A 57,671-nucleotide genomic window follows, 5' to 3' on the forward strand; every position below is an offset into this window, starting at 1 on the left:
CCTGGGCCTCGAACTCGGTGTGCGGGGTGACCGAACCGGGCTTGATGATGACCTGGCCGCGCTCGACGTCCTCGCGCTTGATGCCACGGAGGAGCAGACCGACGTTCTCGCCCGCCTGGCCCTCGTCGAGGAGCTTGCGGAACATCTCGATACCGGTGACCGTGGTGGTGGTCTTGGTCTCCTTGATACCGATGATGTCGACGGTCTCGTTGACCTTCAGGACACCACGCTCGATACGGCCGGTGACGACGGTACCGCGACCGGTGATCGTGAAGACGTCCTCGACGGGCATGAGGAACGGCTTCTCGGTGTCACGCGGCGGGGTCGGGATGGCCTCGTCGACGGCGGACATGAGGCCGAGGAGCTTCTCGCCCCACTCCTTGTCGCCCTCGAGCGCCTTCAGCGCGGAGACGCGGACGACCGGCAGGTCGTCGCCCGGGAACTCGTACTCGGAGAGGAGCTCGCGGACCTCGAGCTCGACGAGCTCCAGGATCTCCTCGTCGTCCACCATGTCGGCCTTGTTCAGGGCGACGACGATGTAGGGGACGCCGACCTGGCGGGCCAGGAGCACGTGCTCCTTGGTCTGCGGCATCGGGCCGTCGGTGGCGGCGACCACGAGGATCGCGCCGTCCATCTGCGCGGCACCGGTGATCATGTTCTTGATGTAGTCGGCGTGACCCGGGCAGTCGACGTGGGCGTAGTGACGCGCCTCGGTCTGGTACTCGACGTGCGCGATCGAGATGGTGATACCGCGCTGGCGCTCCTCAGGAGCCTTGTCGATCTGGTCGAAGGCCGAGGCCTCGTTCAGGTCCGGGTACGCGTCGTGCAGCACCTTGGTAATGGCGGCCGTGAGGGTCGTCTTACCGTGGTCAATGTGACCGATGGTGCCGATGTTGACGTGCGGCTTAGTCCGCTCGAACTTCGCCTTCGCCACGGGGTCCTCCTGGAGAGTGGTTCTGTACGCCTTACAGATCGGCGCCAGGTGATCTTTGCTGGAAAGCCGGCCCCCCGGGGCAACGGATGATTACTCCTGTTGCCCCAGAGGCTCCGGTGACAAGCCTAAAGCGTGTACTCGGAAGAGTTACTCGCCCTTGGCCTTCGCGATGATCTCCTCGGCGACGTTCCGCGGAACCTCGGCGTAGGAGTCGAACTGCATCGAGTAGCTGGCGCGACCCGAGGTCTTGCTGCGGAGGTCTCCGACGTAGCCGAACATCTCCGAAAGGGGCACGAGGCCCTTCACGACGCGAGCACCGTGACGCTCCTCCATGGCCTGGATCTGGCCACGGCGGGAGTTGATGTCACCGATGACGTCACCCATGTAGTCCTCGGGCGTGGTGACCTCTACGGCCATCATCGGCTCAAGGAGCACGGGAGAAGCCTTGCGCGCGGCCTCCTTGAAGGCCTGCGAACCGGCGATCTTGAAGGCGAGCTCCGAGGAGTCGACCTCGTGGTAGCCACCGTCGAGAAGCGTGACGCGAACGCCCGTCATCTCGTACCCGGCCAGGATGCCGAACTGCATGGCTTCCTGCGCACCGGCGTCGACCGAAGGGATGTACTCCTTCGGGACGCGTCCACCGGTGACCTTGTTCACGAACTCGTACGCCGGACCGTCGGTCTCGGTGATGGGCTCGATCGCGATCTGCACCTTGGCGAACTGACCGGTACCACCGGTCTGCTTCTTGTGCGTGTAGTCGTGACGCTCGACGGCCTTGCGGATCGTCTCGCGGTACGCGACCTGCGGCTTGCCGACGTTGGCCTCGACCTTGAACTCGCGCTTCATACGGTCGACCAGCACCTCGAGGTGCAGCTCGCCCATACCGCCGAGGATGGTCTGGCCCGTCTCCTCGTCCGAGTGAACGTGGAAGGAGGGGTCCTCCTCCGCGAGACGCTGGATGGCGACACCCAGCTTCTCCTGGTCACCCTTGGACTTGGGCTCGATGGCGACCTGGATGACCGGCGCCGGGAAGTCCATGGACTCCAGGATCACCTGGTTCTTGTCGTCACACAGCGTCTCACCGGTGGTGGTCTGCTTCAGGCCCATCACGGCGACGATGTCGCCGGCGCCCACCGAGTCGATCTCCTCACGCTTGTTCGCGTGCATGCGGTAGATCTTGCCGATGCGCTCCTTCTTGCCCTTGACGGAGTTCAGCACCGCAGTGCCGGCCTCCAGGCGGCCCGAGTAAACCCGGACGAAGGTGAGCTTGCCGAGGTGCGGGTCGCTCATGATCTTGAACGCGAGCGCGGCGAGGGGCTCCTCGTCGGACGGCTTGCGCTTCACGACGACCTCGGGGTCGCGGACGTCGTGGCCCTCGATGGCCTCGATGTCCAGCGGCGACGGCAGGTAGCGGACGACGGCGTCGAGCAGGGGCTGAACACCCTTGTTCTTGAACGCCGTGCCACAGAACACCGCGGTGATCGTGGGCTCGCCCTTGCCCTTGCCGGAGTTCAGGATGATCCGACGGACGGCGGCGTGCAGCTGCTCGACGGTGGGCTCGTTGCCCTCCAGGAACAGCTCCATGATCTCGTCGTCGTTCTCGGCGACGGTCTCGACCAGCTTGCCGCGCCACTCTTCAGCAGCCTCGGTGTGCGTGGCCGGGATGTCGACGATGTCGTACATCTCGCCCTTGGTCGCCTCGGCGGACCAGACGAACGCCTTCATCGTGACGAGGTCGACGACACCCTGGAAGTCGGCCTCGGCACCGATGGGGAGCTGCATGACGATCGGAACCGCACCGAGGCGGTCCTTGATCATGTCGACGCAGCGGTGGAACTCGGCGCCGGTACGGTCGAGCTTGTTGACGAAGCAGATACGCGGCACGCCGTAGCGGTCCGCCTGACGCCAAACGGTCTCGGACTGCGGCTCGACGCCGGCCACACCGTCGAAGACGGTGACGGCGCCGTCGAGGACGCGGAGCGAACGCTCCACCTCGACGGTGAAGTCGACGTGACCCGGGGTGTCGATGATGTTGATGGTGTGGTCAACATCTTCGAGCGGCCAGTGGCAGGTGGTCGCGGCAGACGTGATGGTGATACCACGCTCCTGCTCCTGCTCCATCCAGTCCATCGTGGCGGCGCCGTCGTGGACCTCACCGATCTTGTACGACACACCGGTGTAGAACAGGATGCGCTCGGTGGTGGTCGTCTTGCCCGCGTCGATGTGGGCCATGATCCCGATGTTGCGGACCTTGGCCAGGTCAAGCGAAGTGGTAGCCATAAGGCTTCGGTCTTCTCTCGGTCTCGATGTGGGGTGGGACTACCAGCGGTAGTGCGCGAAGGCCTTGTTGGACTCGGCCATCTTGTGCGTGTCCTCGCGCTTCTTGACGGCAGCGCCAAGACCGTTGGAGGCGTCGAGCAGCTCGTTCATGAGGCGCTCGGTCATGGTCTTCTCACGACGGGCGCGGGAGTAACCCACGAGCCAGCGGAGGGCCAGGGTCGACTGGCGACCCGGCTTGACCTCGACGGGGACCTGGTAGGTCGCGCCACCGACACGGCGGGACTTGACCTCGAGGGACGGCTTGACGTTCTCCAGCGCGCGCTTCAGCGTGATGACCGGGTCGTTGCCGGTCTTCTCGCGGAGGCCTTCCATGGCGCCGTAGACGATGCGCTCGGCGGTGGAGCGCTTGCCGTTCAGGAGGATCTTGTTGATGAGCGACGTCACCAGAGGAGATGCGTAGACCGGGTCGATGATGACCGGGCGCTTCGGGGCGGGGCCCTTACGAGGCATTCTTACTTCTCCTTCTTGGCGCCGTAGCGGCTGCGGGCCTGCTTGCGGTTCTTGACAGCCTGGGTGTCAAGCGCACCGCGGATGATCTTGTAACGAACACCCGGCAGGTCCTTCACACGGCCACCACGCACGAGCACGATCGAGTGCTCCTGCAGGTTGTGTCCCTCACCCGGAATGTAAGCGGTGACCTCGATGCCGGAGGTCAGACGCACACGCGCGACCTTACGGAGCGCCGAGTTCGGCTTCTTCGGGGTGGTCGTGAACACACGCGTGCAGACGCCGCGACGCTGGGGCGAAGCCTCAAGCGCGGGGGTCTTTGTCTTCTCGACCTTGTCCTGCCGGCCCTTACGGACCAGCTGCTGGATCGTAGGCACTACTTCTCCGGTTTCTGTGTGCCGTGTAGTGAAACTAACCTGGAACTTCCCCGACCCACGCGGTCGGGTGTGTCGAACACTGCACGCTTTCACCGAAGTGAGTCGGGCGCAGATTGCGGTGTGGTCTTCTCGGCTCTCCGCGGGGTCTTACGCACACGCGGGAGCCCAGGGCACACCCCAGGCACAAGGTCAGAGCGTACCTACCTCACAGAGGTAGGTCAAAACAAATGCCCAGCACGAAAACCCGCCGCGCGCAAGTGGGGAGCGGCCCGATCGGCCCTCTGCCACACCCCGGCGCCCTAAACTGACAGCTTGACCGGGCGCGGGGCGCCTACGCGTCGATCAGCAGGGAGCAGCACATTGGGGACCGTGGCACCCGAACCGACCACAGTCGACGCCCGCCTCCCGGCCCCCCGCAGACCCGCCCCGCACAGAACCGCCATCCGCCGGATCACCCGCGCCCGCGGCCCCCTGCTGGCCTCACTGATCGCCTCGGCCGCCTTCTGCGCGGCCTGGGTGGCCCGCGGCGCCTTCCCCTTCGGGAACACCGGTCGGGCCCTGAACGACCAGGCCAACCAGTACGTGCCCTTCCACCGGGCGCTGTGGGACCTGGTCCACGGGCAGGCCGCCGGAGACCTGCTCTTCACCTGGCGCGGCGGCTTCGGACAGCAGTTCCTGGCCGACTACCACACCTATCTCGGCAACCCCTTCTCCTGGCTCGCCGTCCTCGTCCCCCGCGCCCACGTCGACCTCGCCGTCTTCGCGATCACCCCCCTCACGCTGGGCGCCGCCGCGGCCGTGATGACGGTCTACCTCGGCAAGCTGCACCCCGGCCCGTGGTGGCAGCGCGGCGTGCTCGGAGCGACGTACGGCCTGTGCGGCTGGGCGCTCAGCGACGCCTCGTACATCCCCATGTGGCTCTGGGGCCTGGTCGCGTTCCCGATGCTCGGCATCGCCGTCGAGTGGTGCCTGGAGGAGCGCCGCTGGCCGGGCGTGGCCCTGCTGGTCGCGCTCGCCTGGTTCGGGAACTTCTACACCGCGATGATGGCGACGATGGCCGCCTGCCTCCTGCTGGCCATCCGCATGATCACGCGCGACATGACGGGCCGGCAGCGGCTGCGCGCGCTGTGGCGGGCCGCGACGGCCACCGGCACCGGGATCCTGCTGACCCTGCCGCTGCTCCTGCCGTCGTTCCTGGCCAGCGGGGCCGCGCAGCCCACCAGGGCCGCCGCCTTCGACCCCGTACGGATCGAGCTCTTCCTCGCCGGCATGCTCCCGGCCACGCACCTGTGGGGCGGCCGCCCCCGGCTCTACGTCGCCTCGCTCGGGCTGATCCTGGCCGGCTCCTTCCTCCTCAACACCGCCGTCGCGCGGCGGACCCGCCTGGTGTGGGCGCTCGCCACGGCGCTGGTCCTGGCCTCCTTCCAGTTCCCGCCCACGCAGTACGTGTGGCACGGGCTGGCGGTGCCGAACGGCAACCCGTACCGCGAGACCTTCGTCTTCAGCGGGATGGTGGTGGTCCTGGCCTGGCTGGCGCTGGCCAACCGGCCGCGCCCGCTGCACGTGGCCCTGGTCGCGGGCCTGCTGGTGGCGGCCACCTTCGTCCTGCGGCGCGCCGACGACTTCGGCGGGTGGACCTGGCCGGCCGTGCTCGGCGGCGGTGCGGTCTCCCTACTGGCCCTGGTCCTGCTGCGGCTCGGCGAGAAGCGCCGGTTCCTGATCCCGGTGGCCGCCGCCCTGATGATCGGCGTGGTGTTCGCGGAGTCCACGGTGGCCGCCGCCAACGCGGACGCCCGCCGGTCCCGCGAACGCTGGGCCAAGCCCGTCGCCACGTCGAACCGCTCGATCGGCAGCCACTTCGAGGCCGTACGGGACGTGGCCGGCTGGCCCGCCCACCGGACCGACTCGGGTGCCCCGCAGAGCGCGTACAACGACGCCCTGGCGCTGCGCGCGGAGGGGCCGCAGTACTACAGCAGCTACCTCCCCGAGGCCACCTACCAGGCCCTGGAGCCCCTGGGCTACGGCTTCAAGAACGACGGCCGGACCTTCTTCGGCGCCGACGACCCGGTGCTCGACGCGATCTTCTCGGTCGGCGCGCGGGTCCGCCCGGGAACCGCCCCGGGCACCTGGACGGCCTCGAAGTTCCCCGCGCCCCCGCTGGTCACCGTCCGCACCACCCCGTACACCTCCCCCAACCCGGCCGAGAGCGTCTACGCCCGCCAGGAGAACGTCCTGGGCGCCACCGTCCACCAGGTCCCGCCCGTCACCCGCGGCGGCACCGCCACGGCGCACACGTACACCGCCCGCTGCACCCCCGGCTCCGAGGCCTACTGGTACTCCCCCACCCTCTACGGCACCGTCCGCGCCGGGAACGGCCCCCAGCGGCTCCTGGAGGACCGGATGACCGGCGTGACCCCGCTGGGCACCGTCCCCGCCTCGGGCCAGGTCGACGTCACCGTGCAGACCCGTACGAAGGACGCGGACGCGGGCGCGTACCCGCTCGGCTGTCTGGACCGCGGGGCGCTCGACAGGACCGTCCGCCACCTCACCACCACCGGCGCCACCGCGATCGAGGTCGGCGGTCACTCGATCACGGCCACCGTCCCCGCGCACACCGGGGGCACGGCCGTCCTCGCCACGACCGCCGTCCCGGGCTGGCACTGCTCGGCCCCCCTGAAGCCCTTCCACGGCCTCCTGGCCATGGACCTCCCCGCGGGCACGGACAAGGTCACCTGCACCTTCACCCCGAAGGGCCTCACCCCGGGCCTGGCAGGCGCCGCCTTCGGCCTGCTCCTCCTCGCCTCCGTCGCGACGAGCGGCCTGCGGCGCCGGCGCGGCTGACACCGCAGCGGCGGAACGGGCTCTCACCGGGCCGCGGCGGCCCGGTGAGGGCCCGCCGCTCTCTCCGCGTCCGCCGTGGGAACGAAAAGGCCCCCCGCCGCTCCTCTCGGAGCGACGGGGGGCTTCTTCATACGAGCTCTCAGCCGTTGTACGGGCCGTAGTCGTAGTCCTCCAGCGGGACAGCCTGGCCGGAGCCGGAGCCGAAGGGCGAGTAGTCGATGTCGTCGTAACCGACGGCCGAGTACATCGCTGCCTTGGCCTCTTCGGTGGGCTCGACCCGGATGTTGCGGTAGCGGGCGAGGCCCGTACCGGCCGGGATGAGCTTACCGATGATGACGTTCTCCTTGAGGCCGATGAGGCTGTCGGACTTGGCGTTGATCGCCGCATCCGTCAGGACTCGGGTCGTCTCCTGGAAGGAGGCGGCCGACAGCCAGGATTCCGTCGCCAGCGAGGCCTTGGTGATACCCATCAGCTGCGGACGGCCGGAGGCGGGGTGACCGCCCTCGGTGACCACACGACGGTTCTCGGTCTCGAACTTCGACCGCTCGACCAGCTCGCCCGGCAGGAGCTCCGCGTCGCCGGACTCGATGATCGTCACGCGGCGCAGCATCTGCCGGATGATGATCTCGATGTGCTTGTCGTGGATCGACACGCCCTGCGAGTTGTAGACCTTCTGGACTTCGCCGACCAGGTGGACCTGGACGGCACGCTGACCGAGGATGCGCAGCACGTCGTGCGGGTTGGTGGCACCCATGGTGAGCTTCTGGCCCACCTCGACGTGGTCGCCCTCGTGCACGATGACCTTGGCGCGCTTCGAGATCGGGAACGCCGTCTCGTCGCTGCCGTCGTCGGGCGTGATGACGATCTTCTTCGTCTTCTCGGTCTCCTCGATCCGCACGCGACCGGCGGCCTCGGAGATCGGGGCGACACCCTTCGGGGTACGGGCCTCGAAGAGCTCGACGACACGCGGCAGACCCTGCGTGATGTCGTCACCGGCCACACCACCGGTGTGGAAGGTACGCATCGTCAGCTGGGTACCGGGCTCACCGATGGACTGGGCGGCGATGATGCCGACCGCCTCACCGATGTCGACCAGCTTGCCGGTGGCGAGCGAGCGTCCGTAGCAGAAGGCACAGGTGCCGACCGCGGACTCACAGGTCAGGACCGAGCGGGTCTTGACCTCCTCGACGCCGTTGGCGACCAGGGCGTCGATGAGCACGTCACCGAGGTCGACGTTGGCCGGCGCGATGACCTTGCCGTCGATGACGACGTCCTCGGCCAGCATGCGGGCGTAGATCGAGGTCTCGACGTCGTCGGCCTTGCGCAGCACGCCGTCCTCGCCGCGAACGGCGATCTTCAGCTTCAGGCCGCGCTCGGTGCCGCAGTCCTCCTCGCGGATGATGACGTCCTGCGAGACGTCCACCAGACGACGGGTCAGGTAACCCGAGTCGGCGGTACGCAGGGCGGTGTCCGCCAGACCCTTACGGGCACCGTGCGTGGAGATGAAGTACTCCAGAACGGTGAGGCCCTCACGGAAGGACGCCTTGATCGGACGCGGGATGGTCTCGTTCTTCGCGTTCGACACCAGACCACGCATACCGGCGATCTGTCGCATCTGCATCATGTTTCCTCGGGCACCCGAGTCAACCATCATGAAGATGGGGTTCGTCTTGGGGAAGTTCGCGTTCATCGCCTCGGCAACCTCGTTGGTCGCCTTGGTCCAGATCGCGATGAGCTCCTGCGTGCGCTCGTCCTTGGTGATCAGACCGCGCTCGTACTGCTTCTGGACCTTCTCGTCCATCGCCTCGTAGCCCGCGACGATGGCCTTCTTGGCCTCGGGCACGACGACGTCGGAGATGGCCACGGTGACGCCCGAACGGGTCGCCCAGTGGAAGCCGGCCGCCTTCAGGTTGTCGAGCGTCGCCGCCACGATGACCTTGGGGTAGCGCTCCGCCAGGTCGTTGACGATCTCGGAGAGCTGCTTCTTGCCCACCGAGTAGTCGACGAACGGGTAGTCCTCGGGCAGCAGCTCGTTGAAGAGCGCGCGACCCAGGGTCGTCTTCAGACGGAAGCTGTCGCCCGGCTGGAACTCCTGCTCGCCCTCCTCGGCGACCGGCGCCACCCAGCCGCGCGGCGGGATGGTGCCCACCGGGAAGCGGATGTCGACGGACGACTGCAGCGCGAGCTCGCCGTTGTCGAACGCCATGGTCGCCTCGGCCGTGGAGCCGAACGCGCGGCCCTCGCCCTTGGTGTCACGGAGCTCACCGTCGGTGGTCAGGAAGAACAGACCGAGGACCATGTCCTGGGTCGGCATCGTGACCGGACGGCCGTCGGCCGGCTTGAGGATGTTGTTCGAGGACAGCATCAGGATGCGGGCCTCGGCCTGCGCCTCCGCGGAGAGCGGCAGGTGCACGGCCATCTGGTCACCGTCGAAGTCCGCGTTGAACGCGGTGCAGACGAGCGGGTGGATCTGGATGGCCTTGCCTTCGACCAGCTGGGGCTCGAAGGCCTGGATGCCGAGGCGGTGCAGCGTGGGCGCACGGTTCAGCAGAACCGGGTGCTCGGCGATGACCTCTTCGAGGACGTCGTAGACGACCGTGCGGCCGCGCTCGACCATCCGCTTGGCGCTCTTGATGTTCTGCGCGTGGTTCAGGTCGACCAGGCGCTTCATCACGAACGGCTTGAAGAGCTCCAGCGCCATGGCCTTGGGCAGACCGCACTGGTGCAGCTTCAGCTGCGGACCGACGACGATCACGGAACGCGCGGAGTAGTCCACACGCTTACCGAGAAGGTTCTGACGGAATCGACCCTGCTTACCCTTCAGCATGTCGCTGAGGGACTTCAGGGGACGGTTACCGGGACCGGTCACCGGACGACCACGACGACCGTTGTCGAAGAGGGCGTCCACGGCCTCCTGAAGCATGCGCTTCTCGTTGTTCACGATGATCTCGGGGGCACCGAGGTCGAGGAGACGCTTCAGACGGTTGTTGCGGTTGATCACGCGGCGGTACAGGTCGTTCAGGTCGGAGGTCGCGAAGCGGCCACCGTCCAGCTGCACCATCGGACGCAGGTCCGGCGGGATCACCGGCACGCAGTCCAGAACCATGCCCTTGGGCTTGTTGCTGGTCTGCAGGAACGCGGAGACGACCTTGAGGCGCTTGAGCGCACGGGTCTTCTTCTGGCCCTTGCCGGTACGGATGATCTCGCGGAGGCGCTCGGCCTCCTCCTCGAGGTCGAAGGACTCCAGGCGCTTCTGCAGCGCGGCGGCGCCCATGCAACCGTCGAAGTACGTGCCGAAGCGGTCACGCAGCTCGCGGTAGAGGAGCTCGTCGCCCTCCAGGTCCTGGACCTTGAGGTTCTTGAAGCGGGCCCACACCTCGTCGAGGCGGTCGATCTCGCGCTGGGCGCGGTCACGGAGCTGCTTCATCTCACGCTCGGCACCTTCGCGCACCTTGCGGCGTACGTCGGCCTTCGCGCCCTCGGCCTCCAGCTCGCCCAGGTCGGTCTCGAGCTTCTTGGCCCGGCCTTCGAGGTCCGCGTCGCGGCGGTTCTCGATCTGCTGGCGCTCGACGGAGACGTGCGCCTCCAGCGACGGGAGGTCGCGGGTGCGACGCTCGTCGTCGACGAACGTGATCATGTACGCGGCGAAGTAGATGACCTTCTCGAGGTCCTTCGGCGCGAGGTCCAGCAGGTATCCGAGGCGCGACGGGACGCCCTTGAAGTACCAGATGTGGGTGACGGGAGCGGCAAGCTCGATGTGACCCATCCGCTCACGACGCACCTTGGCGCGCGTGACCTCGACGCCACAACGCTCACAGATGATGCCCTTGAAGCGGACACGCTTGTACTTGCCGCAGTAGCACTCCCAGTCCCGGGTAGGACCGAAGATCTTCTCGCAGAAGAGTCCGTCCTTCTCGGGCTTGAGGGTGCGGTAGTTGATGGTCTCCGGCTTCTTGACCTCGCCGTGCGACCAGGTTCGGATGTCGTCCGCGGTGGCAAGGCCGATCCGCAGCTCGTCGAAGAAGTTGACGTCGAGCACTGTGCGTCAATCCCTCTTTCGGGGTCGAGTCTCAATCATGGTCTGAACGGTCCCGGGGATGACGGGGGGCTCTTGAGCGAGCCCCCCGTCAGGCCCGTCAGACCTCTTCGACGCTGCTCGGCTCGCGCCGGGACAGGTCGATACCGAGCTCCTCCGCCGCGCGGAAGACGTCCTCGTCGGTGTCGCGCATCTCGATGGACATGCCGTCCGAGGACAGCACCTCCACGTTGAGGCAGAGCGACTGCATTTCCTTGATGAGCACCTTGAAGGACTCGGGAATGCCCGGCTCGGGGATGTTCTCGCCCTTGACGATGGCCTCGTAGACCTTCACGCGGCCGGTCACGTCGTCGGACTTGATGGTCAGGAGCTCCTGGAGGGCGTAAGCGGCGCCATAAGCCTCGAGCGCCCACACCTCCATCTCACCGAAGCGCTGGCCACCGAACTGCGCCTTACCACCCAGCGGCTGCTGCGTGATCATCGAGTACGGACCGGTCGACCGAGCGTGGAGCTTGTCGTCGACCAGGTGGTGGAGCTTGAGGATGTACATGTACCCGATCGAGATCGGGTCCGGGAACGGCTCGCCGGAGCGGCCGTCGAACAGGCGCGCCTTACCGGACGGGAGGACCAGACGGTCACCGTCGCGGTTCGGGATGGTGTGCTCGAAGAGGCCGGCGAGCTCATCCTCGCGGGCACCGTCGAACACGGGGGTGGCGACGTTGGTACCGGGCTCGACACGGTCGGCCCCGATGACCTTCAGACGCTCGGCCCAGTCCTCGGCCAGGCCGGAGACGTCCCAGCCGCGGCTGGCGAGCCAGCCGAGGTGGATCTCCAGGACCTGTCCCGGGTTCATTCGGGACGGGACACCCAGCGGGTTCAGGATGATGTCGACCGGCGTGCCGTCCTCAAGGAAGGGCATGTCCTCGATCGGAAGGATCTTGGAGATGACACCCTTGTTGCCGTGGCGGCCGGCGAGCTTGTCACCGTCGGTGATCTTGCGCTTCTGGGCGACGTAGACGCGGACCAGCTGGTTCACGCCCGGAGGAAGCTCGTCGCCCTCCTCGCGGTCGAAGACGCGGACACCGATGACCTTGCCGATCTCACCGTGAGGGACCTTGAGCGAGGTGTCACGCACCTCGCGGGCCTTCTCACCGAAGATCGCGCGGAGCAGGCGCTCCTCCGGGGTCAGCTCGGTCTCACCCTTGGGCGTGACCTTGCCGACCAGGATGTCGCCGGCGACGACGTCCGCACCGATGCGGATGATGCCGCGCTCGTCGAGGTCGGCGAGGACCTCCTCGGAGACGTTCGGGATGTCCCGGGTGATCTCCTCGGGGCCCAGCTTGGTGTCACGGGCGTCGACCTCGTGCTCCTCGATGTGGATCGAGGAGAGGACGTCGTCCTGCACGAGGCGCTGCGACAGGATGATCGCGTCCTCGTAGTTGTGACCTTCCCAGGGCATGAACGCGACGAGCAGGTTCTTGCCGAGGGCCATTTCGCCCTCTTCGGTCGCGGGACCGTCGGCGAGGACCTGGGACTCGATGATCCGGTCACCCTCGTTGACGATGACCTTCTGGTTGACCGAGGTGCCCTGGTTCGAGCGGGAGAACTTGGCGACGCGGTACGTGGTGTACGTGCCGTCGTCGTTGGCGACGGTGATGTAGTCGGCCGAGACCTCCTGGACGACACCGTCCTTCTCCGCACGGATCGAGTCACCGGCGTCGACCGCACAGCGGTACTCCATGCCGGTGCCGACGAGCGGGGCCTCCGCCTTGATGAGCGGAACGGCCTGGCGCATCATGTTCGCGCCCATGAGGGCACGGTTGGCGTCGTCGTGCTCCAGGAAGGGGATCATCGCGGTCGCGACGGACACCATCTGGCGCGGGGAGACGTCCATGTAGTCGACGTCGTCGCCGGCGATGTAGTCGATCTCGCCGCCACGACGACGCACCAGCACGCGGTTCTCGGTGAAGCGCATGTCCTCGGACAGGCCGGCGTTGGCCTGGGCGATGACGAAGCGGTCTTCCTCGTCGGCCGTGAGGTAGTCGACCTCGTCGGTGACGACACCGTCGATGACCTTGCGGTACGGGGTCTCGACGAAACCGAACGCGTTGACGCGACCGTAGGAGGCGAGCGAGCCGATCAGACCGATGTTCGGGCCTTCAGGGGTCTCGATCGGGCACATGCGGCCGTAGTGCGACGGGTGAACGTCACGGACCTCGAAGCCGGCCCGCTCACGGGACAGACCGCCGGGGCCCAGCGCCGACAGGCGGCGCTTGTGGGTCAGGCCCGAGAGCGGGTTGTTCTGGTCCATGAACTGCGACAGCTGGCTGGTGCCGAAGAACTCCTTGATGGAGGCGACGACCGGCCGGATGTTGATCAGGGTCTGCGGCGTGATGGCCTCGACGTCCTGGGTCGTCATGCGCTCGCGGACGACGCGCTCCATACGAGCCAGACCCGTGCGGACCTGGTTCTGGATGAGCTCGCCGACGTTGCGCAGACGACGGTTGCCGAAGTGGTCGATGTCGTCGGTCTCGACGACGATCGAACGGCCGGACTCACCGGTGGTCTCGGTCTCGCCGGCGTGCAGCTTGACCAGGTACTTGATGGTCGCGATGACGTCGTCGGTGGTGAGCACACCGGCGTCGAGCGGCTCGTCGGCGCCGAGCTTCTTGTTCACCTTGTAGCGGCCGACCTTGGCGAGGTCGTAGCGCTTCGGGTTGAAGTAGAGGTTCTCGAGCAGCGTCTGAGCGGCCTCGCGGGTCGGCGGCTCGCCCGGGCGCAGCTTGCGGTAGATGTCGAGCAGCGCGTCGTCCTGGCCCTGGGTGTGGTCCTTCTCCAGGGTGGCGCGCATGGACTCGTACTCGCCGAACTCCTCGAGGATCTGCTCGGTGGTCCAGCCGAGAGCCTTCAGGAGGACGGTGACGGACTGCTTGCGCTTGCGGTCGATGCGGACACCGACCATGTCGCGCTTGTCGATCTCCATCTCCAGCCAGGCACCCCGGGACGGGATGATCTTCGCGGAGAAGATGTCCTTGTCGGACGTCTTGTCGATGGAGGAGTCGAAGTAGACACCGGGGGAGCGGACAAGCTGCGACACGACGACACGCTCGGTGCCGTTGATGACGAAGGTGCCCTTGTTGGTCATGAGCGGGAAGTCGCCCATGAAGACCGTCTGAGACTTGATCTCTCCGGTCTCGTTGTTCGTGAACTCGGCCGTGACGAACAGCGGAGCCGCGTACGTGAAGTCGCGCTCCTTGCACTCGTCGACAGAGTTCTTCGCCGGCTCGAAACGGTGGTCGCGGAAGGTCAGCGACATCGACCCGGAGAAGTCCTCGATCGGCGAGATCTCCTCGAAGATCTCTTCCAGACCGGACTTGGTGGGGACGTCCTGTCCACTCTCAAGCGCCGACTCGACGCGAGACTTCCAGGCGGCGTTGCCGAGAAGCCAGTCAAAGCTCTCGGTCTGCAGCGCCAGGAGGTTCGGAACCTCGAGGGGCTCCTTGATCTTTGCAAAGGAGATGCGCAGCGGGGCGGTGCTGGCACCGTTGTTCGTATTGGTCGAGGCGTTGCGCGAGGCGGCCAAGAGGGGGTCCTTCCGAGGGCTCGGACTCACTACGCGCGTACCGGTCCCAGCAGACACAGAAGACAAGCCCCCCGAATCCAACCGAAAAGGCCAGGTCAGGGTGGATCAATCAAGTGTGCTCAAGCGTGGGCATGTCCCTGGCGACGGGCAGGGGACAGCTAACAGGCAGCGCAAAGGGTCAGTGTAGCCACTCGGCTCACTGATGTCCAGACCAGGTTTCCGGAAACCGGCAACAGGCCTTCCCCATGTCGTTCAACCAACACTGTGTCCAACGCTGCGGCGCCCGTACTCGTGCACAGAGCGCGTATCAGTACTGCCCTCTTCGTAGTCGATCCATGCCTCGGATCTCGGATCCAGGCGGTCGACCTCTCGACGGGACTGAGAATTGCGCGCCGCGTCCCGTTCGTCAAGGCCCCCTGCTCCGAGCGGATCATCTTCGGACCCTGCGTCGGAGCAACGATGATCACCCTACTCCCCAACGAGACCAGGGCAAGTCAGGCACTACGGGTACGCCAAAGGGCGACCACCCTTACGGGTGATCGCCCTTTGCTGAGGCCCTGGAGGGCCTCAGAGGTGTTACTTGACCTCGACAGCCGCGCCGGCAGCCTTGAGGGACTCGGCGGCCTTGTCAGCGGCCTCCTTGGCGACCTTCTCGAGGACCGGCTTCGGAGCGCCGTCGACGAGGTCCTTGGCCTCCTTCAGACCCAGGGAGGTCAGCTCACGCACGACCTTGATGACCTGGATCTTCTTGTCGCCGGCACCGGTGAGGATGACGTCGAACTCGTCCTGCTCCTCGGCGGCCGCACCGGCGTCGCCACCGGCGACACCCGCGGGGGCAACGGCGACGGCCGCGGCGGCGGTGACGTCGAACTTCTCCTCGAAGGCCTTGACGAACTCGGAGAGCTCGATGAGGGTCATCTCCTCGAACTGGGCGAGGAGGTCGTCCTGAGAGAGCTTCGCCATGATGGGCGATCCTTCCACTAAATCGGCAGGTGCCGGATGTATATAGAGGCGGGCGTAACGGCCCGCTACGACCCGCGCACTAGGCGGCGCGGATCAATGCGCGAGCCGAATTACTCGGCACCGCCCTGCTCGGCGAGCTTGACGCGAAGCGCTTCCGCGGTGCGGACGAACTTCGACGGCAGCGCCTGGAAGAGCGAGGCAGCCTGAGACTGCTTGCCCTTGAACGCGCCGGCCAGCTTGCTGAGCAGAACCTCGCGGGACTCAAGGTCCGCAAGCTTCTTGATGTCGTCGGCGGAGAGAGCCTTACCGTCAAGGACACCGGCCTTGATGATGAGGTTCTGGTTCTCCTTGGCGAAGTCACGCAGAGCCTTCGCCGACTCCACCGGGTCACCGGTGATGAAGGCGACCGCGGTCGGACCAGCGAAGTGCTCGTCCAGCGCGGTGATCCCGGCCTGGTTGGCCGCAATCTTGGTCAGCGTGTTCTTCACCACGGCGTACTGGGCGTTCTCACCGAGGGAGCGACGCAGCGTCTTGAGCTGCGCGACGGTGAGACCCCGGTACTCGGTCAGCACGGCGGCGTTGGAGCTCTGGAACGCGTCCTTGAGCTCGGCCACCGATGCAGCCTTGTTGGGCGTCGGCATGGTGCGTTCGCCTCCTTCCGGGTGATGAGGACCGCTCAGAAGGGGCTGAACAAAAAACGCCCCGGCGCAGGCGCCAGGGCGTGGCTCGACCGGAACGAATTCCGGGAACCTTCCACAGTCACCTACGCGGGTCGTCCGTATTCAACGGATCCTTCGGCCACCGAACCCTTGCGGGCACGGCAACGACCAGCGGTCTTTGGCTTCTGGGGAAGACTACGTGAAGGGGTGCAGCCGAGGCAAATCGCCTCAGGAGCCGAGGTCCGGGCCGCCCGGCCCGGCGTCCCGCCTCGAAGGTGGCGACGCACTCCGCAGGCCGTCAGGCCGCCCACGAGCCGCGAGAAGCGCCCACGGTCGCGGCACGCGGGCCGGCGGCCCGAACACGGAAGCGGGCCCCCCGCCACCCTGTGAAGGGGGCGAGGGGCCCGCTGAGCCACTCGGTGAGCCGTCAGGCTCAGACAGCAGCCGGGTCTTCCTCGACGAGGAGGTTCCGGGTGCGGTTCGAGTCCAGGTGGATACCGGGGCCCATCGTGGTGCTGAGGGCGGCCTTCTTGATGTAGCGGCCCTTCGCGGCGGACGGCTTCAGACGAAGGATCTCGTCCAGGGCCGCGCCGTAGTTCTCGACGAGCTGCTCATCGGTGAAGGAGACCTTGCCGATGATGAAGTGCAGGTTCGAGTGCTTGTCGACGCGGAACTCGATCTTGCCACCCTTGATCTCGGTGACAGCCTTCGCGACGTCCATCGTGACGGTGCCGGTCTTCGGGTTCGGCATCAGGCCACGGGGACCGAGCACGCGGCCGAGGCGGCCGACCTTGCCCATGAGGTCCGGGGTGGCCACAACGGCGTCGAACTCGTTCAGGCGGTTGCCCTTGGCGATCTCGTTGATCAGCTCGTCGTCGCCGACAATGTCGGCGCCGGCGGCTTCCGCGGCCGCAGCACGGTCACCGGTCGCGAAGACCAGGACCCGGGCGGTCTTGCCGGTGCCGTGCGGGAGGTTCACGGTGCCGCGGACCATCTGGTCGGCCTTGCGCGGGTCGACACCCAGGCGGAAGGCGACCTCGACGGTGCCGTCGAACTTGGTCGTGGAGGTCTCCTTGGCGAGACGGACGGCCTCGAGCGGGGCGTACAGCTTCTCCCGGTCGACCTTGGCGTCCGCAGCGCGGAGAGTCTTGCTGCGCTTCACTTCTGCTCCTGTGTTTTGGCTTCAGGCATGGAGTCGTGGTGCGGACCAGCGCTTGGTCCTACCACTGATGGTGCTGGGGGTGGCTGGATCAGCCTTCGACGGTGACGCCCATCGAACGCGCGGTGCCGGCAATGATCTTGACGGCGGCGTCGATGTCGTTGGCGTTCAGGTCGGGCATCTTCAGCTCGGCGATCTCCTTGACCTGGGCAGCCGTGAGCTTGGCGACCTTGGTCTTGTGGGGCTCGCCGGAGCCCTTCTCGATGCCCGCGTGCTTCAGGATGAGGCGCGCGGCCGGCGGAGTCTTGGTGATGAAGGTGAAGGAGCGGTCGTCGTAGACCGTGATCTCCACCGGCACGACCATGCCACGCTGCGACTCGGTCGCGGCGTTGTAGGCCTTGCAGAACTCCATGATGTTGACGCCGTGCTGACCGAGCGCGGGGCCGACCGGCGGAGCCGGGTTGGCCGCACCGGCCTTGATCTGGAGCTTGATAAGCCCCGTGACCTTCTTCTTCTTGGGAGGCATTGCTCTCTCCGGGTCCTAGTGAGAGTTTTCAGCCGCCCATCCGGTCATCCGGATGGAGGCATACCGCACCACGATAACGGGTATCGGTGCGGGGCTAAAAACCGAGCAGGTCAGACCGCCCTTCACGGGGCGATCTGACCTGTCCGGAAGCTGTCGCTCAGAAGATCAGTTCTTCTGGATCTGGTCGAAGCTGAGCTCGACCGGGGTCTCACGGCCGAAGATCTCGACGAGGCCCTTGACCTTCTTCGAGTCGGGGTTGATCTCGTTGATGGTCGCCTGCAGCGTCGCGAACGGGCCGTCGGTGACGGTGACCGAGTCGCCGACCTCGAAGTCCAGGACCTCGATGGTGCGCTTGACGGCGGGCGCGGGCAGACCGGCCTCTTCCGCGGCGGCCTTGGCGGCCTTCTCCTGCGCCTCCGGGGCGAGCATCTTGACGATCTCGTCCAGGGTCAGCGGGTACGGGTCGTACGCGTTGCCGACGAAGCCGGTGACACCAGGCGTGTTGCGGACGACGCCCCAGGACTCGTTCGTCAGATCCATGCGGACGAGAACGTAGCCGGGCAGCTTGTTCTGCCGGACGTTCTTGCGCTCGCCGTTCTTGATCTGGACGATCTCTTCCTCGGGCACCTCGGCCTGGTAGATGAACTCCTCGACGTTCAGCGAGACGGCGCGCTGCTCCAGGTTGGCCTTCACGCGCTTCTCGTAGCCGGCGTAGGTGTGGATCACGTACCACTCGCCGGGGAGCAGACGCAGCTCCTCGCGCAGGGCCTGGATGGGGTCGACGGGCTCGGCGGGCTCGACCGGAGCGGCCTCTTCGGCCTCTTCCTCGGCGACCTCGGCGTCGTCAGCAGCCTCTTCGACCGCAGCGTCGACCTCGACGTCAGCCTCGTCCTCGTCGGACTCGACGTGCAGCGCGGCTTCCTCGGCGGCGGCACCCGCCTCGGCGTCGGCGAGCTCGGCCTCGTCGGGGTCCACAGCGTCTGCCGCCTCGACGATGTCGAGCTCGTCCTCGACGGACTCGACGGAGTCGTGGCTCGCGTTCAGGTTCGGGTCAGACACGGTGGCTGCTTCTTCCTGGATACAAAAGGTGGTGGAACATGCGAAAACGGGCGACACCATCAAGGCGCCGCCCTCCGCGGGGATCAGCCGAAGACGAACTTGATGGCTTTTTCGAACCCAAAGTCAATCACGGTAACCAGACCGATCATGATGACCACGAAGACAATCACCACGGTGGTGTACGTCGTGAGCTGGTTACGAGTAGGCCAGACAACCTTGCGGAGTTCCGCGACGATCTGGCGGTAGAAAAGCGCGAGACGGCCCAGAGGGCCCTTCTTGCCGCGCTTGCCGCCCTTGCGGGCCTTCTTCTCGCGCGTCTCGTCCTCGGCGTCAGGCATGTCGATGGAGCCCAGGGCGTCCGTCACGTCTCTCACCTGAATCCGGGTCGTGGCCGTACCGCGCCCGGTTGCGCCGCACGGCGTTGCATCTAAGTACGTACCTGCGCACACACGTCCGAGATGGAGTGTGGAGCAGGGCCGGAGGGACTCGAACCCCCAACCGCTGGTTTTGGAGACCAGTGCTCTACCAATTGAGCTACGACCCTTTGCGTCCCCCAACCTACCGCATCCGAGCGAGTGCACGGAGTGCTCGCGCTCTGCAGCGGCTGGTGAGGTCCAACGACAGGTGAGTGTACGTGAACCGGGCCGTGACGTCGAACAGCACCCGAGCTGACATGCGTCGGTCCGTTGGCTGAAACGGTGTGCGGCGCTTCTTTGCCGTCTGGGACGATTGCTCGCATGACCTCTGCAACGCCTTCCTCCGAGCGCCGGGTGTCCGCCCGTATCGGCGCCATTTCCGAGTCCGCCACCCTCGCCGTGGACGCCAAGGCCAAGGCCCTCAAGGCCGCCGGGCGCCCGGTGATCGGCTTCGGTGCCGGCGAGCCCGACTTCCCGACCCCGGACTACATCGTCGAGGCCGCGGTCGAGGCCTGCCGCAACCCCAAGTACCACCGCTACACGCCGGCCGGCGGTCTGCCCGAGCTCAAGGCCGCGATCGCCGCCAAGACGCTGCGCGACTCCGGCTACGAGGTCGAGGCCTCGCAGGTGCTGGTGACCAACGGTGGCAAGCAGGCGATCTACGAGGCCTTCGCGGCCATCCTGGACCCGGGTGACGAGGTCATCGTCCCGGCTCCGTACTGGACGACCTACCCGGAGTCCATCCGTCTCGCCGGCGGTGTCCCGGTCGATGTCGTCGCCGACGAGACCACCGGCTACCGCGTCTCCGTCGAGCAGCTGGAGGCCGCCCGCACCGAGCGCACCAAGGTCGTCCTGTTCGTCTCCCCGTCCAACCCGACCGGCTCGGTCTACAGCGAGGCCGACGCGAAGGCGATCGGCGAGTGGGCCGCCGAGCACGGCCTGTGGGTGCTGACGGACGAGATCTACGAGCACCTGGTCTACGGCGAGGCGAAGTTCACCTCGCTGCCGGTCCTGGTCCCCGCCCTGCGCGACAAGTGCATCATCGTCAACGGCGTCGCGAAGACGTACGCCATGACCGGCTGGCGCGTGGGCTGGGTCATCGCCCCGCAGGACGTCATCAAGGCGGCGACCAACCTGCAGTCCCACGCCACCTCGAACGTCTCCAACGTGGCCCAGGTCGCCGCGCTGGCCGCCGTCTCGGGCAACCTCGACGCGGTCGCGGAGATGCGCAAGGCCTTCGACCGCCGTCGCCAGACGATGGTGAAGATGCTCAACGAGATCGACGGCGTCTTCTGCCCGACCCCCGAGGGCGCGTTCTACGCGTACCCGTCGGTCAAGGAGCTCCTCGGCAAGGAGATCCGCGGCAAGCGCCCGCAGTCCTCCGTCGAGCTCGCCGCCCTGATCCTGGACGAGGTCGAGGTCGCGGTCGTCCCGGGCGAGGCCTTCGGCACCCCCGGCTACCTGCGCCTGTCCTACGCCTTGGGCGACGAGGACCTGGTGGAGGGCGTGTCCCGCATCCAGAAGCTCCTGGCGGAGGCCAAGGCCTGACAGCCACCTGAGGCGGCGGCTCCCCGGTGCGGGGGGCCGCCGCTTTTTCAGCCCCGCCGGCGTTTGAGGCGCGGGGTCCGGGCGGCGCCCGGAAGGCCCCCGCGCAGCGGATCCGCACCCGTTCACGCGTTCGCGCAAGCCCCCGATCGGTAAAACCCCCTCCCGCCGAGCGCAGCGGTACGGCAGGATCACCAGATGGAGCACGCACGCGATCTCACGCTTCTGCCCAAGGCCCACCTTCACCTGCACTTCACCGGGTCGATGCGGCCATCGACCCTGCTGGAGCTCGCCGACAAGTACGGCGTGCGCCTTCCCGACGCCCTGACGGCCGGGGAGCCGCCCAAGCTCCGCGCCACCGACGAGCGCGGCTGGTTCCGCTTCCAGCGGCTCTACGACGCCGCCCGCTCCTGTCTGCGCGAGCCCGACGACATCCGGCGGCTGGTCCGCGAGGCCGCGGAGGAGGACGTACGGGACGGCAGCGGCTGGCTGGAGATCCAGGTGGATCCCACCTCCTACGCCCCCCTGCTCGGCGGAATGATCCCGGCCGTGGAGATCATCCTGGACGCCGTGGACGCGGCTTCCCGCGAGACCGGCCTCGGCATGCGGGTCCTCATCGCCGCGAACCGCATGAAGCACCCTCTCGACGCCCGCACCCTCGCCCGCCTCGCCGTCCGCTACGCCGACCGCGGCATCGTCGGCTTCGGCCTCTCCAACGACGAGCGCCGCGGCATGGCCCGTGACTTCGACCGGGCCTTCGCCATCGCCCGCGAGGGCGGCCTCCTCGCCGCCCCGCACGGCGGCGAGCTCACCGGCCCGTCCTCCGTCCGCGACTGCCTCGACGACCTGCACGCCTCCCGCATCGGGCACGGGGTGCGGGCCGCCGAGGATCCCCGGCTGCTCAAGCGGCTCGCCGACCGGCAGATCACGTGCGAGGTGTGCCCGGCCTCCAACGTCGCCCTCGGGGTCTACGAGCGGCCCGAGGACGTCCCGCTGCGCACCCTCTTCGAGGCCGGGGTCCCCCTGGCGTTGGGCGCCGACGACCCGCTGCTCTTCGGGTCCCGGCTCGCGGCCCAGTACGAGATCGCCCGCCGCCACCACGCCTTCACGGACGCGGAGCTCGCCGAGCTGGCCCGCCAGTCGGTGCGCGGCAGCGCGGCGCCCGACGACGTACAGGCCAAACTGCTGGCGGGGATCGACCACTGGCTCACCGGGTGAGCCGCAGGTCTCCCTCGTAGCAGTCGGCGCGTACCCGCCCGCCGTCCAGGAAGCCGATCTCCAGGTGGGTGCGGCCCTGCTCGGGCAGGGCGAACTCGGCGACCGAGGCGACGGTCTCGCCGAGGTGCCGTAGGAAGGGGTGGTCGCCGAGGTCCTCACCGACCTCGATGCGGCCCCACTCCCCCATGTCGTACGCCGCGTGCGGGGTGGCGGACTCGACGATGAGGCAGTGGTCGGATCCGGTGGTGATGCGGATGGTGTCGCCGATGCTGTCGATCAGCCAGACGTCGAGGGGCGCCTCGGAACGTTCGCCGTCGCTGATGTGCCAGGACGCCACGACTCGGCTGAGTGTGCGCCCCACGAGACGGGTGGGGTCCGTACCGGCCCCGTGGAGGGGACAGAGCATGGGCGGCCGGGGCTCCTCAGATGCTGACGCCGACCGTCACCGGTTCGTTGACCAGGGTGACGCCGAAGGCCGCGTGGACGCCCGCGACGACCTCGCGGGCCAAGGTGAGGAGGTCCTCGGTGGTGGCCTCGCCTCGGTTGGTGAGGGCCAGGGTGTGCTTGGTGGAGATGCGCGCCGGTCCGGTGCCGTAGCCCTTGGTGAAGCCGGCCTTGTCGATCAGCCAGGCCGCGCTGGTCTTCGTACGGCCGTCGCCGGCGGGGTACGCGGGCGGGGTGGCGTCGGGGCCGAGGCGGTCCTGGGCGCGGGCGAGGAAGGCGGCGTAGGCCTCGTCGGTCAGGATCGGGTTGTGGAAGAAGGAGCCGGCCGACCAGGTGTCGTGGTCGGCGGGGTCGAGGACCATGCCCTTGCCGGCGCGCAGCCGCAGCACCGTCTCGCGGGCGGTGGCGGCGGGGACGCGGTCGCCGGCCTCGACGCCGAGGGCGCGGGCGGTCTCGGGGTACTTGATCGGCGCGGACAGGCCGCCGGCGTCCTCCAGGGCGAAGCGCACGCGCAGCACGACGTAGCGGTCCGGCTGGTCCTTGAAGGTGCTGTTGCGGTACCGGAAGGCGCACTCGGCGGCGTCGAGAGTGACCGTTTCGCCGCTGGTGCGGTCGTAGGCGACGACCTCGGTGATGGTGTCGCAGACCTCCTGGCCGTACGCGCCGACGTTCTGGATCGGGGTGGCGCCGGCCGAGCCGGGGATTCCGGCGAGGCACTCGATACCGGCGAGGCCTGCCTCGACGGTGCGGGCGACGGCATCGCTCCAGTTCTCGCCCGCGGCGAGCTCCAGGGTGGTGCCGTCGAGGGCGAAGCCGGTGGTCGCGATGCGCAGGGCGGTGCCGTCGAAGCCGCGGTCGCCGATGACCAGGTTGCTGCCGCCGCCGATGATCAGGAGCGGCGTGCCGCTCTCGTCCGCGGCGCGCACGGTGGCGACGACCTCGGCGTCGGTGGTCGCGGTGACCAGGCGGGCGGCGGGACCACCGAGACGGAAGGTGGTCAGCGGGGCGAGGGGGGCATCGTGGAGTTCCTGCACGTGGACAAGAGTACGGTCCGTGCCTCTCGCATCCCTGCGGGGCCACGGACCGCTCTCACTCGTCCCCCCTGCCGGGCGGGTCAGTGGCTCGCGCTCTGCTCGGCGAGGCGGCGTTCGGCCTCGTCCCAGGTGAGGGGGAGCTCGCGGGCCGGCACGGTCCAGTAGGTGAAGACGGATTCCTTCATGTACGCACCGGCGGCGCGGGAGCTGGAGCGGTGGGGCTCACTGCGGGCGAAGCGGTAGAGGGCGTCCCGGTCCTCCCAGGCGGAGAGGGTGAGGAAGGTCCGGCTGAAGACCCGGGCGCGCAGGGCGACGCCGTGGGCACCGGGGGCCTTGCGCATCTGGAGGATGATGCCGGGCGCCTTGAGGAAGAACCGGAAGGCGCCGACGAGGGTGGCGGTTTCGAAGCGGGAGGCCATGACGTAGACCTCGGTGTCGGGAGCGGCCTGGGTGGGCGTGGACCAGGGGATGTCGGGCACGGCGTGCACTCCTTGGCTACGGGGCGGGGCGTACGGGTGGTGGTGCCGGCGGGTCAGCCCGCGGCGGGGACCTTCTCGGGGACCGCGACGGTCCGGTCGGCGCGGGCCCGGTCGGCCTTGGCCTTACGGGGCACCAGCAGGGCGAGTCCGGCGGCGAGGGCGACCGCGGCGGCGCCGATCCACAGGGCGGGGATGGTGCCGTCGGTGAAGGCCTGCGGGGACTCGTAGCCGCCCTGGGCGGAGAAGACCGAGGCCAGGACCGCGACGCCGAGGGCTCCGCCGACCTCGCGCAGGGCGTTGTTGGTGCCGGAGGCCTTGCCCTGGTCGGCCGGGGTGACGGTGGACATCAGGACGTTGGCGGCGGGGGCGAAGTAGAGGGCCATACCGATGCCGCTGAGGATCAGTGGCGGGAGCTGGGCCGCGTACGAGACGTCCGCGCTCAGGATCGCCGCGAACCAGCCGAGACCGAGGGCCTGGAAGGCGAGACCGGCGGCGACGACGGGGCGGCCGCCGATGCGGTCGGAGAGGATCCCGGCCAGCGGGGCGATGAGCATGGGCATTCCGGTCCAGGGGAGCATGCGCAGGCCGGCCTCGGTGGGCGAGTAGCCGGCGACGCCCTGGAGGAACTGGCTGAGCAGGAAGATCGAGCCGAACATGCCGAGGAACATCAGCAGGCTGGCCAGGTTGATCCCGAGGAAGCCGCGGTCACGGAAGAGCCGCATGGGGAGCATGGGGTTGGCGTTGTTGAAGCCGTGGTGGATGAAACCGCCGACGAGCGCGGCGCCGACGATCAGGCCGGTCAGGACGGTGGCGCTGGTCCAGCCGTCGGAGTTGGCGTTGACCAGGGCGTAGACGATGCCGAAGAGGCCGCCGCTGATGAGCAGGGTGCCGGGGACGTCGAGGCGCGCGTCGGGGGCGGTGGATTCGGCGAGGCGCAGGCGGGCGAGCGGGATCAGGGCGAGGCCTATCGGCACGTTGAGCCAGAAGATCCACTGCCAGGAGATGTGCTCGGTGAGGCTGCCGCCGATGAGGGGGCCGCTGGCGACGGCGAGGCCGGTGACGGCGCCGTAGATCCCGAGGGCCATGCCGCGGCGGGCGGCCGGAACGGCGGCGGTCAGCAGGGTGAGGGTGAGCGGCATCATGATCGCCGCACCGACGCCCTGCACGGCGCGGGCGGCGATGAGCGCGTCGATGCCGGGCGAGAGGGCGGCCGCGGCGGAGGCTCCGGTGAAGATCGCGAGGCCCACGATGAACAGCCGGCGGCGACCGAAGCGGTCCCCGAGGGCGGCACCGAACATGAGGAGGACGGCGAAGGTGAGCGTGTACGCGTTCACCGTCCATTCCAGGTCCTCCAGCTTGCCGCCGAGGTCCTCCCGGATGGCGGGGAGGGCGGTGGTGACGACCAGGTTGTCGAGTGCGGCCATGAAGCTGGCCACGCCGGTGAGGATCAGGGCCCAGACGGCGGGCCCGCGGAGCTTGGTGTCGGTGTCGGGTGTGTTCACGATTCCCCCTACGTCGTTAGTTATTGATGACTAACTTCATCGATCATGCGAAACCGCACCGGCCCGCCGGTACGGACTTCACTCACTTCTCCGGGCGGCCCTTGACCCCGGCGTCGGGGTAGAAGCCCTGCCAGACCCGGTGCTCGGGCGGGAACCCCATGGCGGCGAGGGTGTTGATGAGCATCCCGTACGCCATGAAGGTCGTGGTCTCCCCCACGTCCGCGCCGAGCGGCACGTGCACGGTGTCCCAGAGCTCCATCCAGCCCTTGCGGACCAGCTCGCCGAGCTCGTGATCCCCGGCCGCCTCGGCGGCGGCCACGGTGACGTACATCTGGAGCTGCATCTGGAGCTTGTCGGGATCCTCGACGATCAGCTGGGTGTACGCGTTGGCCATGGCCTGCTGCGCCTCTTCGCCGCGCAAGCCTTCGACCGCGGCGGCGAAGACCTCGCGGGTGTCCCGCAAGCAGCGCTCGGAGGCGGCCAGGAAGATCGCCTGCTTGTTGGGGAAGAGCCGGAACAGATAGGGCTGCGAGACCCCCACCCGCTTGGCGATCGCCTCGGTGGACGTCCCGTAGTAGCCACCCCGGGCGAACTCATGCATCGCCGCCCGAATGACACTCTCACGCCGCTCGTCCGCGCTCATCCTGACCATGAGACAAAGTTATTGCTCAATCACTAACCAGTCAAGCGGTGGGGCGGGGCGGGTCAGGGGCCGCGGCAGCCGACCGGCCGGGGCGGACCGGTGGGGCGGTGGCGAGGCGGCGGGATCCAGTCGAGCCGCATCAGGGTGGGCGCGGCGGGGGTGGGGACGGCGGGGTCCACGCGGTCCTCACCCCTGCCCCACCGGCCTGATGCCGGTGGAGTGGACCCCGCCACCATCGCCTCGCCAAGTCATCCGACCCCGGGCGAACGGCCCCCTCCCCCGCCCCCGTCCCCGTCCCGCGAAAAGGGCGGGGGCGCCGGTTCGGCGCCCCCGCCCTGCTCGTTCGTGTCGGCGGCTCAGGCCAGTTCGACCACCGCGCGGGACATGCCCAGGACCTTCTGGCCCGCGCTCATGGCCGTCAGGTCGACCCGGACGCGGTTGTCGTCCAGCTTCGCGGCGACCTTCGCGGTGACCTCGATCAGCCCGCCCTGGTCGTCGTTGGGGACCACGACCGGCCTGGTGAAGCGCACGCCGTACTCGACCACCGCGCCCGGGTCGCCGACCCAGTCGGTGACCACGCGGATCGCCTCGGCCATGGTGAACATGCCGTGCGCGATCACGTCCGGCAGTCCGACCTCCTTGGCGAACTTCTCGTTCCAGTGGATCGGGTTGAAGTCGCCCGATGCGCCCGCGTACTGGACGAGCGTGGCGCGCGTCACGGGGAAGGACGCCGCCGGCAGCTCGGTGCCGACCTCGACGTCGGCGTACTGGATCTGCGCTGCCATGTCAGGCCTCCTCGGGGGCGCGGGAGACGAGCTTCGTCCACGCCGTCACCACGTGCTCGCCGGTCTCGTCGTGGACCTCGCCGCGGATGTCGATGACGTCGTTGCCCGCGAGCGACTTCACGGACTCGATGGTGGAGGTCACCGACAGGCGGTCACCGGCGCGCACCGGGCGGGAGTACGCGAACTTCTGGTCACCGTGCACGACGCGGCTGTAGTCCAGTCCCAACTGCGGGTCCTGGACGACCTGGCCGGCCGCCTTGAAAGTGATCGCGAACACGAAAGTCGGCGGAGCGATCACATCGGGGTAGCCGTACGACTTCGCAGCTTCGGGATCATTGAAGACGGGATTGGTGTCACCCACCGCAGCCGCGAATTCGCGGATCTTCTCCCGGCCGACCTCGTACGGATCGGTGGGCGGGTAGCTCCGCCCCACGAAGGACTGGTCGAGAGCCATGACTCACTACCTCCTGTTGAAGGGACACGAATGACGCAAGAACAAAGACAGAAACGGGCACGGAAACGACACAAGGCCGCCCCCAATGAAGGGGACGACCTCATGACGGTGCCTGTTATTCGAGACTTCGCTGGGGTCAGCGGGTCTCGCGGTGCGCGGTGTGCGAGTTGCAGCGCGGGCAGTGCTTCTTCATCTCAAGACGGTCCGGGTTGTTACGCCGGTTCTTCTTGGTGATGTAGTTCCGCTCCTTGCACTCCACGCAGGCCAGCGTGATCTTCGGGCGGACGTCGGTGGCAGCCACGTGAGTGCTCCTTGACGGAAATTGGGACGGATGAACGCATACAAGAGTAGCCGACCGGGAGACCGACCCCGCAATCGGCTACTGTGTGTAGCGGCGACCGGACTTGAACCGGTGACACAGCGATTATGAGCCGCTTGCTCTACCGACTGAGCTACGCCGCTTTGATGTGATCAGCTCCCCACCCGAGGGTGGGGAACCTCTCTCACCAGAGCCCCAATGCGGAATCGAACCGCAGACCTTCTCCTTACCATGGAGACGCTCTACCGACTGAGCTATTGGGGCGAGCGATGAAGACATTACACGGTTGCCTGCCGATCGCCCAAATCCTTTGCGGGGACAGGGCTCCGAGGGGGTTCGCGAGCCGCTCCCGATCAACCCGTGGATCACTTCCGACCCACTTCTCGGGCAGATTGTGGTCGGGCTCACACCCGGACGGTCGCCGATCGGAGCCTTGGAGCCGGTCGGGGCGCACGTGCGGGCGCTCCGGCGCGTGGCACCACACCGGTACGACTATTGCGCTCTTCCGCGAAGCGGGCAGCCCCGCGCCCTAGGCTCGGAGCACGCTGCGTGATCTTGGGCCGCGGGCCACGGCTCCAGGAACCGCCCGAGCCACCGCAGGAGCGCGATGTCCGACAGCCAGCCGCAGCAGCCGTTCCAATCGCCTCGCAGCGGAAACGGCAACGCGGCCGCCGCCGAGGCCACCACCCTGCTGCTCACCGGGGCGCGCCTCACCGACGGCCGCACCGTGGACGTCCGCCTCGGCGGCGGCCGGATCCAGGCCGTCGGCACCACGGGCAGCCTCCCCTCCCCCGCGTTGTCGCGGGTGGACCTGACCGGCTACCTGCTGCTCCCCGCCCCCGCCGAGCCGCACGCCCACGGGGACACCGCGCTGACCGCCGACGCCGACGGGCCCGTGTCCTACACCCCCGACGAGGTCCAGCGCCGGGCCACCGAAGCCGCCCTGCTCCAGCTCGGCCACGGCGCCACCGCCGTCCGCTCCCACGTCCGCATCGGCGACGTGCACGGCCTCGGCCCCATGGAAGCCGTGCTCCAGGCCCGTCGCTCCCTGCGCGGGCTGGCCGACCTCACCGCCGTGGCCGTTCCCCGGCTGCTGACCGGGGTGGCGGGCGCGGACGGGCTGGCCATGCTGCGGGACGCGGTGAAGATGGGCGCCTCCGTGATCGGCGGCTGCCCGGACCTGGACCCGGACCCGACGGGCTTCCTCGAAGCCGTCCTGGAACTCGCCGCCGAGCACGGCTGCCCCGTGGACCTGCACACGGACGGTGACGACCCGGGCCGCCTCGCCCGGCTCGCGGCGATGGCCGGCGGGTTGCGACCCGGCGTGACCATCGGCCCGTGCGGTGGTCTGGCCCGGCTCCCGCTGGACGCGGCCGCCCGCGCCGCCGACCAACTGGCCGCGGCCGGCGTACGGGTCACCTGCCTGCCCCAGGGTGACTGCGCGGCCCTGGAACGCCGCGGCCTGCGCACCGCCCCCGTCCGGCTGCTACGGGCCGCCGGTGTGCGCGTCGCGGCCGGCAGCGGGGCGCTCCGGGACGCCGGGAACCCCGTAGGCCGCGGGGACCCGTTGGAGGCCGCGTATCTGCTGGCCTCTCAGGGAGGGCTCCGGGCGCCCGAGGCCTACGAGTCCGTCAGCGGCTGCGCCCGCGAGGCCATGGGCCTGCCCGAGGTCCGTGTGGAGGCCGGTTTCCCGGCGGAGCTGCTGGCCGTGCGCGGGGATCGGATCGCGGGCGTGCTGTCCCTCGCCTACAGCCGGATCGTGATCCACCGCGGGCGTGTCGTAGCCCGTACGAGTGCCGTACGGGAGTACTGCGACTCCGCCGTCGCGGTGGCGTTGGACCTGCCCCGGCAGGGCCGTACGGAGTCGGGCACCTGAGGTTCGCCGTCCGCTCGCGGGCGTCGGCGCCCGGCTCGTCGTACGGTCGGGTCATGCGCATCGTCATCGCGGGTGGACACGGTCAGATCGCGCTGCGGCTGGAGCGCCTGCTCGCCGCGCGCGGGTACGAGGTCGCGGGTATCGTCCGCGATCCGGCACAGGGCGACGACCTGAGGCGGGCGGGCGCCGAGCCGGTGCTCTGCGATCTGGAATCGGCCTCGGTGGAGCATGTGGCGGGGATTCTGCAGGGCGCGGACGTGGCGGTGTTCGCGGCCGGTGCGGGCCCCGGCAGCGGGATCGGGCGGAAGGACACCGTGGATCGGGGCGCGGCGGTGCTGTTCGCGGACGCCGCCGAACGCGCCCGCGTACGGCGCTTCCTGATGGTCTCTTCGATGGGTGCGGACGCGCATCACGGGGGCGACGAGGTCTTCGACGCGTACCTGCGGGCCAAGGGCGAGGCCGATGACCACGTACGGACCCGGCTGGGCCTGGAGTGGACGGTCCTGCGCCCCGGTTCGCTGATCGACGACGCGGGGACGGGACTGGTCCGTCTGGAGGTGCGGACGGGCCGTGGGGCCGTCCCGCGCGACGACGTGGCGGCGGTGCTGGCCGAGCTGGTCGAGACCCCGGCGACGGCGGGCCTGACCCTGGAGCTGGTCTCCGGTTCGACGCCGGTGCAGGTGGCCGTGAAGGACGTGGCGGGCAACTGAGGCCGGGGCCGCGGCGGTCCGCCGGTCCGATGGCTCAGAAGCCGGCGCTGATCTTGTCGTCGGACCGGCCGACGGAATCCTGCTGGTACCGGTCCTCGTACGCCTGCCGGATCCGTTCGATGCGCGTGCTGCGCTCGTCGGCCTCCTTCTCCGGGTAGAGCAGGACCACCTCGTACGAGGTCTCGCGGACGATCTTGCCGTCCTGGCCGCGCCACTGGCCGTACCCGTCGTGGAGGGTCAGCCCCTCGGGGAAGGCGGGGGTGATCTCCAGGTCCAGGAACCTCATGAACTCGCGTTCCTCGACCGGGTTGCGGCCGTCGGCCCGTTGGGTGCCGAAGTACAGCCGGGTCTCCTGGTAGGGCTGCCCGACGTCCGTGTGGAGCGCCGCTCCCACCAGAGCCGGAATCCCTGCGCCGAGCAGGGCCATGAGAACCCCGCCGCCGACCTTCCCCCGCGTGTCAGATGTCCATTTCACCCCCGGTGAACGAACCGGAGCCGCCGACGTTGCGGCCGTGGTCGGCGCTTCGGGGAGCGACGGCGGGAAGCCCGCCCGTCCGCGGTGGCGGACGGGACGGGCTTCCGGTCGGTGCTGTGGTGCGGCGGTGCGGCTACCAGTAGATGACTACGTAGCCGTCGCCGCCGTCCTTGCCGCGGGAGCCGGAGTTGCCGATGGCGCGGTTGGTGCCGCCGCCGCGGCCGCCGTCGCCGCCCACGGCCGTGCCGTCCGGGAGCTGGACGATGCCGTCCGCGGTGCCGCCGCCGGTGCCGTCGGCGTTGCCCGGGTCACCGTTGTGGTTGACGCCGCCCGAGGAGCACGTTCCGGTGCCGCCCAGGCCGGGCGTGCCGGGCTCGCCGGGTCCGCGGTCGGCGGCGCCGCCGCCTCCGCCGCCCCCGCCGCCGGTGGCCGTGAGCAGCACGGTGTTGGTCGACGCCACGGTCAGCGACGTGGTGGTGCCCGCGGTGCCGGCGGTGCCGTTGGCGCCCGCTGCGCCGCCCAGGCCGTTGGCGCCTCCGGTGCCGACGTCCACGCCGTAGTCCGTCAGCGGGGTGACCGGGATGACGCACCAGGTGAAGCCGCCGCCACCGCCGCCACCGCCGTGGCCACCGGTGTTCCGCGCGGCCGCGGCGGCGTCCGCCTCGGTGGCTCCGTCGGCCGTGCTGTTCGGGTTGTTCGGGTTGCCGCCGCCACCGTTGTTGCGCGCGGACCCGCCTCCACCACCGCCGCCACCACCGGCGCCCCATGCCTGGACGAACACGGAGGTGACGCCCGGCGGCGGGGTGAAGGTGTTGTCCGAGGTGAACTGCCTCAGGCCGTGGACGGTCAGGGGCGCGTGCTTCTTGTGCTTGTCGTGCTCCGAGAGCGCGTGCTTCTTGCCCTCGACGGGCTGCACGTCGTGGTGGCCCGTCGGCTTGGGCCCGTCCGCGGATGCGGCCGGCGCCAGCGCGATCAACTGGCCGGTGAGGGCCGCGGCAGCGGCGATGGAGGCGAGCAGAACCCGGGAACGCCCCCGGGGCCGTTGAATCGTCGCCAGCTGATGGTTCAGGTTCATGGCTTCCTTACCCGCCGGCGCCGAGGGCTGCCGCGGGATGCGATGGGAGGGGTGCGTGCGTCACGCGCCGCCCATCCGACCGGGCCGCGGCCCTGCTGTGGCGCCGGCAGGGCCGGGCCTGTGGACCAGTCAGGTGAGAAGTTCATCTGACCGGAGCAATCGCCTATACGAAAGAACCCCCGCTCACTGTGATTCCACAGATGAACGGGGGTTCCACTCGCGTGGCGGCGCCAGGGTTCGAACCTGGGTAGGCTGAGCCGGCAGATTTACAGTCTGCTCCCTTTGGCCACTCGGGCACACCGCCAAGATTTGCTGCCATTTTTTCCGCCTTGCGGCGGCGCTCCCTGGCAACGACGTAAACGATACCTGATGACCGGGGGTGCTTCACCACCGGATTGATCAGCACCAGGGGTGGGCGCGGTGGCTAGGCTTTGCCGAGCGGTCCGGGCATGTCCGGCCGCGCCCTCCGGGGTGATCGCAACCGACTTCAAGGAGCCACAGCACATGGCCGACTCCAGTTTCGACATCGTCTCGAAGGTCGAGCGGCAGGAGGTCGACAACGCCCTCAACCAGGCCGCCAAGGAGCTCTCGCAGCGCTACGACTTCAAGGGCACCGGCGCCACGATCGCCTGGTCCGGCGAGAAGATCCTGATGGAGGCGAACTCCGAGGAGCGCGTGAAGGCCGTCCTCGACGTCTTCGAGACCAAGCTGGTCAAGCGCGGGATCTCGCTGAAGGCGCTGGACGCCGGGGAGCCGCAGCTGTCCGGCAAGGAGTACAAGATCTTCGCCACGATCGAGGAAGGCATCTCCCAGGAGAACGCCAAGAAGGTCGCGAAGATCATTCGGGACGAGGGTCCCAAGGGCGTCAAGGCCCAGGTCCAGGGCGAGGAGCTGCGCGTCAGCTCCAAGAGCCGTGACGACCTCCAGGAGGTCCAGGCTCTGCTCAAGGGCAAGGACCTGGACTTCGCGATCCAGTTCGTGAACTACCGCTGACCCTTTCGCGCGACCTTCCCCACGCCGGCCCGGCGGTCTTCACCGACCGCCGGGCCGTGGCGGTTGCGAAGGGGGTGTGTGCGGGGCGTGTGCGGCGCACGCGCCACCGCGGCCTCCTGTGATCACTTGGGGCGCGATGAGTGCGCCCACCACGCTGGGTGGCATCACATCACCGCGTGGCAGGGGGATCTCGCATGCCTGGGGACGGCACGTTTCGCGATGACTTCGGGGCGTCCGTGGTCGTCGCGCTGGTCGCTCTACCTCTGTGCGTCGGGGTGGCGGTCGCCTCCGGGGTACCGGCCGAGTTGGGGATCGTCACCGGGGTGGTCGGCGGTCTGGTCACCGGATGGTTCCGCGGGAGTTCCCTCCAGGTGAGCGGCCCCGCGGCCGGACTCACCGTCCTCGTCTACGAGGCGGTGCAGGCGTACGGTCTGTCCGCGCTCGGGGTGATGGTGCTGGCCGCCGGGGTGGTGCAGCTGGGCATGGGGATGCTGCGGCTCGGGCGGTGGTTCCGGGCGATCTCCGTCGCCGTCGTGCACGGGATGCTGGCCGGGATCGGGCTGGTGCTGATCTCCGGGCAGCTGTACGCCCTGGGCGGTGTGGAGGCTCCGGGGCACACCCTGGCGAAGCTGCGCGGGGTGCACGAGCTCGGGTCGCAGGCCGACTTGGCCGCCGTACTGCTCGGGGTCGGGACGATCGCCGTCATGGTCGCCTGGCGCCGGGTGCCCGCCCGGCTGCGGATCGTGCCGGGGGCGCTCGTCGGGGTGGCCGCCGCCACCGCCGCGGCCGTGATGCTGCGGCTGCCCGTCGAGAAGGTGCGGGTGACGGGCGTCCTGGCGGCCGTGTCCCCGCCGGGCTGGGGCGACTTCGAGGTGCTTGCCTCGGTCGGCGCGGCCGGCACCGTGATCGCGCTGGCGCTGATCGCCTCCGCGGAGACGCTGTTCAGCGCCGCGGCCGTGGACCGCATGCACGACGGGCCGAGGACCGAGTACGACAAGGAACTCATGGCCCAGGGCGTGGGCAACAGCGTGTGCGGGCTGCTCGGCGCGCTGCCGATGACCGCGGTCATCGTGCGGAGCGCCGCCAATGTGGAGGCCGGGGCGCGGACCCGCGCGTCCCGGGTGCTGCACGGTGGCTGGCTGCTGCTCTTCGCCGTGGCCTTTCCGCAGCTTCTGGAGATCGTGCCGCTGGCCGCGCTGGCCGGGGTGCTGCTGCACGCGGGCTGGAAGCTGCTGCCGGCCAAGGCGGTGGCCGCGTTGTGGCGGACGCACCGGGGGGAGGCGGTGGTGCTGGTGGTCACGGCCTCGGCGATCGTGGTCACCAACCTTTTCGAGGGCGTGCTGATCGGGCTGGGGCTCGCCGTCGCCAAGGCGGCCTGGGAGACCTCTCACGTGCACATCGAGGAGGTGTGGGAGGACGAGGCGCTGTGCGTGCAGGTCCTGGGCAACGCCAGTTTCCTGCGGCTGCCCAAGCTGCTCGACGCCTTGGACGCGCTGCCGCACGGGCAGCCGGTGCGGCTGGATCTGAGCGGGCTGCGCCATCTGGACCATGCCTGTCTGACGGCCCTGGAGGGCTGGGAGCGCGCGCGGTCGCCACTGCCCGGCCGGGAGGGCGTCATCTAGGGCGGTTACCCTCCGCCGGTGGAACACGAGTTGAAGCGCACTCTGGGAGTGTCCGACGCCGTCGTCGTCGGGCTCGGCGCGATGGTGGGCGCCGGTATCTTCGCCGCCCTGGCTCCGGCGGCGGGGGCGGCGGGCGGGGGCCTGCTCGCCGCTCTGGCTGTGGCGGGTGTGGTGGCCTACTGCAACGCGCACTCCTCGGCGCGACTGGCCGCCCGGTATCCGGCCTCCGGTGGCACCTACGTGTACGGGCGCGAGCGGCTCGGGCCCTTCTGGGGGTATCTGGCCGGCTGGGGATTCGTGATCGGCAAGACCGCGTCCTGTGCGGCGATGGCCCTCACGGTCGGGGCGTATCTCCTGCCAGGGCAGCAGCACGCCGTGGCCGTCGCGGCGGTGGTGGCGCTGACCGCCGCGAGCTACGGGGGTGTGCAGAAGTCGGCCCGTATCGCCCGGCTGATCGTGGCGGTCGTCCTGGCGGTGCTGGCCGGGGTGGTCGTGGTGTGCCTGTCCTCCGGGGCGGCCGACCCGGGGCGGCCGAGCGGATCCCCCCAGGGGATCTTCGGCTTGTTGCAGGGCGCGGGTCTGCTGTTCTTCGCCTTCGCAGGCTATGCCCGGATCACCACCCTGGGCGAGGAGGTGCGCGATCCGGAACGGACGATCCCGCGGGCGGTGCCGATCGCGCTGGGGATCGCGCTGCTGGTGTACGCCGCGGTGGCGGTGGCGGCGTTGTCCGTGCTCGGCGCCGAGGGGCTGGCGGGGTCGTCGGCGCCGCTCGCCGACGCGGTGCGGGCGGCCGGGCGGCCCGGACTGGCCCCGGTGGTCCGGGTGGGCGCGGCCCTGGCCGCCTTGGGCTCGCTGCTGGCGCTCGTGCTCGGGGTGTCGCGGACCGTCCTGGCCATGGCTCGGGACGGTCATCTGCCGCGCGCGCTGGCGGCCGTGCATCCCCGGCATCAGGTGCCGCACCATGCGGAGCTCGCGGTGGGTGCGGTCGTGGCGGTGCTGGCGGCCACCGCCGATCTGCGGGGCGCGATCGGTTTCTCCTCCTTCGGAGTGCTCGCCTACTACGCGATCGCGAACGCCTCCGCGTGGACTCTCGATTCAGCTGTCAAAGGTCGGGCCGTGGCAGTGGTCGGGCTGTCCGGCTGTCTGGTGCTGGCATGCGCGCTGCCCCTCGCGTCCGTGGCCTGGGGGGCGGCGGTGCTGGCGGTGGGCGTACTCGTGTACGGGGTACGGCGGCGGCTCAGATCCGCGATCTGAATCCGTCCCAGAGCGTCAGCTCCAGGTCGAACTCCTCCCCCGCCCCGGACGCGTCGCAGTACCAGGCGGTGCCGTCGAGCCAGCCGTGCAGCCAGGCCGCGAGGCTGGGGGTGTCGATGGACCAGGCGAGCTCCGGCTCCCCGAGTCCGGGGTCGAAGAGCAGGACCTGGGCGGTGTCGGAGCGGCAGTCGACGCAGACGGACAGGGAGCACCCGAAGTCGGCTATCGGCAGCACGCCCTCGGGCCAGCGCCAGGCCGACGAGCGGCCTGCCCCGTAGGCACTGACGGCGTCGTGCAGTGACAGCAGTCCGCACTCCGGGCCGAATCCGCCGTCGCCGACACGGGTGTAGAGCGCGGCGAGCAGGGGTGGCAGGGCGAAGCCGAGTATGCCCTCGGCCCGGGCGATCTCCGCCGCGCCCAGGGCGGCGGGAAGGGGCTTTCCGTTCCCCTGAGCGGAGTTGTGCGCTCGCGCGGCGACTTGCTCCAGCAACTGCTCGGTCTCGTTCATGCGTTCATGGTGACGCACCCCACCGACAGCCGCCCGGGCCTGTGGACAACTCCGCCCGCAGGCCGATCCGGTCGGCATGCGGGCGGGGTGTGCGGTGGCGTCCACGACGCCGGCGGCCGTGTCAGCGCGAGGCGAACGGCGCGTCCGTCGGGACGATCTCGCGGCCCAGCGGGAGCAGGGAGAGCGGGACCATCTTGAAGTTGGCGATGCCGAAGGGGATGCCGATGATCGTGACGCAGAGGGCGATGCCCGTGACGATGTGGCCGAGGGCCAGCCACCAACCGGCCAGGACCAGCCACAGGACGTTGCCGATGCAGGACGGGGCGCCGGCGTCGTGGCGTTCGACCGTGGTGTAGCCGAACGGCCAGAGGGCGTAGACGGCGATGCGGAAGGCGGCGATGCCGAACGGGATACCGATGATCGTGATGCAGAGCAGCACGCCCGCGAGGATGTATCCCAGGAACAGCCAGATGCCGCTGAGGATGAGCCAAATGACGTTGAGGATTGTCTTCACTGGCGGCGGCCTGCCATCTGTTCGAGCCGGGCGATGCGCTCGGCCATCGGAGGGTGTGTGGAGAACATCTTAGAAAGGCCCTGACCTGGGCGGAACGGGTTGGCGATCATCATGTGGCTCGCCGCCTCCAACCGGGGCTCGGGGGGCAGTGGGAGCTGCTTGGTGCCGGCGTCGAGCTTGCGCAGGGCGCCGGCCAGGGCGAGTGGGTCGCCGGTGAGCTGGGCGCCGGAGGCGTCGGCCTCGTACTCGCGCGAGCGGCTGATGGCCAGCTGGATCACGGAGGCGGCCAGCGGGCCCAGGATCATGATCAGCAGCATGCCGAGGAGGCCGGGGCCCTCGTCGTCGTTCGACCGACCGATCGGGATCAGCCAGGCGAAGTTCACCAGGAACATGATCACTGAGGCGAGGGCGCCGGCGACCGAGGAGATCAGGATGTCGCGGTTGTAGACGTGGCTGAGCTCGTGGCCGATGACCCCCCGCAGCTCGCGCTCGTCGAGGATCCGCAGGATCCCCTCGGTGCAGCAGACCGCGGCGTTGCGCGGGTTGCGGCCGGTGGCGAAGGCGTTGGGGGCCTCGGTGGGTGAGATGTACAGGCGTGGCATGGGCTGGCGCGCGGACGTGGAGAGCTCGCGCACCATGCGGTAGAGCTGGGGAGCCTCGAACTCGCTCACGGGGCGGGCGCGCATCGCACGTAGAGCCAGCTTGTCGCTGTTCCAGTACGCGTACGCGTTCGTCCCCAGGGCGACGAGGACGGCGATGATCAGGCCGCCTCGTCCGAAGAAGCTTCCGATGAGGATGATGAGTGCGGACAGCCCGCCGAGGAGTACGGCGGTCTTCAGCCCGTTGTGCCGGCGGTGCACGGTACGCCCTCCAAGTGGTGCGGCAGGGGAGCCCGTCATGGATGTGAGGGTCTACGGTCCAGTGGACCCTCCCTTCCTGGTCAACGCGAGGTGAGGGCGTCTGGTTCCCAGGGCATGGCGGGGCGGTCGCCCGCCGCGGTCCCTTCCCGGGGAAGGTCGGGGTCGCGGCGGGGACTACTCCGTACGGGTTACACGCGCCGGCTCACTGGGCGAAGAGGCTGCCCGAGGTGACGCGCAGGATGAGCTCCGGGGCGCCCGAGAGGACGACCGCCGTGATCGCGGTGACGACGATGGCCGCCGCCACCGGCCAGGGGGCGCGGGTGCGGGTCTGCGCGCCCTCGGGGGTGCGGAAGAGCAGGGCCGTCCAGCGCAGGTAGTAGTACAGGGCGATGACGACGTTGATCGCCATGACCACGGCCAGCCAGCCCAGGCCCGCGTCGACCGCGGACCGGAAGACGGTGACCTTGGCGAAGAGCCCGATGATGCCCGGCGGCAGGCCCGCCAGGCAGAGCAGGAAGAAGCCCAGCGAGAGGGCGGCCAGAGGGCGCTCGGCGTACAGCCCGCGGTAGTCGCTGATCCGGTGGAGCGGCTTGGTGCGGGCGACGAGGGCGGCCACGGCGAAGGCGCCGAGGTTCACGGCGGCGTACATGAGGGCGTAGGCGACGGTGGAGCCGATCTGGTCGCGGCCGGAGTACGCGGCCGCGGCGATCGGGACCAGCAGGTAGCCGGCCTGGCCGACCGAGGACCAGGCGAGCAGCCGTACGGCACTGTTCGGGCGGTCCGGGGACTGCCGCAGGGCGGCGGCGTTGCCCAGGGTCATGGTGAGCGCGGCGAGGACGGCCAGGGCGGGGCCCCAGATGTCGGAGTACGCCGGGAAGGCGATCACCGTGACGAGGATGAGGCCGGTGAAGCCGACGGCCTTGCCGATCACCGAGAGGTAGCCGGCGATGGGCAGGGGGGCGCCGACGTAGGTGTCGGGGACCCAGAAGTGGAAGGGGACGGCCGCGGTCTTGAAGGCGAAGCCGACGAGGGTGAGCGCGACACCGGCCATGGCGAGGGTGTCGAGCTGCCCGGGGACGTCTTCGAGGCGGTCGGCGACCTGGGTGAGGTGCAGGGAGCCGGTGGCGGCGTAGACGAAGCTGACGCCCATCAGCGACACGGCGGTGGCGGTGACGGAGGACAGGAAGAATTTCAGGGCGGCCTCGGAGGAGAGCCGGTCGCCGCGGCGCATGCCGACGAGGGCGAATGCGGGCAGCGAGGCGACCTCGAGCGCGACGATCAGGGTGGCGAGGTCGCGGGAGGCGGGCAGCAGGGCCGCGCCGGCGGCGGAGGAGAGCAGCAGGAACCAGTACTCGCCGGCCGGCATGCGGGTGTCGCGGACGGCGGTGACCGACAGCAGGGCGGTGACCAGGGCGCCGGCCAGCACCAGGAACTGGATGACGAGCGTGAAGTGGTCGGCGACGTAGCTGCAGGCCTCCGGGTCGCCGGTGAGGCAGAAGGTGGCCCGGTCACCGGCGCGCAGGGGCAGCAGGGTCGCGGTCGCGGCGGCCAGGCCGGCGACCGAGATCCAGCCGAGGGCGGGCTTGTGCCGCTCGGCCAGGAACAGGTCGGCGACGAGGACGACCAGGCCGACGGCAGCGGTGATCACCACGGGTGCGATGGCGAGCCAGTCGACGGACTGGACCAGGCTCGGGGCCTCGGCGGAGAGGACCGTCAGGTCCGTCGTGGCCGTCATGAATTGCCTCCTGCGAGGAGCTTCTGGACGGCCGGGTCGGTGAGGCCGAGGAGGACCGCGGGCCACAGGCCGGCGAGGACGGTGAGGGCGACGAGCGGGGTCCATGCGGCGAACTCGTAGCGCTGGATGTCCGCGACGGCGAGCTCGGGACCGGCTTTCGGGTCTCCCATGCAGACGCGCCGTACGACGATCAGCAGGTAGGCGGCGGTGAGCAGGGTGCCGAACGCGCCGACGGCCGTGTACGTGAGGAACGCGGGGCGGGAGAGGCCCTCGGCGGGGTCGAAGGCGCCGAAGAGGGCGAGCATCTCGCCCCAGAAACCGGCGAGGCCCGGCAGGCCGAGGGAGGCGACGGCGGCGAAGGCGAGGAAGGCGCCCATGCGGGGTGCGCGGCCGTAGAGGGCGGCGCCGGTGGCCCCGGCGAGGGTGTCGAGGTCGGCGGTGCCGTAGCGGTCCTTGAGGGCGCCGACCAGGAAGAAGAGGAGGCCGGTGATCAGGCCGTGGGCGATGTTGGCGAAGAGCGCGCCGTTGACGCCGGTGGGGGTCATGCTCGCGATGCCGAGGAGGACGAAGCCCATGTGGCCGACGGAGGAGTAGGCGATGAGGCGCTTGAGGTCGCCCTTGTTGCCCTTGCGGGCCAGCGCGAGGCAGGCGAGCGATCCGTAGACGATGCCGACGGCGGCGAAGGCGCCCAGGTAGGGGGCGAAGGTGGCCATGCCGTCGGGGGTGATGGGCAGCAGGATGCGGACGAACCCGTACGTGCCCATCTTGAGCAGGACGCCGGCCAGCAGGACGGATCCGACGGTGGGCGCGGCGGTGTGGGCGTCCGGCAGCCAGCTGTGCAGGGGCCACATCGGGGTCTTCACAGCGAGGCCGATCCCGATGGCGAGCACGGCCAGGATCTGGGTGGTGTGGGACAGTTCGCGGCCGTTGTCAGAGGCCAGTGTCACCATGTCGAATGTGCCCGCCGTCACACCGATGAGGAGCAGGCCGAGCAGCATGACGACGGAGCCGAGGAGGGTGTAGAGGATGAACTTCCAGGCGGCGGCCTGCCGCTGAGCACCGCCCCAGCGGGCGATGAGGAAGTACATCGGGATGAGGACCATCTCGAAGGCGAGGAAGAAGAGCAGCAGGTCGAGGACGGCGAAGGTCGCGAGGGTGCCGGACTCGAGGACGAGGAGCAGCGCGACGAAGGCCTTCGGGGAGGGGCCCGCAGGGAGCTTGAAGTAGCTGTAGAGCGCGCAGAGGAAGAACAGCAGCGCGGTCATCAGGAGGAGGGGGAGCGAGATGCCGTCGACGCCGAGGTGGATCCGGACGTTCAGCGCCTGGATCCAACTGATGTCCGTCGTCGCCTGGATGCGGGACGGGGCGTCGTGGTCGAAGCCCAGGGTGAGGGCGACGGCCGCGGCGAGGATCACGCCGGTCACGGTCACGCCGTGGCGGAGCACGGCCTGTTCGGGGCTCTTGCCCTTGAGGCCGGGCGGGGCCGGCAGGAGCGCCGCGGCGGAGCCGAGGAGCGGTGCGGCCACGATGAACGCCAGAAGGAACTGCATCACGGACGGGCTGATATCAATCACGGCTGACTCACGGCTCACGATCCGGCGTTGACGTTGGCGAGGACGGCGGTGGCGATCGCCAGGACCACGGCGCCGGCGAGCAGGGCGCTCAGGTAGCTCTGCACGTTGCCGGTCTGGGCTCGGCGCACGAGGCTGCCGAGCAGCTGGGTGCCGGTGCCCGCGCCGCGGACGTACGTGTCCACGACCTCGCGGTCGAGGAAGCGGACGAGGCGCGCCGCGGCCTGGACGGGCCGGACGAACAGCCGGTCGTAGACGGCGTCGAGGTGGAAGCCGTCGGCGGCGTGGCGGTGCAGGGGGCCCAGGAGCGCCTTGCCGGGGTCGGCGGCGGGGCCGGCCGGAACGGTGGGGTGATCGTGGGTCACCTCGGCCACCTCGGGGGCTTCCGCAGCGGATTCGGCCGCGGTGACCGCGGCGGGCGTCTCGGCGGCGGCCGCGGCTCGGGTGCCGGCGGCGCTCGCGAGGGCGGCCTTCGCGGAGGCGCGCTGCCAGAGGGCGTAGGTGAGCATCGCGCCGATGGCGGCGGCGCCCGTGCCGAGGACCGAGGTGACCAGGGTCGGGGTGAGTTCCCCGCTGTCGAACCAGTCGGAGATGGGTCCGGCCGCGAGGCCGAAGCCGACGGACGGGATCGCCAGCAGCCACAGCACGCCGGTCATGGCGAGGGGCTCCTTGCCGTGGTCGGGGGCGGCGGCGCCCCGGCCGCGGAAGGCCATCAGCCACAGCCGGGTGGCGTAGGCGGCGGTGAGCAGGGCGGTCAGCAGACCGGCGACGAGCACCAGCCAGCCGGCGGTGCTGGGTGCGAAGTCCGAGTGGCCGGTCGCGGTGTGCTCGGCGGCGACGAGGACGGCTTCCTTGGAGAAGAAGCCGGCGAAGGGCGGGACCGCGGCGAGCGCGAGGAGCGCGATCGTCATCGTCCAGAAGGCGTCGGGGATGCGCTTGGCGAGGCCGTCCATCCGGGACATGACGCCGAGGGAGTTGGTACCGGCGGCGTGGATGATCACGCCGGCGCCGAGGAAGAGGAGCGCCTTGAACGCGCCGTGGGACAGGAGGTGGAAGACGGCGGCGCCGCGGTCGCCGACGGCCAGGGCGCCGATCATGTAGCCGAGCTGGCCGATCGTGGAGTAGGCGAGTACCCGTTTGATGTCGTCCTGGGCGATGGCGGCCAGGCCGGATCCGATCATCGTGACGGCCGCCATCACGGCCATGACCACCAGCGCGGCCTGGGATGCCGCGAAGACGGGCAGGAGTCGGGCGATGAAGTAGACACCGGCGGCGACCATCGTCGCGGCGTGGATCAGTGCCGAGACCGGGGTGGGGCCTGCCATGGCGTCGGGGAGCCAGGTGTGCAGGGGGAACTGAGCGGACTTGCCCGCGACTCCGGCGAGCAGGAGCAGCGCGATCAGCGTCGGGTGGTCGAGTCCGCCGTCGGCGACGCTGTCCAGGATCTTCGGGATCTCGAAGGAGCCGGCGTGGGTGGCGAGCGCGAACAGGCCGATCAGGAAGGGGACGTCGCCGAGCTTGGTGACGAGGAAGGCCTTCAGGGAGGCGGAGCGGGCCGCTTCGGTCTCCCAGTAGTGGCCGACAAGGAAGTAGGAGCAGATGCCCATGACTTCCCAGCCGACCAGCAACACCATCAGGTCGCCGGAGTAGACGACGAGCAGCATGGCGGAGGTGAACAGTGAGACGAGAGCGGCATAGGACGGGTAGCGCGGGTCCTCACGCAGGTACGCCGTCGAGTAGAGCTGTACGCAGGTGGCGACGACCCCGACCAGGACGGCGACCAGCGCGGCGAAGCCGTCCAGGTACAGGGAGAGTTCGATCGGCACCGAGCCGGTCGGGGTCAGCTCGGTCGCGGCGCTGATCGTCTCGCCGCCGCCTTGTCGGACGGCGACGAGTACGGCCAGTACGGCGGCGCCGAGCGTCGGCAGGATCGCGAGCGGCCGGACGAACCCGGGGGCGCGTCGGCCGAGCAGGAGTCCGGCGACCGCACCGAGGAAGGGGAGCAGCGGGACGAGGACGGCGAGGGTCGTGGTGCTCACGCGGTGACCTCGCTCTGGTTGTTCGCGGCGGGCTCGTGGCCCTCGGCGGTGTCGCGCAGCCGGTCGACGTCGGAGGTGCCCCGGTTGCGGTAGACCATCAGCACGATCGCGAGGCCGATGCCGATCTCGGCGGCGGCGATCGCGATGGTGAAGAGGGTGAGGGCCTGGCCGGCGTGCAGGGCGTCGCGCAGCCAGACGTCGAAGGCCACCAGGTTGAGGTTGACGGCGTTGAGCATCAGCTCGACGGACATCAGGACCAGGATGGCGTTGCGGCGGGCGAGTACTCCGTACAGGCCCGTGCAGAAGAGGAGCGCCGCGAGGACGGCGGGGTAGGCGAGGTGCATCAGCGCCGGCCCTTCTTCTCGCCGGGGCCGGCCGGGGTGGTGGGGTCGGCCGGGGTGGTGGGGTCGGCTGGGTCGGCGGGGTCGTTCTTGCGGGACAGCACGATGGCCCCGATCAGGGCTGCGAGGAGGAGGACGGAGAGCGCCTCGAACGGCAGCACCCAGTGCTGGAAGAGGATCTCGCCGGAGACCTTGGTGGAGCCCTGGACCGGTCCGTCGAGGTCGATCCAGGTGGTACGGAAGGCGTCGACGACCACCCAGACCAGTGACACGGCGGCGACGACGGCGACGCCGAGCGCGAGCGGGCGGTTGCCGGAGTCCGCGTCCGGGGAGCGGCCGATGGGGGCCTTGGTGAGCATCAGCCCGAAGAGGAGGAGGACGATCACGGAACCGAGGTAGATGAGGACCTGGACCCAGGCGATGAACTCGGCGGTCAGCAGCAGGTACTCGACGGCGATGCCGCCGAGCGCGACGACCAGCCACAGGGCGGCGTGCACGAGCTGCTTGGTGGTGACCGTGACGAGGGCCGCGCCGAGGGTGGCGAGTCCGACGAGGACGAAGGCGATCTCGACGCCGGTCGGGGAGAGGAAGCCGGGCCCGGTGGTGGTGGCTGCTGCGGCGAGGGTGGCGGTGGGGCTCACGCGTCTCCCTCCGGGGTCGGGTCGGTCGGCTCTTCGGTCTCGGCCGCCTGGGCGGCGGCTTCGGCGGCGGCTGCCGCGGCGGCCGCCGCGGCCGCGGCTTCGGCCTTCTCCACGGCCTTGCGGGCGGCGGCGATCTCCTTGGGCTCCTCGGCGGCCGGGTCCAGCGCGGGCGGCGCCGGGACCGTCCACATCCACTCCCGGAGCTTGTCGCGCTCGTGGGTCAGCTCGTGGATGTCGGTCTCCGCGTACTCGAACTCCGGCGACCAGAAGAGGGCGTCGAAGGGGCAGACCTCGATGCAGATACCGCAGTACATGCAGAGGGAGAAGTCGATGGCGAAGCGGTCGAGGACGTTGCGGCTGCGCTCGCGGCCACCGGGGGTGGCCGCCGGGACCGTCTCCTTGTGGGAGTCGATGTAGATGCACCAGTCGGGGCACTCACGGGCGCAGAGCATGCAGACGGTGCAGTTCTCCTCGAACAGACCGATGACTCCGCGGGAGCGGGGCGGCAGTTCGGGCTGGACGTCGGGGTACTGGGCCGTGTGCGAGCGCTTCGTCATCGTGCGCAGCGTCACGGCCAGGCCCTTGGCCAGGCCGGATCCGGGGATGGGCATTACTGGATCGCCACCTTCACGATGCCGGTGAGCGCGATCTGGGCGAGCGCGAGCGGGATGAGTGTGGTCCAGGCGAGCTTCTGGAGCTGGTCCTCGCGCAGGCGCGGGTAGCTCACGCGGAGCCAGATCACGACGAAGGCGAGGATCGCGATCTTGAGCAGGGTCCAGACCCAGCCGAGGTCGTCGCCGAAGGGGCCGTGCCAGCCGCCGAGGAACAGGACTGTGGTGAGGGCGCAGAGGACGACGATGCCGGCGTACTCGGCGAGGAGGAACAAGGCGAAGCGCAGGCCGGTGTACTCGGTGTACGCGCCGAAGATGATCTCGGAGTCGGCGACGGGCATGTCGAAGGGGGGCCGCTGCAGTTCGGCGAGGCCGGCGACGAAGAAGACGAGCGCGCCGACGATCTGCCAGGGCAGCCACCACCACTCGAAGGCCTCGACGATGCCGGGGAGGGAGACCGTACCGGCGGCCATGGCGACGGAGGCCGCGGCGAGCAGCATCGGGAGCTCGTAGGCGAGCAGCTGGGCGGCGGTGCGCAGGCCGCCGAGCAGGGAGAACTTGTTCGCGGAGGCCCAGCCGGCCATCAGGGAGCCGAGGACTCCGACGCCCATGACGGCGAGCGCGAAGAACAGGCCCGCGTCGATGACCTGGCCGACGGCGCCCTCGCCGGGGCCGATCGGGATGACCAACAGGACGAGGAGGTAGGGCAGCAGGGCGACGGCGGGGGCCAGCTGGAAGATGCGCCGGTCGGCGCCCGCCGGAACGATGTCTTCCTTCTGCGCGAACTTCACGCCGTCGGCGACGAGCTGGGCCCAGCCGTGGAAGCCGCCGGCGTACATGGGGCCGAGGCGGCCCTGCATGTGGGCCATCACCTTGTGCTCGGTCTGCCCGACGACGAGCGGGAGCACGAGGAAGACGGCGAAGACGACGATCAGCCGCAGGGCGACGTCGAGGACGTCGTTCACGCGTCGCCTCCGTTGTCGGGGTCGGGGTCGGGGGTGGGGTCGGTGGTCGGGGTGGTCCTGGGGTCGGGCTCCGAGGTCGCGTCCGACTTCGGTGAGGCCTCCGGTGAGGTCTCCGGCGGTGTCTCCGGTCGCGGCTTCGCCGGAGCGTTCGGCTCCTCGAAGGCGGGCTTCGGATCGTGCCAGGGGGCGTCCGAGCTACGCGGGGCGGGGCGGCGCGGCGGCGCGCTCTCCCCGGAGTCCGGTGCGGCCGGGGCCGGGGTCGGGGCCGAGGTCTGGCTCGCCGAGCCGTCGGCGACCGAGCGGGTACGGCGCGGCGGACGCGGCGCGGTTTCCGCCGATTCCTCCGGAGCCGCCACGGCCGGGGGCGACTGGCTCGCCGAGCCTTCCGACACCGAGCGGGTACGGCGCGGCGGGCGAGGCGGAGCCTCCTCCGCCCCGGTGGCCGCGTCGGCCGGGGGCTGGGTGGCCGAGCCCTCGGTGACCGAGCGGGTACGGCGGACCGGGGCACCCTCGCGCGGGGTGCGCGCGGCGGCGCCCGCCGCGCCGGCCGCACGCGCGGTGCGGGCCGGACGGGCCGGGGCCGGCGGGAGCTGGCCCTTCATCGGGCCCCAGTCGTTGGGGTCCGGTACGCCCGGCGGGAGCATCTGGCGGCGCTTGGGCGCGTCCGGGTCGTGGGCCTCGCCGGGCTCCTTGGCACCGGGCCAGGCCTTGGCGACGCGCGCGGCCAGGACGAAGTCCTTGCGCAGCGGGTGTCCCTCGAAGTTCTCGGGGAGGAGGAGCGGGACGAGGTGCGGGTGGTCGGTGAAGGTCACGCCGAACATCTCGAAGGTCTCGCGCTCGTGCCATTCCGCGCCGGCGTAGACGGCGACCGCCGACGGGAGGGAGGCGGCGCTGTGCGGGACCGTCGTGCGCAGCAGCAGTCGGCGGACCCGGTGGTTCTCCAACGACGCGACGTGCGCGCAGATCCGGAAGCCGGTGCCGGGCTCGTCCACCGCGCTCAGCCAGTCGAAGTAGGTGCAGCCCAGCTTGTCCCGGGCGATTTCGAGGGCGGAGATCCAGCTGCCGACGGGCACGTCCACCGTGAGGACGTCGTACGAGAACTCGGCGACGGCCTCGGCTCCGAAGACCGTCGGCGCCGCGTCGGGAAGGGAGTCGTAGAGGTTCACGCGCCCGCCCCCTGCCCGGGTGCCGGCGGGGGCGTGACCAGGCCGCTGGTCAGCTGGGCCACGGACGGTCCGGCGGCGTAGCGCTCGGCCAGCGACTCGCGGGCGATCTTCTCCTGGAGCTTGAGGATGCCCTGGAGAAGGGCTTCGGGACGCGGTGGGCAGCCGGGCACGTAGACGTCGACCGGGATGATCTGGTCGACGCCCTTCGTCACCGAGTACGAGTCCCAGTACGGGCCGCCGCAGTTGGAGCAGGCGCCGAAGGAGATGACGTACTTCGGCTCCGGCATCTGCTCGTAGAGCCGCTTCACGGCCGGGGCCATCTTGTCGGTGACGGTGCCCGAGACGATCATCAGGTCGGCCTGGCGCGGACCCGGCGCGAAGGGGATCACACCGAGCCGGATGAAGTCGTGCCGGGCCATGGACGCGGCGATGAACTCGATCGCGCAGCAGGCCAGGCCGAAGTTGAAGACCCACAGGCTGTACCGGCGGCCCCAGTTCAGGACCACCTTCATCGGTTCCGGGGCCAGGCGGGAGAGGACTCCGAGGCGCTTGGGCTCCGGGAGCAGCACGCCCTCGGTCGGCGTCACAGCCGGTGTCACGTCCATTCGAGGACGCCCTTCTTGTACGCATAGAGCAGGCCGACGGCCAGGAAGCCCAGGAAGATGAACATCTCCACCAGGGTCGTGGCGCCGTAACCGGCGGCGGCGAACACCGTCGCCCACGGGAACAGGAAGATCGAGTCGACGGCGAAGATGACGTAGAGGAACGCGTAGACGTAGTAGCGGACCTGGGTGTGCGCCCAGCCCTCGCCGACCGGGTCCACACCGCATTCGTAGGTCAGCAGCTTCTCGGGGGTCGGGACGACGGGCCGCAGCAGGCGGCCCGCGCCGAAGGCGACGGCCACGAAAAGCACACCGAGGGCGGCCAGTAGACCGACGACCGAATAACTCCGGAAGTAGTCCGCCGCGAGCACGGTTACGGTCGATACCGTTGGTTCAGGCACGTCCGTTCCTCGCTCCTCGGTCACTGTCGACGATCTGGTACGGACGGGAGTCTAGGGCCTGCCTCACACGGGGTGGGGTTATCCCCCGTTCACAGCACCCCGGCCACCCCATGGCATCAGCGGGTCGTACTTGACAGGGTGTGGCGCATGACCATGAGCCATGCCGTACCCGACAACGATCGACCTCCCCCCGTACGGGCCGTCTTCAGCGCCGTGACGTGGAAGGAGATCGCCTATCTCGTGAGCAACCTGCCGCTGGCGATCGTCGGATTCGTTTACGCGGTTGTCATGGTTTCCACCGCCGGCGGTCTTTCCGTGACCGCGGTCGGAATTCCCCTGCTCGCGTGCGGTCTGTATCTGTCTCGGCAATTGGGACGGCTGGACCGGGCACGCGCCCGCGGGTTGCTGGGCGTACGGGTGGACGAGCCGACCCCGATCCCCGGGCCGAAGCGGTCCGGCGGATTCTTCCCCTGGCTGTGGACGAGCATCAAGGACCCGGTCGGCTGGCGGACGGTGCTGTACCAGCTGATCCGGTTGCCGTGGGGAGTACTCACCTTCACGGTAGCGCTGACGGGCCTGTTCGTGCTGTGGCCGGTGCTGCCGTACCTGGTGCGGCTGATGGCGAACGTGGACCGGGCGATGGTACGAGGGCTGCTGTCGCCCTCCGACGACCTGGAGCGGCGGATCGCGGAGCTGGAATCCGACCGGGGGGTCGTGGTCGACACGGCGGCGGCCGATCTGCGGCGCATCGAGCGGGACCTGCACGACGGGGCGCAGGCGCGGCTGGTGGCGCTGGCGATGGGGCTGGGCCTGGCGAAGGAGAAGCTGCTGGAGGACCCGGAGGGCGCGGCGGCGATGGTCGACGAGGCGCACGGTGAGGTGAAGCTGGCGCTGCAGGAACTGCGGGACCTCGCGCGGGGGATCCACCCGGCGGTGCTGACGGACCGGGGGCTGGACGCGGCGCTGTCGTCGGTGGCGGCGCGGTGTGTGGTGCCGGTGAAGGTGGTGGTGGATCTGCCGGGCGATCCGGCGGGTGGCGCGGCGGGGGATGCGGTGGGTGGTGCGGCCGGTGATGCGGCGCGGGGACGGCCGGCGGAGGCGATCGAGGGGATCGCGTACTTCGTGGTGTCCGAGCTGCTGCAGAACGTGAGCAAGCACGCGGGGCCGGGGGCCCGGGGCGCGACGGTCGAGGTGTGGCGGGCGGGGGCGCGGCTGATGATCCGGGTGTCGGACGACGGGCGGGGCGGAGCGAGTCCCTCCGGGGGGAGTGGGTTGGCGGGGCTCGCGGAGCGGTTGGGCGCGGTGGACGGGGTGCTGGTGGTGGACTCGCCCGCAGGGGCGGGGACCGTGGTCACGGCCGAGCTGCCGTGGCGGGACCGGGACCGGGGATAGGCCTCGGGCCCCGTGTGTCGGTGCGGGTGAGCGGGACTCCTGTCCGAGTGGGCGGGGGTCCCGTTCGTGTGTCCGGCGCCGTCTCCCGCCCGCGGGGTGGACAGGGTCCCGGTCGTGGGTTTGGCGCGGCGCCGCTTCCCAGGGCTCCGCCCCGGCCCCCGCGCCTCAAACGCCGGCGGGGCTGGATCAGGCGGGTCGCCGCTTCGAACGCCGAGGGGGATGGGCGGGCCGCCGCCTCGAACGCCGGGGAGGGTGGGTGGGTCGCCTCCAACGCCGGCGGGGCTGGAATGGGGCCGCGGGGTGGGGTTAACCCCCCGGTGGAGATGCCGACCCGCCGGATGGTTGTGGGGGGAGCGGGGGCGGCAGGGTGAGGGGGTAGCGGAGGACCGGAAGGGCGGGTCGGGATCATGGACAACGGCAGAGGCGCGGGCGGCGGGATCGGCGCGGTGCTGCGGGCTCCGGTCGAGGGGCGGACCTGGCGGGAGCTCGGGTACCTGCTGATCGGGTTGCCACTGAGCACGGTGTACTTCTCGCTCGCCATCGCCGGCGTGAGCCTGGGCGCCGGACTGCTCGTCACCTTCCTCGGGGTTCCGGTTCTCGCCGGTGTGCTCGCCATGTGCCGGGGCTTCGGGCACCTGGAGCGGGCCCGGGTGCGTGGGCTGCTCGGGGCGGACATCCCCGCCCCCGCGCCGATCCGGGCGAAGAAGGCCGGTCCGCTGGCCGCCATGGGTGCGCTGCTCAAGAGCGGGAGCGCCTGGCGGCACGTGCTGTACTCCGTCGTCCACTTCCCGTGGGCGGTGTTCTCGTTCTGCCTGTCTCTGGTTCTGTGGGCGTGCGGGTGGGCGTACCTGCTGTACCCGCTGTGGTTCTGGGTGTTCCCGGCCTTCACCGACCAGCCCGGTCTGCAGCTCTTCCAGAACGACGACTACACCTTCTACCTCGACTCGCCCGGCACGATCGCCCTGGCCGGCCTGATCGGGCTGGCCCTCACCCTCGCCACCCCCTGGGTGATCCGGGCCCTGACCACCGTCGACCGCGTGATGGTCGGCGGGCTGCTCGGGGCGTCGAGCCTGGCCACCCGGGTCAGCGAGCTGGAGTCCGACCGCGGGGTGGTCGTGGACACCGCCGCCGCCGACCTGCGGCGCATCGAGCGGGATCTGCACGACGGGGCGCAGGCCCGGCTGGTGGCGCTGGCGATGGATCTGGGACTGGCGAAGGAGAAGCTGACCGAGGATCCGCAGGCCGCCGCCCGGATGGTGGACGAGGCGCACGGTGAGGTGAAGATCGCCCTCCAGGAGCTGCGTGACCTGGCTCGTGGGATCCACCCGGCCGTGCTGACCGACCGGGGGCTGGACGCGGCGCTGTCCTCGGTGGCCTCGCGGTGCGCGGTGCCGGTACGGGTGGCCGTGGATCTGCCGGCCCGGCCTGCGGCGGCGATCGAGGGGATCGCGTACTTCACGGTCTCGGAGCTGCTGCAGAACGTCAGCAAGCACGCGCTGGCCCGGTCGGCCTCGGTGGACGTGTGGAAGTCCGGGGAGCGGCTGCTGATCCAGGTCGCCGACGACGGTCGGGGCGGGGCCGAGCCGCGGGAGGGTACGGGGCTGGCGGGGCTGACCGAGCGGCTGGACGCCGTGGACGGGGTGCTGGTCGTCGACTCCCCCGTCGGGGGCGGGACGACGGTCACGGCCGAGCTGCCCTGGCGCCCCTAGGGCGTGTCGGGTGGAAAGCCGTCGAGCGAAGGGCCGGGCCGGGTGGTCCGGCCCTTCGCAACTCCCGGTGGGCGTGGCCCCCGTTTGCGGCATGTGACGTTCCAGTACGCGAAAACTCCCCCCGTGCGCCGACATGTTGTCCCGGCTCTGCCTTCACAGGGACCCAAGACTGGGATGCTTGGCTGAGTCAGGTAGTTCGTGAGCGAGTGGACGCGGGGGAAGCTGAGTCGTGGACGACAGGGTGCGGGTGGTCATCGCCGAGGATTCGGTGCTGCTGCGTGAGGGCCTGACCCGGTTGCTGACCGACCGGGGGCATGACGTCGTGGCAGGCGTCGGGGATGCGGAGGCCCTGATCAAGACGGTGGCCGACCTGGCGGCGGAGGGTGCGCTGCCGGATGTGGTGGTGGCGGACGTACGGATGCCGCCGACCCACACCGACGAGGGGGTACGGGCGGCGGTGCGGCTACGCCGCGATCACCCCGGGATAGGTGTGCTCGTGCTGTCCCAGTACGTGGAGGAGCAGTACGCCACCGAACTGCTGGCCGGTTCGACCACCGGGGTGGGGTATCTGCTCAAGGACCGGGTGGCCGATGTGCGCGAGTTCCTGGACGCGGTGGTGCGGGTGGCCCGGGGCGGTACGGCTCTGGACCCCGAGGTCGTCGCCCAGCTGCTCGGTCGCAGCCGGAAGCAGGACGTACTGGCGGGCCTGACCCCGCGCGAGCGCGAGGTGCTCGGGCTGATGGCCGAGGGCCGGACGAATTCCGCCGTGGCGAAGCAGTTGGTCGTGAGCGACGGAGCGGTGGAGAAGCACGTCAGCAACATCTTCATGAAGTTGGGCCTTTCGCCGAGTGACGGGGATCACCGGCGCGTACTGGCCGTTCTCACCTACCTGAAATCTTGATCGACTGACAGTCTGTCAGATATGGCATACCGGCAGGGCCGTCTCGACGGGCGGTCCTACGGTCCAGAATGTGACCGCTCCTGGGGGCCTTGATCCCTACCGTCGTAGGGTGGGTCCCGGGGGGTCACGCCTCGAAGGAGGTCCAGTTCAGTGACCAGCCAGGTCAGCAGCCCAGCCGAGCAGGCCGACGGGGCCGGGGGTGCGATTGTCGGTGGACAGCGCACCCCGGAGAGTCCGGGCGGCAAGGAAGTGCGCCGCCTCGATCGTGTGATCATCCGATTCGCGGGTGACTCCGGTGACGGTATGCAGCTCACCGGTGACCGCTTCACCTCGGAAACGGCGTCCTTCGGGAACGACCTGTCGACGCTGCCGAACTTCCCCGCCGAGATCCGCGCGCCCGCCGGAACCCTTCCGGGCGTCTCCTCGTTCCAGCTGCACTTCGCCGACCACGACATCCTCACCCCGGGCGACGCCCCGAACGTGCTGGTGGCCATGAACCCGGCGGCCCTGAAGGCGAACATCGCGGACCTGCCGCGCGGCGCGGAGATCATCATCAACACGGATGAATTCACCAAGCGCCCCATGGCCAAGGTCGGCTACGCCACCTCGCCGCTGGAGGACGGCTCCCTCGACGCCTACAACCTGCATCCGGTGCCGCTGACCACCCTGACGGTCGAGGCCCTGAAGGACTTCGGCCTCTCCCGCAAGGAGGCCGAGCGCAGCAAGAACATGTTCGCGCTGGGCCTGCTGTCGTGGATGTACCACCGGCCCACCGAGGGCACCGAGACCTTCCTGCGGCAGAAGTTCGCGAAGAAGCCCGAGATCGCCGAGGCGAACGTCGTCGCCTTCCGGGCCGGCTGGAACTTCGGGGAGACCACCGAGGACTTCGCGGTCTCCTACGAGGTCGCCCCCGCCACCCGCGCCTTCCCCACCGGCACCTACCGCAACATCTCCGGGAACCTGGCGCTCTCCTACGGTCTCGTCGCGGCGAGCCAACAGGCCGACCTGCCGCTCTACCTGGGCTCCTACCCGATCACCCCGGCCTCGGACATCCTGCACGAGCTGTCGAAGCACAAGAACTTCGGCGTGCGGACCTTCCAGGCCGAGGACGAGATCGCCGGCATCGGCGCGGCACTCGGCGCGGCCTTCGGCGGCGCGCTCGGCGTGACCACCACCTCCGGGCCCGGTGTGGCGCTCAAGTCGGAGGCGATCGGCCTCGCGGTGTCGCTGGAGCTGCCGCTCCTGATCGTGGACATCCAGCGCGGCGGCCCCTCCACCGGTCTGCCGACCAAGACGGAGCAGGCGGACCTCCTGCAGGCCATGTTCGGCCGCAACGGCGAGGCCCCCGTCCCGATCGTGGCGCCGCGGACCCCCGCGGACTGCTTCGACGCCGCCCTCGACGCGGCCCGTATCGCGCTCACCTACCGGACCCCGGTCTTCCTGCTCTCCGACGGCTACCTGGCCAACGGATCCGAGCCCTGGCGGATCCCGGAGGTCGCCGACCTGCCCGACCTGAAGGTCAAGTTCGCCACCGCCGCGAACCACACCCTCGCCGACGGCACCGAGGTGTTCTGGCCGTACAAACGGGATCCGGAGACCCTCGCCCGCCCCTGGGCCATCCCCGGCACCCCCGGTCTCGAACACCGCATCGGCGGCATCGAGAAGCAGGACGGCACCGGCAACATCTCCTACGATCCGGCCAACCACGACCTCATGGTCCGCACCCGGCAGGCCAAGGTCGACGGCATCCAGGTCCCTGACGTCGACGTCGACGACCCGGACGGCGCCACCACCCTGGTCCTGGGTTGGGGATCCACCTACGGCCCCATCACCGCGGCCGTCCGCCGGCTGCGCAGCGCCGGACTCCCCATCGCCCAGGCCCACCTGCGCCACCTCAACCCCTTCCCCAGGAATCTCGGCGAGGTCCTGGAGCGTTACGAGAAGGTAGTGGTGCCGGAGATGAACCTCGGGCAGCTCGCCACCCTGATCCGGGCGAAATACCTGGTCGACGCCCAGTCGTACAACCAGGTCAACGGAATGCCGTTCAAGGCGGAGCAGCTCGCCACGGTTCTCAAGGAGGCCATCGATGACTGAGGTGACCGAAGGGGAGCGGACCCTGCTCTCGCTGGTACCGAAGGCCGAGAGCAAGCAGTCGATGAAGGACTTCAAGTCGGACCAGGAGGTCCGCTGGTGCCCCGGTTGCGGTGACTACGCCGTGCTGGCCGCGGTGCAGGGCTTCATGCCCGAACTGGGCCTCGCGAAGGAGAACATCGTCTTCGTCTCGGGCATCGGTTGCTCCTCGCGCTTCCCGTACTACATGAACACCTACGGGATGCACTCCATCCACGGCCGCGCCCCGGCGATCGCCACGGGCCTGGCCACATCCCGCCGCGACCTGTCCGTCTGGGTGGTCACGGGCGACGGCGACGCGCTGTCCATCGGCGGGAACCACCTCATCCACGCCCTGCGCCGCAACGTCAACCTGAAGATCCTGCTGTTCAACAACCGGATCTACGGGCTGACCAAGGGCCAGTACTCCCCCACGTCCGAGGTCGGCAAGATCACCAAGTCGACGCCGATGGGCTCGCTCGACGCGCCCTTCAACCCGGTGTCGCTGGCGATCGGGGCCGAGGCCTCCTTCGTCGCCCGGACCGTCGACTCCGACCGCAAGCACCTGACCGAGGTACTGCGTCAGGCGGCCGACCACCAGGGCACGGCGCTCGTGGAGATCTACCAGAACTGCAACATCTTCAACGACGGCGCCTTCGAGGTCCTCAAGGACAAGGACCAGGCCCAGGAGGCCGTGATCCGACTGGAGGACGGGCAGCCGATCCGCTTCGGCACGGACAACGCGAAGGGTGTCGTACGCGATCCGGCCACCGGGGACCTGGAGGTCGTCGAGGTCACCCCGGCCAACGAGGGGCGGATCCTGGTGCACGACGCGCGGAACGCGAGCCCCACCACCGCTTTCGCGCTCTCCCGCCTCGCCGACCCCGACACGTTGCACCACACCCCGATCGGGGTGTTCCGCAACGCGGAGCGGCCCGTCTACGACACCCTCATGGCCGACCAGCTCGACGCGGCCATCGACCGCAGCGGCAAGGGTGACCTCGGGGCGCTGCTGACCGGCAACGACACCTGGACCGTCGTGGGCTGACCCCGTCCGGGCCGACCCCGTCGTGGGCCGACCCGCCCGCGCGACACGGACGCCGGAAGCCCGGACCTCCCTGGAGGTCCGGGCTTCGGCATGCGCGGCCCGAGACCTCCACCACTTCCCTCCATGCAGCGCTTTCCAAAAGTTAGCGCTTACCTTAGGCTGGCACTGTCACCCAACGAGGAGAGCAGTCATGAGCATCGTCGTCACCGCCGCCACCGGAGCCCTCGGCCGTCTCGTCGTCGAGGAGCTGCTGGAACGGGTCCCCACCGACCGGGTCGCCGTCGTCGTCCGCGACGCGGAGAAGGCCGCCGACCTGGCCGCACGCGGGATCGAGGTGCGCGTCGCCGACTACGACGACCCGGCGGCCCTGGCCCGCGCCTTCGAGCCCGGCGACCGGGTGCTGCTGATCTCCGGCAACGAGATCGGGCGGCGCGTCGCCCAGCACACCGCCGTGATCGACGCCGCGAAGGCGGCGGGCGTCGCGCAGCTGGCCTACACCGGCATCCTCGGCGGCCCCGAGGCCGACTTCGAGCTGGCCGCCGAGCACACCACCACCGAGCAGGCCGTGCTCGACTCCGGGCTCCCGTACACCTTCCTGCGCAACGGCTGGTACCACGAGAACTACACCCGCGAGCTGCCGACGGTCCTCGGGCACGGAGCGGTCGTGGGCAGCGCGGGCGAGGGCCGGGTCGCCTCGGCGGCACGCGCCGACTACGCGGCCGCCGCGGCCGTGGTGCTCACCGGCGAGGGGCACCTGAACCGGATCTACGAGCTCTCCGGCGAAACCGCGTGGAGCCTCGGGGAGTACGCGGCCGAGGTGTCGGCGCTCAGCGGCAAGGAGATCGCGTACGCCGAGGTTCCGGCGGACGAGCACCTGCGGATCCTGACGGGCGCCGGCGTGCCGGAGGGCTTCGCGGCGATCATCGTCGACGTGGACGCGGCGATCGCGCGCGGCCGGCTGGCGGGCACCGGCGGGGACCTGGCCCGCCTGATCGGGCGGCCGACGACCCCGGTCACCGAGGCGATCGGCGCCGCGCTGGCCTGACCCGGGCGGGCTCCCGACGGCTCCCGAGCGGCCTTCACATCCGTACGGGCCCGCCGGCCCCGAAAGATGTCATGAGTATCTCGCGATTACGGGCATGACATCCGGGCCGTACGGCGATACCGTCGTGAAGTTGGCTGGAAGTCGCACAGGAGGCCCCGTGAAGGCGGAGAACGAGCAGCGCACGGGTTTGCTCTACGGATTCGGCGCGTACGGGATGTGGGGGCTGGTGCCCCTCTTCTGGCCCCTCCTCAAACCCTCCGGGGCGGTCGAGATCCTCGCCCACCGCATGGTGTGGTCCCTGGCCGTGGTCGGTCTGGCGCTCCTCGCGCTGCGCCGCTGGGGCTGGATACGGGAGCTGCTCCGCCAACCGCGCAAGCTCGGCCTGACCGCGCTCGCCGCCTCGGTGATCAGCGTGAACTGGGGCCTGTACATCTGGTCGGTCAACAACGAGCACGTCGTCGAGGCCAGCCTCGGCTACTTCATCAATCCCCTGGTCAGCATCGCCATCGGCGTGCTGGTGCTCGGTGAGCGACTGCGCCGCGCCCAGTGGGTGGCGGTCGGTCTCAGCTTCGTCGCCGTACTGGTGCTCGCCATCGGCTACGGGCGACCGCCGTGGATCTCGCTGGTCCTCGCCTTCTCCTTCGCCACGTACGGGCTGATCAAGAAGAAGCTCGACATGGGCGGCCTGGAGTCGCTGGCCGCCGAGACGGCCGTGCTGTTCCTGCCCGCCCTCGGCTACGTGCTGTGGCTCGGCGCGCAGGGGCAGTCCACCTTCGCCGCGCACGGTGTCGGCCACGCACTGCTGCTGGCCGCGACCGGCCTGGTCACGGCGATCCCGCTGGTGTTCTTCGGGATGGCCGCGATCCGGGTTCCGCTGTCCACCCTGGGGCTGCTCCAGTACATGGCCCCGGTCTTCCAGTTCGGGCTCGGCGTCCTGTACTTCCACGAGGCGATGCCGCCCGAGCGCTGGGCGGGCTTCTCCCTGGTGTGGGCCGCGCTGGTGATCCTCACCTGGGACGCGCTGCGTACGGCGCGGCGGTCCCGGGCCAGGCTGGAGGCGGCGGCGCCGACGGTCCTGGCGACACCGGCCCGCGAGCCCGCGTAACGCGCCCCGAGAGGCGCGTGGCGCGGCCCCCCGCGGGGCTCGCGCCGGCAAACACTCCACACCCTCGATCCCCGGTACGGACCACCCGTACCGGGGATCGTCCGTTTTCCGAACTGCCCTGACCGAATTGTGGTCTTGACGGACAGTCATACTCTCGCTGAACATCAGGCTCGCACTGACGCACTAACGCTCACCTGCTCTATCCCCACCCGTTCCGTCATATCCCCGCGGAATCCCGGAGCCCCCACATGAGCCTGTCCGTCTCTCGGCGCCTTGCCGCCGTGACCGCGTTCGCGGTCGCCGGCCTGTTCGCCTCCGCCGTCCCCGCCGCGCTCGCCGCCCCCTCGGCGGTCACCGCGGCACCGACACCGCCCGACATTCCGCTGGCCAACGTCAAGGCCCACCTGTCGCAGCTCTCGACCATCGCCGCCAACAACGGCGGCAACCGTGCCCACGGCCGGGCCGGCTACAAGGCCTCGATCGACTACGTGAAGGGCAAGCTCGACGCGGCCGGCTTCACGACCACCCTGCAGACCTTCACCTCCAGCGGGGCCACCGGCTACAACCTGATCGCGGACTGGCCGGGCGGCGACCCGAACTCGGTCCTGATGGCCGGGTCGCACCTGGACTCGGTGACCTC

The 57,671-nt window shown here is 69.8% G+C and carries 51 protein-coding genes and 4 tRNA genes (2 of these 55 only partly in view); 16 read left to right on the forward strand and 39 right to left on the reverse strand.

Annotated features, from left to right (window positions below):
* The 4 genes from tuf to rpsL form a co-directional block, all read right to left on the reverse strand.
* On the reverse strand, nt 1–934 hold the 5' portion of the coding sequence (gene tuf / locus ACWG52_RS15665) for an elongation factor Tu (RefSeq protein ID WP_030008455.1). The gene continues 260 nt to the left of window position 1, outside the view; only the first 934 of its 1,194 coding nucleotides appear in the window; it begins with the start codon at nt 932–934; its stop codon lies off the left edge, out of view.
* 147 nt (nt 935–1,081) lie between these two features.
* A complete protein-coding gene (gene fusA, locus ACWG52_RS15670; protein ID WP_389807854.1) occupies nt 1,082–3,214 on the reverse strand; it encodes an elongation factor G in 2,133 nt (710 codons plus the stop codon).
* A 39-nt stretch (nt 3,215–3,253) separates the two neighbouring features.
* Nucleotides 3,254–3,724 carry a 30S ribosomal protein S7 gene (gene rpsG / locus ACWG52_RS15675; RefSeq protein ID WP_007265894.1) on the reverse strand — a complete coding sequence of 157 codons (471 nt, stop codon included), beginning with the start codon at nt 3,722–3,724 and terminating at the stop codon, nt 3,254–3,256.
* A 2-nt stretch (nt 3,725–3,726) separates the two neighbouring features.
* Nucleotides 3,727–4,098 carry a 30S ribosomal protein S12 gene (rpsL, locus tag ACWG52_RS15680; protein ID WP_007265893.1) on the reverse strand — a complete coding sequence of 124 codons (372 nt, stop codon included), beginning with the start codon at nt 4,096–4,098 and terminating at the stop codon, nt 3,727–3,729.
* A 369-nt stretch (nt 4,099–4,467) separates the two neighbouring features.
* Between rpsL and ACWG52_RS15685 the strand changes: the two genes are divergently transcribed.
* Entirely contained in the window at nt 4,468–6,939 is a 2,472-nt protein-coding gene (locus ACWG52_RS15685) for a YfhO family protein (protein ID WP_389807859.1), read from the forward strand.
* Between the two features lie 139 nt (nt 6,940–7,078).
* On the opposite strand, the gene ACWG52_RS15690 is transcribed toward ACWG52_RS15685, so the two are convergent.
* From ACWG52_RS15690 to ACWG52_RS15730, 9 genes are all read right to left on the reverse strand, one after another.
* Nucleotides 7,079–10,978 carry a DNA-directed RNA polymerase subunit beta' gene (locus ACWG52_RS15690; protein WP_030725970.1) on the reverse strand — a complete coding sequence of 1,300 codons (3,900 nt, stop codon included), beginning with the start codon at nt 10,976–10,978 and terminating at the stop codon, nt 7,079–7,081.
* 97 nt (nt 10,979–11,075) lie between these two features.
* Nucleotides 11,076–14,558, reverse strand: coding sequence for a DNA-directed RNA polymerase subunit beta (gene rpoB, locus ACWG52_RS15695; protein ID WP_030388877.1), 3,483 nt, complete (start codon nt 14,556–14,558; stop codon nt 11,076–11,078).
* 576 nt (nt 14,559–15,134) lie between these two features.
* Nucleotides 15,135–15,521, reverse strand: coding sequence for a 50S ribosomal protein L7/L12 (rplL, locus tag ACWG52_RS15700; RefSeq protein ID WP_375941208.1), 387 nt, complete (start codon nt 15,519–15,521; stop codon nt 15,135–15,137).
* Nucleotides 15,522–15,631: 110 nt separating this feature from the next.
* Nucleotides 15,632–16,162 (reverse strand): 50S ribosomal protein L10, encoded by a 531-nt coding sequence (rplJ, locus tag ACWG52_RS15705; protein ID WP_364850894.1) that lies wholly within the window; start codon nt 16,160–16,162, stop codon nt 15,632–15,634.
* Between the two features lie 451 nt (nt 16,163–16,613).
* Nucleotides 16,614–17,342, reverse strand: a complete 729-nt coding sequence (rplA, locus tag ACWG52_RS15710; protein WP_033225044.1) for a 50S ribosomal protein L1 — start codon at nt 17,340–17,342, stop codon at nt 16,614–16,616.
* 88 nt (nt 17,343–17,430) lie between these two features.
* Entirely contained in the window at nt 17,431–17,865 is a 435-nt protein-coding gene (rplK, locus tag ACWG52_RS15715) for a 50S ribosomal protein L11 (RefSeq protein ID WP_030008445.1), read from the reverse strand.
* A gap of 165 nt (nt 17,866–18,030) precedes the next feature.
* Nucleotides 18,031–18,924 carry a transcription termination/antitermination protein NusG gene (nusG, locus tag ACWG52_RS15720; protein ID WP_390138757.1) on the reverse strand — a complete coding sequence of 298 codons (894 nt, stop codon included), beginning with the start codon at nt 18,922–18,924 and terminating at the stop codon, nt 18,031–18,033.
* Between the two features lie 83 nt (nt 18,925–19,007).
* On the reverse strand, nt 19,008–19,289 hold the full coding sequence (gene secE / locus ACWG52_RS15725; protein ID WP_030388883.1) for a preprotein translocase subunit SecE: 282 nt from the start codon (nt 19,287–19,289) through the stop codon (nt 19,008–19,010).
* Between the two features lie 106 nt (nt 19,290–19,395).
* Nucleotides 19,396–19,468, reverse strand: a tRNA-Trp gene (locus ACWG52_RS15730).
* A 193-nt stretch (nt 19,469–19,661) separates the two neighbouring features.
* Between ACWG52_RS15730 and ACWG52_RS15735 the strand changes: the two genes are divergently transcribed.
* A complete protein-coding gene (locus ACWG52_RS15735; protein WP_033225041.1) occupies nt 19,662–20,888 on the forward strand; it encodes a pyridoxal phosphate-dependent aminotransferase in 1,227 nt (408 codons plus the stop codon).
* Between the two features lie 195 nt (nt 20,889–21,083).
* A complete protein-coding gene (locus ACWG52_RS15740; RefSeq protein WP_389807870.1) occupies nt 21,084–22,103 on the forward strand; it encodes an adenosine deaminase in 1,020 nt (339 codons plus the stop codon).
* Here ACWG52_RS15740 and ACWG52_RS15745 read toward each other — a convergent pair.
* From ACWG52_RS15745 to ACWG52_RS15790, 10 genes are all read right to left on the reverse strand, one after another.
* Nucleotides 22,093–22,440, reverse strand: a complete 348-nt coding sequence (locus ACWG52_RS15745) for a hypothetical protein (RefSeq protein ID WP_244290966.1) — start codon at nt 22,438–22,440, stop codon at nt 22,093–22,095. The two genes, ACWG52_RS15740 and ACWG52_RS15745, sit on opposite strands and share 11 nt — an antisense overlap.
* 85 nt (nt 22,441–22,525) lie before the next feature.
* Nucleotides 22,526–23,665 (reverse strand): UDP-N-acetylmuramate dehydrogenase, encoded by a 1,140-nt coding sequence (locus tag ACWG52_RS15750; protein WP_389808253.1) that lies wholly within the window; start codon nt 23,663–23,665, stop codon nt 22,526–22,528.
* On the reverse strand, nt 23,662–24,060 hold the full coding sequence (locus ACWG52_RS15755; protein ID WP_389807874.1) for a DUF3291 domain-containing protein: 399 nt from the start codon (nt 24,058–24,060) through the stop codon (nt 23,662–23,664). The genes ACWG52_RS15750 and ACWG52_RS15755 overlap by 4 nt, the downstream gene beginning before the upstream one ends.
* Nucleotides 24,061–24,113: 53 nt before the next feature.
* Entirely contained in the window at nt 24,114–25,562 is a 1,449-nt protein-coding gene (locus ACWG52_RS15760) for an MFS transporter (RefSeq protein WP_453128919.1), read from the reverse strand.
* A gap of 82 nt (nt 25,563–25,644) precedes the next feature.
* Nucleotides 25,645–26,214, reverse strand: a complete 570-nt coding sequence (locus ACWG52_RS15765; RefSeq protein WP_033225035.1) for a TetR/AcrR family transcriptional regulator — start codon at nt 26,212–26,214, stop codon at nt 25,645–25,647.
* Nucleotides 26,215–26,561: 347 nt separating this feature from the next.
* Nucleotides 26,562–26,990, reverse strand: a complete 429-nt coding sequence (locus ACWG52_RS15770) for a MaoC family dehydratase (protein WP_030758157.1) — start codon at nt 26,988–26,990, stop codon at nt 26,562–26,564.
* Nucleotide 26,991: 1 nt separating this feature from the next.
* The gene (locus ACWG52_RS15775) at nt 26,992–27,444 is read right to left on the reverse strand and encodes an FAS1-like dehydratase domain-containing protein (RefSeq protein ID WP_389807882.1); all 453 of its coding nucleotides are present in this window, start codon (nt 27,442–27,444) and stop codon (nt 26,992–26,994) included.
* A 136-nt stretch (nt 27,445–27,580) separates the two neighbouring features.
* Nucleotides 27,581–27,745, reverse strand: coding sequence for a 50S ribosomal protein L33 (rpmG, locus tag ACWG52_RS15780; RefSeq protein ID WP_003956487.1), 165 nt, complete (start codon nt 27,743–27,745; stop codon nt 27,581–27,583).
* An 88-nt stretch (nt 27,746–27,833) separates the two neighbouring features.
* Nucleotides 27,834–27,906: transfer RNA gene (locus tag ACWG52_RS15785), tRNA-Met, on the reverse strand.
* Between the two features lie 48 nt (nt 27,907–27,954).
* Nucleotides 27,955–28,027, reverse strand: a tRNA-Thr gene (locus ACWG52_RS15790).
* Between the two features lie 343 nt (nt 28,028–28,370).
* Here ACWG52_RS15790 and ACWG52_RS15795 point away from each other — a divergent pair.
* Both ACWG52_RS15795 and ACWG52_RS15800 read left to right on the forward strand, forming a co-directional pair.
* Entirely contained in the window at nt 28,371–29,639 is a 1,269-nt protein-coding gene (locus tag ACWG52_RS15795) for an amidohydrolase family protein (protein WP_453128920.1), read from the forward strand.
* A gap of 53 nt (nt 29,640–29,692) precedes the next feature.
* A complete protein-coding gene (locus ACWG52_RS15800; RefSeq protein ID WP_389807888.1) occupies nt 29,693–30,349 on the forward strand; it encodes an SDR family oxidoreductase in 657 nt (218 codons plus the stop codon).
* Between the two features lie 34 nt (nt 30,350–30,383).
* Here ACWG52_RS15800 and ACWG52_RS15805 read toward each other — a convergent pair whose 3' ends face one another.
* From ACWG52_RS15805 to ACWG52_RS15815, 3 genes are all read right to left on the reverse strand, one after another.
* Nucleotides 30,384–30,776 carry a DUF3574 domain-containing protein gene (locus ACWG52_RS15805; protein WP_051774229.1) on the reverse strand — a complete coding sequence of 131 codons (393 nt, stop codon included), beginning with the start codon at nt 30,774–30,776 and terminating at the stop codon, nt 30,384–30,386.
* 181 nt (nt 30,777–30,957) lie between these two features.
* Entirely contained in the window at nt 30,958–31,899 is a 942-nt protein-coding gene (locus ACWG52_RS15810; RefSeq protein ID WP_389807892.1) for a hypothetical protein, read from the reverse strand.
* Between the two features lie 222 nt (nt 31,900–32,121).
* Nucleotides 32,122–32,203, reverse strand: a tRNA-Tyr gene (locus tag ACWG52_RS15815).
* A gap of 200 nt (nt 32,204–32,403) precedes the next feature.
* Here ACWG52_RS15815 and ACWG52_RS15820 point away from each other — a divergent pair.
* The 3 genes from ACWG52_RS15820 (at nt 32,404) to ACWG52_RS15830 (ending at nt 35,768) form a co-directional block, all read left to right on the forward strand.
* Complete coding sequence (locus ACWG52_RS15820; RefSeq protein WP_030009008.1) at nt 32,404–32,892, forward strand: YajQ family cyclic di-GMP-binding protein; 489 nt, start codon at nt 32,404–32,406, stop codon at nt 32,890–32,892.
* Nucleotides 32,893–33,086: 194 nt separating this feature from the next.
* Nucleotides 33,087–34,514 carry a SulP family inorganic anion transporter gene (locus tag ACWG52_RS15825; RefSeq protein ID WP_389807896.1) on the forward strand — a complete coding sequence of 476 codons (1,428 nt, stop codon included), beginning with the start codon at nt 33,087–33,089 and terminating at the stop codon, nt 34,512–34,514.
* An 18-nt stretch (nt 34,515–34,532) separates the two neighbouring features.
* Nucleotides 34,533–35,768, forward strand: a complete 1,236-nt coding sequence (locus ACWG52_RS15830; protein ID WP_389807899.1) for an APC family permease — start codon at nt 34,533–34,535, stop codon at nt 35,766–35,768.
* Here ACWG52_RS15830 and ACWG52_RS15835 read toward each other — a convergent pair.
* The 13 genes from ACWG52_RS15835 to ACWG52_RS15895 all read right to left on the reverse strand — a co-directional run bounded on the left by ACWG52_RS15835 (nt 35,752) and on the right by ACWG52_RS15895 (nt 47,722).
* Nucleotides 35,752–36,276, reverse strand: coding sequence for an SMI1/KNR4 family protein (locus ACWG52_RS15835; protein WP_389807903.1), 525 nt, complete (start codon nt 36,274–36,276; stop codon nt 35,752–35,754). The genes ACWG52_RS15830 and ACWG52_RS15835 overlap by 17 nt on opposite strands.
* Nucleotides 36,277–36,397: 121 nt before the next feature.
* Nucleotides 36,398–36,790, reverse strand: coding sequence for a YccF domain-containing protein (locus tag ACWG52_RS15840; protein ID WP_389807906.1), 393 nt, complete (start codon nt 36,788–36,790; stop codon nt 36,398–36,400).
* Nucleotides 36,787–37,650 carry a zinc metalloprotease HtpX gene (gene htpX, locus ACWG52_RS15845; protein ID WP_389808256.1) on the reverse strand — a complete coding sequence of 288 codons (864 nt, stop codon included), beginning with the start codon at nt 37,648–37,650 and terminating at the stop codon, nt 36,787–36,789. The genes ACWG52_RS15840 and htpX overlap by 4 nt, the downstream gene beginning before the upstream one ends.
* 202 nt (nt 37,651–37,852) lie before the next feature.
* Entirely contained in the window at nt 37,853–39,385 is a 1,533-nt protein-coding gene (locus ACWG52_RS15850) for an NADH-quinone oxidoreductase subunit N (RefSeq protein WP_051763622.1), read from the reverse strand.
* Nucleotides 39,382–40,935 carry a complex I subunit 4 family protein gene (locus ACWG52_RS15855; protein ID WP_389808259.1) on the reverse strand — a complete coding sequence of 518 codons (1,554 nt, stop codon included), beginning with the start codon at nt 40,933–40,935 and terminating at the stop codon, nt 39,382–39,384. The genes ACWG52_RS15850 and ACWG52_RS15855 overlap by 4 nt, the downstream gene beginning before the upstream one ends.
* A gap of 38 nt (nt 40,936–40,973) precedes the next feature.
* Entirely contained in the window at nt 40,974–42,995 is a 2,022-nt protein-coding gene (locus ACWG52_RS15860; RefSeq protein ID WP_389807912.1) for an NADH-quinone oxidoreductase subunit 5 family protein, read from the reverse strand.
* Nucleotides 42,992–43,339, reverse strand: coding sequence for an NADH-quinone oxidoreductase subunit NuoK (nuoK, locus tag ACWG52_RS15865; protein WP_030726044.1), 348 nt, complete (start codon nt 43,337–43,339; stop codon nt 42,992–42,994). Before nuoK ends, ACWG52_RS15860 begins: the two co-directional genes overlap by 4 nt.
* Nucleotides 43,339–43,977 carry an NADH-quinone oxidoreductase subunit J family protein gene (locus ACWG52_RS15870; RefSeq protein ID WP_389807915.1) on the reverse strand — a complete coding sequence of 213 codons (639 nt, stop codon included), beginning with the start codon at nt 43,975–43,977 and terminating at the stop codon, nt 43,339–43,341. Before ACWG52_RS15870 ends, nuoK begins: the two co-directional genes overlap by 1 nt.
* Nucleotides 43,974–44,588, reverse strand: a complete 615-nt coding sequence (locus ACWG52_RS15875; RefSeq protein ID WP_033224198.1) for a NuoI/complex I 23 kDa subunit family protein — start codon at nt 44,586–44,588, stop codon at nt 43,974–43,976. The genes ACWG52_RS15870 and ACWG52_RS15875 overlap by 4 nt, the downstream gene beginning before the upstream one ends.
* Nucleotides 44,588–45,553, reverse strand: a complete 966-nt coding sequence (gene nuoH, locus ACWG52_RS15880) for an NADH-quinone oxidoreductase subunit NuoH (RefSeq protein ID WP_389807918.1) — start codon at nt 45,551–45,553, stop codon at nt 44,588–44,590. The genes ACWG52_RS15875 and nuoH overlap by 1 nt, the downstream gene beginning before the upstream one ends.
* Nucleotides 45,550–46,719 (reverse strand): NADH-quinone oxidoreductase subunit C, encoded by a 1,170-nt coding sequence (locus ACWG52_RS15885; RefSeq protein WP_390168066.1) that lies wholly within the window; start codon nt 46,717–46,719, stop codon nt 45,550–45,552. Before ACWG52_RS15885 ends, nuoH begins: the two co-directional genes overlap by 4 nt.
* Complete coding sequence (locus tag ACWG52_RS15890) at nt 46,716–47,324, reverse strand: NADH-quinone oxidoreductase subunit B (RefSeq protein WP_389807923.1); 609 nt, start codon at nt 47,322–47,324, stop codon at nt 46,716–46,718. The genes ACWG52_RS15885 and ACWG52_RS15890 overlap by 4 nt, the downstream gene beginning before the upstream one ends.
* Nucleotides 47,315–47,722, reverse strand: coding sequence for an NADH-quinone oxidoreductase subunit A (locus tag ACWG52_RS15895; RefSeq protein ID WP_030012240.1), 408 nt, complete (start codon nt 47,720–47,722; stop codon nt 47,315–47,317). Before ACWG52_RS15895 ends, ACWG52_RS15890 begins: the two co-directional genes overlap by 10 nt.
* Nucleotides 47,723–47,869: 147 nt before the next feature.
* Between ACWG52_RS15895 and ACWG52_RS15900 the strand changes: the two genes are divergently transcribed.
* The 8 genes from ACWG52_RS15900 to ACWG52_RS15935 all read left to right on the forward strand — a co-directional run.
* Nucleotides 47,870–49,114, forward strand: a complete 1,245-nt coding sequence (locus ACWG52_RS15900) for a sensor histidine kinase (RefSeq protein ID WP_389807926.1) — start codon at nt 47,870–47,872, stop codon at nt 49,112–49,114.
* A 407-nt stretch (nt 49,115–49,521) separates the two neighbouring features.
* The gene (locus tag ACWG52_RS15905; RefSeq protein ID WP_389807928.1) at nt 49,522–50,823 is read left to right on the forward strand and encodes a sensor histidine kinase; all 1,302 of its coding nucleotides are present in this window, start codon (nt 49,522–49,524) and stop codon (nt 50,821–50,823) included.
* Nucleotides 50,824–51,064: 241 nt separating this feature from the next.
* Nucleotides 51,065–51,724, forward strand: a complete 660-nt coding sequence (locus ACWG52_RS15910; RefSeq protein ID WP_033224230.1) for a response regulator transcription factor — start codon at nt 51,065–51,067, stop codon at nt 51,722–51,724.
* Nucleotides 51,725–51,874: 150 nt separating this feature from the next.
* Nucleotides 51,875–53,818: a 2-oxoacid:acceptor oxidoreductase subunit alpha gene (locus tag ACWG52_RS15915; protein WP_389807930.1), complete on the forward strand. Its 1,944-nt coding sequence runs from the start codon at nt 51,875–51,877 to the stop codon at nt 53,816–53,818.
* Nucleotides 53,811–54,881, forward strand: a complete 1,071-nt coding sequence (locus ACWG52_RS15920) for a 2-oxoacid:ferredoxin oxidoreductase subunit beta (protein ID WP_161291509.1) — start codon at nt 53,811–53,813, stop codon at nt 54,879–54,881. The genes ACWG52_RS15915 and ACWG52_RS15920 overlap by 8 nt, the downstream gene beginning before the upstream one ends.
* Before the next feature lie 190 nt (nt 54,882–55,071).
* Nucleotides 55,072–55,926, forward strand: coding sequence for an SDR family oxidoreductase (locus ACWG52_RS15925; protein WP_453128921.1), 855 nt, complete (start codon nt 55,072–55,074; stop codon nt 55,924–55,926).
* Nucleotides 55,927–56,083: 157 nt separating this feature from the next.
* Nucleotides 56,084–57,031 (forward strand): EamA family transporter RarD, encoded by a 948-nt coding sequence (gene rarD / locus ACWG52_RS15930; RefSeq protein WP_389807937.1) that lies wholly within the window; start codon nt 56,084–56,086, stop codon nt 57,029–57,031.
* A gap of 248 nt (nt 57,032–57,279) precedes the next feature.
* Nucleotides 57,280–57,671: the start of a M28 family metallopeptidase gene (locus ACWG52_RS15935; RefSeq protein WP_389807940.1), read on the forward strand. Its footprint extends 925 nt past the window's final position; 392 of the gene's 1,317 nt are visible here — the first part of the coding sequence; the start codon lies at nt 57,280–57,282; its stop codon lies beyond the right edge, outside the window.

It is taken from the genome of Streptomyces sp. CLCI03 (assembly GCF_053615355.1).

What these genes read in the sequence shown, in the direction of transcription:
- ACWG52_RS15890 (WP_389807923.1), bottom strand. Translation starts at nt 47,324, where the DNA reads ATGGACGTGACACCGGCTGTGACGCCGACCGAGGGCGTGCTGCTCCCG.
- ACWG52_RS15775 (WP_389807882.1), bottom strand. Translation starts at nt 27,444, where the DNA reads ATGGCTCTCGACCAGTCCTTCGTGGGGCGGAGCTACCCGCCCACCGAT.
- rplL (WP_375941208.1), bottom strand. Translation starts at nt 15,521, where the DNA reads ATGGCGAAGCTCTCTCAGGACGACCTCCTCGCCCAGTTCGAGGAGATG.
- ACWG52_RS15875 (WP_033224198.1), bottom strand. Translation starts at nt 44,588, where the DNA reads ATGCCCATCCCCGGATCCGGCCTGGCCAAGGGCCTGGCCGTGACGCTG.
- ACWG52_RS15810 (WP_389807892.1), bottom strand. Translation starts at nt 31,899, where the DNA reads ATGAACCTGAACCATCAGCTGGCGACGATTCAACGGCCCCGGGGGCGT.
- ACWG52_RS15900 (WP_389807926.1), top strand. Translation starts at nt 47,870, where the DNA reads ATGACCATGAGCCATGCCGTACCCGACAACGATCGACCTCCCCCCGTA.
- ACWG52_RS15825 (WP_389807896.1), top strand. Translation starts at nt 33,087, where the DNA reads ATGCCTGGGGACGGCACGTTTCGCGATGACTTCGGGGCGTCCGTGGTC.
- ACWG52_RS15795 (WP_453128920.1), top strand. Translation starts at nt 28,371, where the DNA reads ATGTCCGACAGCCAGCCGCAGCAGCCGTTCCAATCGCCTCGCAGCGGA.
- fusA (WP_389807854.1), bottom strand. Translation starts at nt 3,214, where the DNA reads ATGGCTACCACTTCGCTTGACCTGGCCAAGGTCCGCAACATCGGGATC.
- ACWG52_RS15835 (WP_389807903.1), bottom strand. Translation starts at nt 36,276, where the DNA reads ATGAACGAGACCGAGCAGTTGCTGGAGCAAGTCGCCGCGCGAGCGCAC.
- ACWG52_RS15820 (WP_030009008.1), top strand. Translation starts at nt 32,404, where the DNA reads ATGGCCGACTCCAGTTTCGACATCGTCTCGAAGGTCGAGCGGCAGGAG.
- rplJ (WP_364850894.1), bottom strand. Translation starts at nt 16,162, where the DNA reads ATGCCGACGCCCAACAAGGCTGCATCGGTGGCCGAGCTCAAGGACGCG.
- ACWG52_RS15800 (WP_389807888.1), top strand. Translation starts at nt 29,693, where the DNA reads ATGCGCATCGTCATCGCGGGTGGACACGGTCAGATCGCGCTGCGGCTG.
- ACWG52_RS15740 (WP_389807870.1), top strand. Translation starts at nt 21,084, where the DNA reads ATGGAGCACGCACGCGATCTCACGCTTCTGCCCAAGGCCCACCTTCAC.
- ACWG52_RS15805 (WP_051774229.1), bottom strand. Translation starts at nt 30,776, where the DNA reads ATGGCCCTGCTCGGCGCAGGGATTCCGGCTCTGGTGGGAGCGGCGCTC.
- ACWG52_RS15735 (WP_033225041.1), top strand. Translation starts at nt 19,662, where the DNA reads ATGACCTCTGCAACGCCTTCCTCCGAGCGCCGGGTGTCCGCCCGTATC.
- ACWG52_RS15850 (WP_051763622.1), bottom strand. Translation starts at nt 39,385, where the DNA reads ATGACGGCCACGACGGACCTGACGGTCCTCTCCGCCGAGGCCCCGAGC.
- ACWG52_RS15855 (WP_389808259.1), bottom strand. Translation starts at nt 40,935, where the DNA reads ATGCAGTTCCTTCTGGCGTTCATCGTGGCCGCACCGCTCCTCGGCTCC.
- rplK (WP_030008445.1), bottom strand. Translation starts at nt 17,865, where the DNA reads ATGCCTCCCAAGAAGAAGAAGGTCACGGGGCTTATCAAGCTCCAGATC.
- ACWG52_RS15920 (WP_161291509.1), top strand. Translation starts at nt 53,811, where the DNA reads ATGACTGAGGTGACCGAAGGGGAGCGGACCCTGCTCTCGCTGGTACCG.
- nuoK (WP_030726044.1), bottom strand. Translation starts at nt 43,339, where the DNA reads ATGCACCTCGCCTACCCCGCCGTCCTCGCGGCGCTCCTCTTCTGCACG.
- rpsG (WP_007265894.1), bottom strand. Translation starts at nt 3,724, where the DNA reads ATGCCTCGTAAGGGCCCCGCCCCGAAGCGCCCGGTCATCATCGACCCG.
- ACWG52_RS15765 (WP_033225035.1), bottom strand. Translation starts at nt 26,214, where the DNA reads ATGGTCAGGATGAGCGCGGACGAGCGGCGTGAGAGTGTCATTCGGGCG.
- ACWG52_RS15770 (WP_030758157.1), bottom strand. Translation starts at nt 26,990, where the DNA reads ATGGCAGCGCAGATCCAGTACGCCGACGTCGAGGTCGGCACCGAGCTG.
- ACWG52_RS15925 (WP_453128921.1), top strand. Translation starts at nt 55,072, where the DNA reads ATGAGCATCGTCGTCACCGCCGCCACCGGAGCCCTCGGCCGTCTCGTC.
- ACWG52_RS15905 (WP_389807928.1), top strand. Translation starts at nt 49,522, where the DNA reads ATGGACAACGGCAGAGGCGCGGGCGGCGGGATCGGCGCGGTGCTGCGG.